The organism is Amycolatopsis sp. NPDC048633, assembly GCF_040650695.1.
GTDB lineage: Bacteria > Actinomycetota > Actinomycetes > Mycobacteriales > Pseudonocardiaceae > Amycolatopsis.
The window spans coordinates 1-46,296 of the sequence record NZ_JBEZHS010000051.1 but is presented as its reverse complement, the minus strand read 5'-3'; the positions used below and the strand labels follow the sequence as shown (position 1 = coordinate 46,296).

The following is a 46,296-nucleotide window of genomic DNA, read 5'->3' as shown; positions in this document are numbered from 1 at the left end:
GAGTGTGATTGATGGTGTGTTGAGAAGACTTGTTAGGCCAGAAACACCAAAACGAGCACCGCCGGCCGCCGCGTAATGAGGCCCCGGCCACCTGCTACAAGCCCGGCAGCTTCTGCTCGGTCCCGAGCAGCACCGCGAACGGGTCGCCGCGCTCGGCCAGCCGGGCGGGGACGTCCCGGATCGTCCACCGGTCCGGTGTGAGGCCGTCGTCATCGAGCTCGTCCCACTCCAGCGGCACCGACACCGGCGCGCCCGGGCGCGGCCGCACGCTGTACGGCGCGACCAGGGTCTTGTTCAGCACGTTCTGCGTGTAGTCGAGCCGGGCCCGGCCGCCGCGCTTGTCCTTCGACCAGGCCCAGCTGACCAGGTCCGGCAGGACCCGCCCGATCGTCTTCGACACCGTCTCCGCCCACGCCCGGGTCTGCTCGAAGGTGCAGTGCGGCGCGATCGGCACCCAGACCTGGATCCCGCGCTGCCCGGTCACTTTCGGCCGCCCGGTCAGGCCGAGGTGCTCGAGCGCCGTGCGGTGCAGCCGCGCCAGCTCCAGGACCTCCGCGAACGACGTGTCCGGGCCGGGGTCGATGTCGAACAGCACCCACGTCGGGTGGTCGACGTCGGCCGCGCGCGAGGTCCAGGCGTGCAGTTCGAGCGCGCCGTAGTTCGCCAGCCACGCCAGCGTCGCGACGCTGTCCGCCACGACGTAGCGCTGGCTCTCCCCCGCCTCGGCACGCTCGTTGCGCCACGTCGTCAGCCAGCCGGGCGCGTGCTTCGGGACTTCCTTCTGCCAGAACCCCGGTTCGGTGACGCCCTGCGGGAAGCGGTTCGTGTTGAGGGGCCGGCCCGCCAGGTACGGCAGCATGACCGGCCCGGCGGTGACGTAGTACCGGATCAGGTCCCGCTTCGTCACCGGCTCGCCGGTACCGGCCGCCGGGAAGAGGACCTTGTCGAGGTTGGTGAGCGACAGCTCCCGCCCGGCGACCGACCACTTGCCCTTGGCGCCGAGGTCGTCGAGGGCCGCCAGCTCGTCGCCGGTCGCGGCGGTGAACCCCACCGGCTCCTCGGCCTCCGCGGCCGGCCGGTCGCCGTGCCACAGCGCGTCCGGTGCGGCCGCCACCTCGTCGTTCGTGCGGCCGCTCTTCACCGAGCGCGGATGGTCTTCGGCGTCCCAGCCGGCTTCGGCGTGCTCGTCCTCCTTGTGCAGGAGGAACCACTGGTCCTTCTCCCCGCGGTTCGTGCGGACGAGGACGAACCGCCCGGCCAGCTTCTCGCCGTCGAGGTCGAAGTGCAGCGTGCCGTCCTCGATCGCGCGGGCCGGGTCGGCGTCCACCGGCCGCCACACCCCGCGGTCCCAGACGATGACGTCCCCGCCGCCGTACTCGCCGTGCGGGATCACCCCTTCGAAGGCGGCGTACTCGATCGGGTGGTCCTCGACGTGCACGGCCAGCCGGCGGGCCTTCGGGTCGAGCGTCGGCCCCTTCGGCACCGCCCAGCTGACCAGGACGCCGTCGAGCTCGAGCCGGAAGTCGTAGTGCAGCCGCCGGGCGCGGTGCCGCTGCACCACGAACCGGTGCCCGGCCGGCCCGCCCGCGCCCCCGCCGGCCGGCTCGGCGGTCCGGCCGAAGTCGCGCATCTCCTGGTAACGGCGCAGTTTGCGGGCCGGGACGTCTGCCATGCCGGCGGGGTACCCACTCAGGCGGGCTCGCTCAACCCCCGAGCGCCGCGCGGAGGACGTCGCGCGCCCGGTCCATGATCGCCGCCGGTGCGCCCAGCAGCAGGTTCGCCTTCGCGCTCTCGACGCCCGGGTGCGGCCGGGTCGGTCCCACCGCTTCGGCCAGCTTGACGGTGGCCGCCATCGCCCGCAGCCGCTCCGGCGGCCGGTGGGCACGCAGCAGCGGGAACTCCGCCCGCTCTTCGCGGCGGGCGTGCGCGAGCACGTCGTCGCGCAGCTGGACGAGCAGCGTGTCGAACCCCTCCGCCCCGGGGCCCATCTTCTGCAGGGTCGTCAGCAGCTCCTTGGCCCGGTGCTCCTCGTCCAGCCGCGCGTCGACCACGGCTCCGGCCGCGGGTTCGAGGTCGCGGATCTCCGGGTGCACGACCAGCTCCTCGGCCGTCTCGTGCACCGCCAGCAGCCGCACGAGGTCGTGGAACACCTCCGTCCGCCGGTCGCCCTCCGCGGTCTCCAGGTCGGCGAACATCGCGCGGATTTCCCGGTGCTGCCGCTTCAGCAGGTCGATGACGTCTTCAACTTTGTCAGGCACGGAAAGCCTCTCCTCATCGGATGGTCGATGAGGCTTTCCCCGTCCCGGGCCGGTTACTCGTGCCGGTTCGCCACCGTGAGCCACAGCACGCCGGCGACGGTCAGCGCGATCCCCGCGACGGTCCACCACGACCACCACGTGAAGAAGGCGACGACCAGCCCGACGGCGAGCAGGACGCCGCCGCCGGTGTCGGCGGTACCGGCGGTCCCGGCGCGCGAAAATCCCCCGGCGACGGCCATCAGCCCATTCTCCCGTCGACGGCGGCCACGACGAGCGCGGCGCAGTTGCGGACCGCCACGCCGCGCTCCTGCGCCATCGCGATCAGGGCCGCCTGCGCGGCCGCACCCGTCATGCCTTGGGCCACCAGGACTTTCAGCGCCATGGCCACGACATCGGTGGCGGGCGGACGCGGGGTGCGGACGGGCATCGGACGACCTCCGGCTCGGCGAAGAGCGGTAACGAACGCGACCGGATACCCCGCCGCTCCCGGTTTCACACCGGTTCACTCAACCCGGACGGGTGACATCGGTTCAACTCCTGACGAGCCACACCGCGGCGTCCACCGGCAGCCGGCCGCCCTCCAGCGGCACGCTCGACAACAGCGCCCGCGAGCTCTCCGGCAGGTCGCACGGCTCCTCCGACAGGTTCACCACGCACCCGAACCCCGGCTCCCGCGTGAAGGACAGCACCCCGGGAGACGCGGGCAGCCACGTCAACGTCCCGTCCCCCAGCGCCGGGTGCGCCCGGCGCTCGGCGAGCGCCGCCCGGTACAGCCGCAGCATCGAGCCCGGGTCGGCCGCCTGGGCCTCGGCCGTCGCCGTGCGCCAGTGGGGCGGCTGCGGCAGCCACGTGCGCGTCCCGCCGGGGGCGAAGCCGAACGGCGGCTCGGTCCCCGACCACGGCAGCGGCACCCGGCAGCCGTCGCGGCCGCGGCGGGTGTGGCCGGACCGCTCCCACGTCGGGTCGGCGAGCACCGCCTCGGGCAGGTCTTCGACCTCCTCCAGCCCCAGCTCTTCGCCTTGGTACAGGTACGCGCCGCCGGGCAGGGCGAGCATCAGCAGCAGCGCCGCCCGGGCCCGCCGCCGGCCCAGAGCGAGGTCGCCGCCGGGCGCGAACCGCGTCACGTGCCGGACGACGTCGTGGTTGGACAGCACCCACGTCGCGGGCGCGCCGACCGCCTGCAGGGCTTCGAGGGTCCGGTCGACCACCGCGCGCAGCGCGACCGCGTCCCAGTCGCCAAGCAGGAAGTCGAAGTTGAACGCCGTGTGCAGCTCGTCCGGGCGCACGTACCGCGCGAGGCGGTCCGGCCGGTCGACCCACGCCTCCGCCACGAACACCCGGTCCGGGCCGAACTCACCCGCGATCTTGCGCCACGAGCGGTAGATCTCGTGCACGCCGTCGAGGTCCCAGTGCGGGTGCGCGGGGCGATCCGGCGGCTGCGCGATCTCTTCGTCCTCGGCGCCGAGGTCGGGGAACCGCGGGTCCTTGAGCAGGCCGTGGGCGACGTCGATGCGCACGCCGTCGACCCCGCGCGCGAACCAGAACCGGAGCAGGTCTTCGAACTCGGCCCGGACCCCGGCGTCGTCCCAGTTGAGGTCGGGCTGCTCCGGGGCGAAGAGGTGCAGGTACCACTCGCCGTCGGCGGCCCGCGTCCACGCCGGCCCGCCGAAGACGCTGCGCCAGTCGGTGGGCGGCAGCTCGCCGTCCGCGCCGCGCCCCGGCCGGAAGTGGTACCGCGCGCGTTCGGGCCCGCCGGCGAGCGCGGCGCGGAACCACGGGTGGCGGTCGGAGGTGTGGTTCGGCACGACGTCGATCAGCAGCCGCAGCCCGACCCGGTGCACCTCGGCGACCAGGTCCAGCACGTCGGAGTCGGTGCCGAACAGCGGGTCGGGGGTCCGGTGGTCCTCGACGTCGTAGCCGCCGTCGACCATCGGCGAGCGGTACCACGGCGTGGTCCACACGGCGTCGACGCCGAGGTCGGCCAGGTGGCCCAGGCGCGAGCGCAGGCCCGCGAGATCCCCGGTGCCGTTCCCGTCCGCGTCGGCGAAGCTGCGTACGTAGACCTCGTAGACCACGGCGTCGCGCCACCAGTTCGCGGAGTCCATGACACCCGAGTATCTACGCTGAAGCCGTGACTGACGCGTGGGAGTGGGATCCGTCCCTCTATTCGGGCAGTGCCGAGTACTACTCGCGGGGGCGCGCCGGCTATCCCCCGGAGCTCGCCGCGGCGCTCACCGCCGAGCTGGCGCTGGACGGCTCGGGCCGCCTGCTCGACGTCGGCTGCGGGCCGGGGTCGCTCACCCTGCTCCTGGCCGGCTCGTTCGAAGAGGCGGTCGGGCTCGACGCCGATGCCGCCATGCTCGGCGAAGCGGCCCGCCTCGCCGAGCTCGCCGGGATCGGCCACTGCCGCTGGGTGCACCGGCGGGCCGAGGAGCTGCCCGCCGGGCTCGGCCGGTTCCGGCTGGTCACCTTCGCTCAGTCGTTCCACTGGTTCGACCGGGCGCGGGTCGCCGCCGCGGTGCGCGACATGCTGGAGCCCGGCGGTTGCTGCGCCCACGTGCACGCGACGACGCACCAGGGCGTCGAAGGATCCGTGCCGCACGCGAAGATCACCGACCTGGTGCGCGCGTACCTCGGCTCGGTGCGCCGCGCCGGGCAGGGAACCCTGCCGAACGGCACCGCCGGCGGCGAAACGGAGATCTACCGCGCCGCGGGGTTGCGCGGGCCGCGGCGGTTCGAGGTCCCGGGCCGGGTCGTGACGCGGACCGCCGACGAGGTCGTCGCCGGCGTCTTCTCACTGTCCAGCGCGGCGCCCCACCTGTTCGGCGAGCGCCGCGCGGAGTTCGAGGCCGAGCTCCGCCGGCTGCTGCACCGGGCGAGCCCGGCCGGGACGTTCACCGAGCGGCTGCGCGAAATCGCCGTCGACCTCTGGCGGCCGTGACGTCCACTGTGGACGGTGTCACCAGGGGTTGTTGTCGAAGTCGTCCTCGGCCTCGGCCGTGCGCGCACGGCGGGCGCGCCGAGGACCTTCGTCACGGGCGGAAGGCCGCGAGTCCGGCGACAGCGCGAACGGCGCCGCCGCGCCGGGCTCGTCGCCGAAAGCGTCCGAGTCGAAGGCCGAGGGCGGTTCCGCGCCGGCCCGGTCGGTGCTCCAGCCGGACTTCGTCTTGCGCTGCGCCATTTCCCGCACGTGCTGGACGTACCGCTCGGCCGCCTGGACCTGCTTGGTCATGTACTCCTGCGACCGGGCCTTGATCTCCTCGCCCCGCTGCTCGCGCAGGACCCGCCGCTCGGACTGCTCACGGACGAGACCGTCCAGCTCGGCCTTCATCGCGTCGATCTCGCTCATGCGTCCTCCTACCAGGTCCGGGCGGACGGCGGGTCTTCGTCGTCGTTGAGGGAGCCGATGATCCGGCGGCCGGGCTCACCGAGGTTGTCGAAGACGGCGCCGTCGATCCGGTAGGCGGACGACCGGCGTTCGGTGTCCCCGCCCCCGGCGCCACCGTGGGCACCGCCGCCCATGGCCCCCATCCCGCCCATGCCGGACATCCCGGACTGGCCGCCGGACGCGGCCGACGCGCCGGCCGGGGCGAACGCGGGCTGGGCCTGCGTGGCGCCGACGCCACTGTGGACACCGGGAGACGTCGGCGTGTCGCCGAGCCCGCTCCCCGCGCCGCCCGGGTCGAGGCCGGCCGCCGAGAGGCCGGCGCCCCCGTGCGAGCCGCCGCCGATGCCGGCCGCGGAAGATCCGCCCCCGCCGTGGCCGTCCCCGCCACCAGCACCGCCGCCGTCGTGCGAGGCGAGGTCTTCGAGGGTGCCGCGGTGGGTGGGCAGGTCGTCGTCGAGCTTCTTGTCGGGGGTGTCGCCCAGGGCGTCCGAAGCCTTGTCGTCCTCGCCGAGGGTGTAGGTCGTCGGGGTACCGCTGCCGTCGTCGACGGTGACGACGGTCGGGCCGTCCGGACCGTCGGGCCGCTCGGCGGTGATCTTGACGCCGCCGTCCTCGATGTGGATCTTGCCGTCGGGGCCGGGGCAGTACGTGTCGTCGTCCGTCCCTTGTGGACCGTCGGCGTCCTTGGACCAGTCGAGCTTGAAGTCCTTGGTGGCGTCGGTCCCGTCACCGACCTTGATGTCCATCTTCCCGTCGTGGTCGGGTTCGGTCATCTCGAAGGTCTTGTCACCCTGCTTGACCTTCAGGGTGTCGGGGGTGTCGTCGCCGTCCTTGCCGTCGCCGTCCTCGCCGAGCAGGCCGTCGGGCTTGCCGTCGCCGTCCTTGTCCTCGCCCAGCGGGTTGTCCGGCTTGCCGTCGCCGTCCTTGTCCTCGCCCAGCAGGCTGTCCGGCTTGCCGTCGCCGTCCTTGTCCGCACCGAGCGGGCTGTCGGGCTTGCCGTCGCCGTCCGTGTCGGTGCCGGTGTCGCCGAGGCCCGCGCCGTCGCCGGAGTCCGTCTTGATGCCTTCGCCGCTGAACTCCTTCAGCGCGTCGGCGGCCTTGTTCTTCGCGTCCTCCGCGGCCTGCTCGGCCGCGGCCTTGCCGTCGTCGCCGGACCCACCGGAACCGGAGCCCGAACCACCCGAACCGGAACCGCCACCCAGACCGGACCCGGAACCAGAACCGGAGCCGGACCCGCCACCGCTGCCTTCGTCACCGCCGAGGCCGCTGCCCCCGGAGCCCGAACCGGCGCCGTCACCGGACTCGGTCTCGATCCCCGGGCCGCTGAACTGGCTCAGCGCGTCCGCGGCCTTCTTCTTGGCCGCTTCGGCGGCCGCGGCGGCCTCCGCCTGGCCACTCTCGGACGGCGACGGCACCGACGACGGCGACGTGTCGTCCGAACCACCACCGGAACCGGAGCCGGAACCCGACCCCCCGCCCGAGCCGAGGCCGGAACCCCCGCCCTCACCGGAGGGCGTGGACAGGTCGGGGATCGACGGCATCGGGCCCCCACCGCCGGCACCCGAACCCGAACCGGAGCCGCTGCCCGAGCCGGACCCGCCACCGGAGACGTCGGGGATCGACGGCATCGGACCACCGCCACCACCCCCGGAACCACTGCCCGAACCACTGCCCGAACCACTGCCGGAGCCGCCGCCCGCGCCGCTGGGCAGGTCGGTACCCGAGCCGCCGGAGCCCGCTCCGCCGCCGGGCACCCCGGAACCGGAGCTGCCGTCGGGAATCGACGGGACCGGGCCGCCGCCCCCGCCGGCCCCCGAGCCACCTGAACCCGAACCAGAGCCGGACCCACCGGCACCCGACCCGGAACCCGAGCCCGAACCGGAGCCACTGGTACCCGACCCGCTGCCCGAACCACCCGAGCCGCCGGGGCCGCCGCCCGCGCCGCCGCCCGTTCCCGGGCCGCCACTGCCGGGGCCGCCCGAGCCGGACCCGCCCGGCATGCTCACGCCCTCGAACTCGTTCTTGACCTTGCCCATGACCTTGTCGAGCGCGTCGTACGCCTGGTCGACGAGGTCCTTGGTGTCCTTGCAGGTCTTCGCGAAGCCCTGGTACAGCCGGTCCCACATGTCGGGGTTGAACTGGTTCTGGATCCACTGCTTGGCCAGGTCCTGGCCGTGCTTCTTGATCTCGTCGCCGTCGCAGCAGCCCTGGTCGTTGAGCGTCTTGACCAGGTTGGTGCCGAAGTTGAGGTCCATCCAGCCCGCGATCTGGGCGAGGTCCTGCTCGTTGCCGTGCTCACCGCTGGCGACCGCGATGACCTTCTGCGCCATCGTGTAGTCGGCCTTGCCGACCAGGTCGGTGTACATGCCGATGACCGCGTCGGCCTTGCCCTTGCACAGCTGGAACACGGTCGTCGAGGTGGTCAGCGTCGCTTCGCTCACGTTGCCGAGCGTCTGGGACAGCTTCGCCGCTTTCGGCTGGATCTTGTCGTTGTAGGTGTCGGACGACGCGTCCGCGCCGGCACCGCTCCACGTCTTGTACAGGCTGCCGAGCTGGGAACCGGTGTCCTCCAGCGTCTGGTCGACCGTCTCGGAGCCGGTCTTGAAGTGCGCGGCGTCCTCGACGAAGTTCTCGAAGCTGATCCCGCGCTGCTCGTCGAACGGCACGCGGATGTCCTTGTCGATGTCGATCGCGCGCGTGTTGCCGCGGCAGTCGGCGGGGACCTTCGCCAGCAGCGATCCGAAGGTCTCGAACAGCTTCAGCGCGGGCGCGGCGGCGTCGAAGATCTCGTCGGACGTCTTCGTCCCGCTGGCGCCCCCGCCGTCGGCGGCCGCGGGCGGCTTGGCGCCGTCCAGCTTGGCCTTGCCGTCGTCGACGGCCTTCTTCTCCTGGTCTTCGTTGTAGGAGTTCTGGTCGCCGCTCGACTTGGCCTTGTCGTAGGCCTCGTCGACCGACTGCCCGGCGAAGAGCGGGTTGGCGTTGTAGGCGCCGGCGTACTTCTCGGCTTCCTGCCGCTTCTGCTTGATGTCGTCCGGTTCCTGGTCGGCCAGGAACGGCGGCGGGGGCGGGTTCTCCCGCAGCCAGCTGCTGATCAGCGCGCTCTTCTGCCCGGCGGGGACGCTCGGGTCGTCGAGGATCGCCTTGACGTCGGACCACTTCTTCTTGTCGGCCATCAGAGCGAGCCCCCGGCGTTGGTGATGACGCCCGCCTGGTCGTCTTCGTTGGCGCCGTAGCTCGACCCGGCGGTGCCGAGGTTGGTGCCGAACGAGCCCAGCGTGGTGCTGTAACCGGAAACCGCGGCCCACAGCGCCTGCGCGCCGGCGGTGTACTTCGCCGCGTGGGCGTTGTGCGCCCGGCCGAAGCCCTCCGCGGTCACCTGCGGGGTCTCCAGGTCCGGATTGTCGTCCAGCAGGTGCTCCGCCAGGTCCCCGATGGTCTTGGACGCCGTCGACAACGCTTCCGTCGTCGCGGTGTACCCCCCGCCGCTCATTTCAGCGCCTCTCCTCAGGTCCTTCAGTTCCCAGTGCTTCCGCGAGCACGTCCGCCACGGATCCCACGTCGGTGAACCGCTCCAGCTCGTCCAGGTCGATCGTCACCCCGTAATAGACCTCCAGCGCCGCGAGGAGCTTGATCCGGCCCTTCGAGTCGATGCCCAGCTCCTCCAGCGGCGCGTCGGGCTCGACGAGGGCCGGGTCCAGCCGGAAGGTGTCGGAGACGACCTTCGTGACCTCGGCGCGGTGATCACCCACGGACGTCACCATAACGTGCCTTGGCCGCCGACCGGGCGACCTTGCCACTCGATGTGCGCGGAAGTCCGCCGGAAGGGACCAGATGTACCGCACGGAGGGTGAGATCGTGCTCGCGTGACACCGCGCGCAGCACCGCGCGGGTCACCTCTTTGAGGTCCGCGTCAGCGTCGCGCGCCCATTCCGCCACCACCATCGCGCCCTCGCCGTCCTCGTCGGCGATCCCGAACGCGGCGACGCGGTCACGACGGACCGCGGGGTGGGCTTCGCCCGCCGCCACCTCGATGTCCTGCGGGTGGAAGTTGCGGCCGTCGATGACGATGAGGTCCTTGAGCCGCCCGGTGACGTACAGGTCGCCGCGGTGCACCACGCCGAGGTCGCCGGTGCGCAGCCAGCCGCCGGTGCCGTCCAGCGTGGCGTCGAACGCGGCCGCGTCGCCGCGGCCCCAGTAACCGGTCGCGACGTTCGGGCCGTGGATCCAGATCTCGCCGACCGCGTCGTCGGGCTGCTCGTGTCCCTCGTGGACGATCCGCACCTGCTGCCCGACCGGACGGCCGACGGACACGAGCTCCTGCCCATCGATGGTTTCGACGGCCCGGCCCTGCGCGAGCGCGTCGCGGTCGAACACCGCACCACGCGGCCCTTCCGGCCCCGCGCTCGCGACGTACACGGTGGCTTCGGCGAGCCCGTAGGACGGACAGTGCGCCTCACGCCGGAACCCGTGCGGGCCGAAGACCTCCTGAAAGCGCTCGACCGTCCGCGGCCGGACGGGTTCGCTGCCGTTGAGCGCGACCCGCACGTCCGAAAGGTCGAGGTCGTCCCCCGGGCCGGCGTCGGCCGCGAGGTCGTAGGCGAAGTTCGGCGCGGCCGTGAACACCGCGGGGTAGTCCGACATCTGCCGCAGCCACCGCCGCGGCCGGTGCACGAACTCGGCCGGGGCCATGAACACCGCCCGCCCGCCGGCGAAGACCGGCAGGCACAGCAGCTGGATCAGGCCCATGTCGTGGAAGAACGGGATCCAGCCCGCGCAGGTCGTGTCCTCGTCCACGGCGTAGGCGTGGCTGCCCTGCCAGCACGCCGCGACGATCGCCCGGTGCGGGATCACCGCGCCGGCCGGCTCCCGCGTCGACCCCGACGTGTACTGCAGGTACGCCGGGCTTTCCGGCGCCACCGGCACCGGATCGGCACCCGGCCCGGTCAGCTCGTCGGCCACCAGCAGCTCGCCGGGCGCCCCGAACTCGCGGACCCGCGCCGCCGCGGCCGACGACGTCAGCCACACGCGCGCACCGGAGTCGGCCAGGACGCCGCCGAGCCGGTCGGCCTGCGCGCGGTTCCCCGGCGCCATCAGCGGGACGGCGATCATGCCGGCCGCCAGGACGCCGAAGAACGCGAGCGGGTAGGCGAGCTCCTGCCCGGCGAGGACGGCGACCCGCTCCCCCGGCTCCGCGACCCGGCGCAGCCCGCCCGCGACCACGCGGACGTGGGCGGCGAACTCCGCCCACGTCAGCGTGTGCTCGGCGGCATGCGTGTGGTCCTGGTGGGTGAACAGGGGCCGGTCGTCGTCCGCGCGGGCGAACAGCCGGTCCACGATCGACGCGCGCAGCACCTCGCCGGGCACGGTCACGGGCGGATGGAGCACGCAGCGCAACCTACTGGACGGCCCAGAGGCCCCCGAGCCCGGCCACGTCGACGACGGTGGCGGTGTGGGGGAACAGCGTGCCGGTCAGGAAGTCGTGCGTCGCCTGGTCGCGGTCGGCGCAGGCGTCGCGCAGGACGACGATCCGGTAGTCGCGGTCCATCGCTTCACGGACGGTGCTCAGCACGACGCCGCTGGTGCTGATCCCGGCGAGGACGAGCGTGGTGATCCCGTGCTTCTCCAGCTGCTGCTCGAGGTCGGTGGTCGTGAAGGCGCCGACGCGGATCTTGCGCACGACGACGTCGTCGGGCCGCGGCGCGAGCCGGGGGTGGATCTGCGTTCCCGGGGCGTCGGCGCGCATCGCCGCCCGGACCTGGTCGGAGGCCGCGAACGCGGCGAACATGCTCGTCTCGGGGATCGCGGCGAACTCGGCGTCTTCGAACGCGACGCGCACCCAGCCGACGTGGCCGCCGCGGGCGCGGACGTCGTCGACAACGCCGGCGACGCGGTCGAGCAGGGGCTCGGTGTCGGGCAGCTGCCCGACGATCCCCTCCTGGTAGTCCATCACGAGCAGCGCCGTGCGGTTCGGGTCCAGGGTGGTGTTCTGGTCAGGCATCGGTCTCGTCTTTCTCGGGTCGGGTGGTGCTTCGGGACAGGGAACGGTCGAACACGGTGAAGAGCAGGAACACGACGCCGATGCCGAGGAGCACCAGCGCGAGGTCGTGCAGCCCGCCGGTGTCGGCGACCGGGCCGTAGAGGGCGCCCTGCAGCGCGGAGGAGACGATCGCGCCGAGGTAGCCGAAGGTGCGCAGCAGCCCGGCCGACGCGGCGATGTCGTCGGGGTTCGCCTGGCGGTACACGGAGTTCTGCAGCGCGAGGCTGTTGAGCCCCTGCGGCACGCCGGCCACGAGCGCGACGACCACGAGCAGCCAGACGGCGGCGGAGGAGTCCAGGGTCAGCAGCAGCGCGCACCCGGCGAGCTGCCCGATCGCGGCGACGGCCAGCTTGCCGCGGACCGCTTCGCGGCGCCCGGTGAGGAGCGACACGAGGATCCCGGTGGCGAACAGCGGCAGGGTGGCCAAGCCGGCTTCGGTCGCCGACAGGCCGCGGCCGTGCTCGAGCCATTGCGTGTAGCCGTAGAGGAAGCTGTACGCGACGACGTAGGCCAGCAGCGCGCGGCCGTAGGTGCGCAGCAGCGGGCCGTTGCGCCCGAGCAGCCGCAGGTCGATGAACGGCTGGGCGTGGGTCAGTTCGCGCACGGCGAAGCCCGCGCCTCCCACGACGGCGATGGCGAGCAGGTACCAGTCCCCCGCGCCCGGGTGCATCAGGAACAGCAGCAGCGCGACGAGCGAGCCGGCGAACAGTGCCATGCCGAAGAAGTCGAGGCCGGGCGAGCCCTTCGGCACGGCCTTGGCCGCTTTGGAGAACCGGCGGGCGCCGAGAACGAAGGCGGCCAGCGCGATGGGGATGTTGAGGGCGAAGGTGGTGCGCCAGCCGCCGACGCCGATGAGCAGGCCGCCCAGCGCCGGGCCGATCACGGAGATCGTCTGGGTCGAGATCGCCAGCACCGTGAGCACGGACGCGGGACTGTCCCGGCCGGTCCGGTCGCTCTCGTCGCGGATGAGCCGCATCGCCGCCGGGTAGCCGGCACACGTGCCGAAGCCGAGCACGACGCGCGCCACGATCAGCACCGCGAGGTTCGGCGCGAGCGTGCCGATCACCCCGGCCAGCCCGACCAGCGCCGTCGACGGGAGGAACACGCGCCGCGGGCCGTACCGGTCGATCAGCCGCCCGGCCACCGGCTGCCCGACGGCAGTGGCCAGGTAGAGCGCGGAGATCAGCCACGCGGTCGCCGACGCCGGTTGCCCGAACGCGACCCCGATCGGCACCAGCGCGACCGCGATGATCGTCGAGTTGACCGGGTTGAGCACCGCGCCCGAGATGAGCGGGGCGAGCAGCTTCCGGTCGAAGCCGTCGCGCACCCGTTCCCGGGTCGTCATGGTTCGACGACGCGGCCGAGCAGGGCCAGCGCCTCGTTGACCACGGCCAGCTCGTCCTCGGTGAGCCGCCGCGCGAGGGTCTTGGCCAGCCACTCCTGCCGCGAGGCGCGGGCGCCCTGGCCGTAGGCGCGGCCCTCGGGCGTGAAGAAGATCAGCTGACGCCGGCCGTCTTCCGGGTCGTCCTCGCGGCGGACCAGGCCGAGCCTCTCCAGCGCGGCCACCGTCACCGCCATCGACTGCGGGCGCACCCGCTCCGCGCCGGCCAGCTCGCTCGCCGTCGACGGCTCGTTCTTCGCGAGCCGCGCGAGCGCCGAGGCCTGCGCGGAGGTCAGGTCGCCGACTGCCGTCGCGTCCATCATCTGCCGCCGCAGCCGGCCGACGAGCACGCGCAACGTCTGCGCGGCCGCGACCGCCGGAGCGGGAACCGTCTTCGAAGCCATATCGACAGCCTAGACTTAACAGTTGACCCTGTCGAATTTTCGGGACGGCCACAAAGGACTTCGAGTAGGCTCCCCGGCCATGGCCTCACCGGAAGCGCTGGTCTCCGCCCTCGCGGATCCCGCCCGTCTGCAGCTGTTTGCCCGGATCTGCGCCGGGCTCCCGGCCGACAGCACCAAACTCGTGAAACGGCTGGTCGACGCGGGGCTCGTCACCGCGGACGGAGAGACCTATCGAGCCGTGCCCGAGGTGTTCCGCGAGGCGCTCGCCAAGGCTCCGGCCGACCCGCTCGACGGGCTGTTCCGCCACGGCAGGCTCGTCACCATCCCGCACTCGGGCAAGCGGCGGCAGCTGCTGCTCGCCCACCTCGCCGAGCGGTTCGAGCCGGGCCGGCTCTACACCGAGCAGGACGTCCGCGAGAAGCTGTCGATGGTCCACGACGACCACGCGACGCTGCGCCGTTACCTCGTCGACGAAGGCCTGCTGCAGCGCAGCAACGACGGCGGCGCCTACGGCCGCCCGTCGGAGGCCCGCGCCGCAGGCTGAGTCGCGGGGAGGTCGAACAGACCCAGCACGGCGGGATCGGCGAACACGACGTGGTGCGCCACGCGTGCTTGGTCGACGGTGAACACCTGCAGGGAGTGCAGCCGGCGGACACCGGCGTCGTCGCGGCAGTACGCCACCAGGGCCGGCCGTTGGCGGCCGTGCGCGTCATCCGCCAGTCCGGGCCGCGCATCGCGAACAGCCGCTCGAGGAACCGGCCGTAGCCGTCGCGGCCGAGGAACCAGAGCGGCACCGGCGGCATCTCCAGCACGACGTCGTCGGTCAGCAGCTCGACGAGACCGGCGACGTCGGCCGCTTCGAACGCCCGGACGTAGCGGTCGAGGACCGCTTCGACCGCCTTGTCGTCCGGTTCGGGAACTTCGTCCGCCATCAGGCCGCCGAGGCCGGCGCGGGCGTCGCCTCCAGGAAGCCGGCCACTTCCACCGCGCTGAAGTCGAGGACTTCGCGAAGGATCAGCACTGCGCGCTGCTTTCGGCGGCAGCGTCTGCAGCGCCGCGAGCAGCGCCGGCCGCAGCGTTCATCGCGATCCGGTACAGCCAGGTGCGCACCGACGCGCGGGCCGGGTCCGGCATCGCTCTCCCGTCGCCTCCGTACGGGAGATGATTCCCTACCGGTCGTCGAAGTCCTCGGGCCGCAGGCCGTCGAGCTCGGCGCGGAAGCGGGCGACCTCGGCCTCGGTGTCCAGGACGTCGGCGGCGGGGCCTTCGGCTTCCTGCTCGACCTCCAGCTGCACCGACGCGACGTCGAGCACCTCTTCGGCGACGCTGATCGGCGCGTTCTGGCGCAGGCCGAGCGCGACGGCGTCGCTCGGGCGGGCCGATACGCGGGTGCCGTCCGCGAGCACCAGGTCGGCGTAGAAGATGCCGTCCCGCACCTCGGTCAGCTCGACCGCCGAGACGCCTTGCCCGAACGCCGCGAGCACATCGCCGAGCAGCTCGATCGTGCCCGGGCGCGGCTGCTCGACCTGCTCGCGGGCCCGCACGAGAGCCTCGGCCTCGCCGTACCCGATCATGATGGCCAGCCAGCGGCGGGCGCCCTCCGGCTCCCGGAGCAGCATCAGCGGCGCCTCGCCGGGCACCGGGACGGCCATTCCCACCACCTCGATCGGGATCACCCTGACCACCGCACCCTCCGTGTAGACACTTCTCCGCGCGCGGGATACCCAGAACGCACGCTCGGCAACCCGGTTCCCGAGGGGAGTTTTTTCAGGGCGGCTCTTCTCGGCTGCGGACAACGCCGCCGGCCCTTGCCGGGTGCGTCGCGGCGCTGTCACCGTCGAGGCGTGGAACCGACGATTTCGCGCAGCATCGACGTCCAGGCTGACCCGGGCACGGTGTGGTCGTGGGTCACCGACCTGCCCCGGATGGGTGAGCTGAGCCCGGAGAACATCGGCGGCCGCTGGCTGGACGGCACGGGCCCGGCGCTGGGAGCCCGCTTCCGCGGCCGCAACGTGAACGGCACCCTGCGGTGGTGGACCCGGGTGCGGGTGGTGCGGTTCGAGGAAGGCCGCCGGTTCGCGTTCGACGTGCGGACGCCGCTCGGTTCGCGGGTGTCGCGGTGGGAGTACGTCCTGGCGCCGAGCGCGGTGGGTTGCCGGGTGACCGAGAACTGGTACCGGAGCGGCAGCTGGGTGGTGCGCAAGTTCATGGGCCCGAAGGTGACCGGGCGCGCCGACCGGCCGGGGTACAACGTGCGGTCGATCGAGCACACACTCGCCGCACTCAAGGCCCGGGCCGAGAAGCGAGCCGCGGCTGCCTGAACGCCCGGCTCGTGAGATACATCGCGCTGAACTGGTCAGTCTCTTGTTGAGACCTATCTCCTCCGGCTAGGTTGCTTTTTCAAACCTAGGAGGACCATGACCGACACCGCGCCGAAGCCCGGCCTCGTGCTGCTGGTCGTCTCGACCGCGGCGTTCCTCGCCAGCCTCGACACCTTCATCGTCACGATCGCGTTCCCCGGCATCCGGGCCGCCTTCCCCGGCGACGACCTCGCCACGCTGTCGTGGGTCCTCAACGGCTACACCGTGCTGTTCGCCGCCTGCCTCGCGCCGGCCGGGCGGCTGGCCGACCGGTACGGCCGGAAGCGGCTGTTCCTGCTCGGCGTCGTCGTGTTCACCCTCGCCTCGGCCGCGTGCGCCGCCGCGCCGTCCATCCCGGTGCTCATCGCCTTCCGCGCGGTGCAGGCGATCGGCGCCGCGCTCGTCATGCCGACGTCGCTGGCGCTGCTGCTGACCGCGTTCCCGGCGCACCGGCGGCCGATGGCGGTCGGGGTCTGGGCTTCCGTGGGCGCCGCGGCCGCCGCACTCGGGCCGCCCGTCGGCGGCCTGCTCGTCGAGGCGTCGTGGCGCTGGGTCTTCCTGGTGAACCTGCCGATCTGCGCGCTGACGCTGCTGGCCGGGCCGCGGGTGCTGCGCGAGTCGCGGGACACCACCACCGGCGTCCCGGACCTGCTGGGCGCGACCGGTCTCCTGGTGGGCGTGGGCGCGCTGGCCTACGCGCTGGTCGAAGCGCCCGACCACGGCTGGGGCGCGTCGCCGGTGCTGCTCGCGTTCGTGGTCGCCGCCGTCGCGCTGGCGTGGGTGCCGCTGCGCTCGGCGCGCCACGCCGTACCGGTGCTGGACCTGCCGGCACTGCGCGTCCCGACGCTGTGGCTGGCGTGCGTCACGACCGGCGTGTTCGCGGCCGGGTTCGCCGCGATGCTGTTCGGCAACGTGCTGTTCCTGACGTCGATCTGGCACGACTCGATCCTGGTGGCCGGGCTGTCCCTGGCCCCGGGGCCGCTGATGGTGGTGCCGGTGTCGATCCTCGGCGGCCGGTTCGTGCACCGCTTCGGCCCGGGCCCGGTGGTCGCACTCGGCGGCGTCTCGTTCGGCGCGGGCGTGCTGATCTGGTTGCTGCGCATGGGTTCGGCACCCGACTACGTGGGAGCGATGCTGCCCGGCCAGCTGCTGACCGGCATCGGCGTCGGGCTGATCATGCCGAGCCTGTCGGGCGTGGTGGGCACGGTGCTGCCCCCGGCGCGGTGGGGCGCGGGCTCGTCGATGGTCAACACGATGCGCCAGATCGGGACGGTCCTCGGGACGGCGGTACTGGTGGCGGTCTTCGCGGGCACCCCTGACCTGACGGACTTCCAGCACGGCTGGCTCTTGATCCTGGGCACCGCGGTGACGACGTCGGCGGGCGGGCTGCTGATCGCCGCGCGCCGCCGCACGGACCACTACGCGGAGCCCCAGGCCTTGTCCAGCGCCGCGAGCCCGTCGTCGATCCTCTCCACCGGGATCGAGCCGTAGCCCAGCACCAGTCCCGGCGCCGGGAAACCGCCGCACAGATCGGAAAGCGTCTGGACCGCCACGCCCGCGGCCGCGGCACGCGCCGCAATCGGCTCCAGGTCCTCCTCGGCGAGGGCGCACAAGTGCAACCCTGCCGCCGAGGGAACCACCCGGAGCCGGCCGGCGAACAGCCGGTCCACAGTGGACGTGATCCGCTCGTGGCGTTCCGCGTACAACTTTGTCGCGCGGCGGATGTGGCGGGCGAACAGGCCTTCGTCGACGAACCGGGCCAGCGCAGCCTGGGCGGGCACGTCGCCGTGCCAGTCCGACAGCTGGCGCGCGTGGCGCAACGCGTCCCGCAACGACGGCGGCGCGATGAGAAAACCGAGGCGCAGCATGGGAAGCAGCGTCTTCGAGAACGAGCCGACGTACGCCACGCGCCCGCCGCGGTCCAGGCTCTGCAACGGCTCCAGCGGCCGGTCGGAGAACCGGAACTCGCTGTCGTAGTCATCCTCGACGATGACCGCGTCCGCGCGCTCGGCCCACGCCAGTAGCGCCGTGCGGCGGGCCAGGGACATCGGTGTCCCGAGCGGGAACTGGTGCGACGGCGTGACGTACACCAGCTTCGTCCGCGCCGGCAGCGCGGCGACGTCGAGACCTTCGCCGTCCACCGGGACGCCGACGACTTCGCCGCCGTGGGACGCGAAGAGCAGCTTCGCCTGCCGGTAGCCGGGCTCTTCGACGGCCACGCGGTCACCCGGTGACAGCAGGACCCGGCACAGCAGGTCGAGGGCCTGCTGCGCGCCTTGGGTGACGAGCACATCGTCCGCGTCGGCGCGCACCGAGCGCGACACGCCGACGTGCCGGGCGATCGCCGCGCGCAGGCCCGGGTGCCCACCGGGGTCGACGTAGTGGACGAACCCGGCCGCGGCCCGCAGCTCCCGCGCGAGCAGCCGCCGCCAGGTTTCGAACGGGAACAACGCGGCGTCGGGGATGCCGACGCGGAAGTCGTACTCCGGCACATCGGGCACCGTGGCGACCGGTGCCGGCAGCGACCGCCAGATCGCCTTCGGCTGCGGGCCCCGCGCCGAAGGAGCCTTACGCGGCTTCGGCGCCGGCAGGGAACCGCTGACGTACGTTCCGGCGCCGACGCGGCCGGTGAGGAACCCGTCGGCGGTCAGCCGGTCGTAGGCGACCGCGACGGTGTTGCGCGAAACGGCCAGGCGCCGCGCCAGCTCCCGCGTCGGCGGCAGCCGCTCCCCCGCCCGGAGCCTGCCGTCCAGCACGGCGTCGCGCAGCTGCCGGTAGATCCGGACGGACAGGTCGCCGCGCCCGGCCAGGCTGACGTGAAAGTCCATCCGGCGAGCCTACATTGGCCCAATCCGATTCAAAGGAATTGGATCTGGGATCGGGCCAAGTGTCGATCTAGCGTTACCGGCATGACGCTGACTGTGGACCGCCCCGCACCCGCTCGCCCCGGCCGGCTGCTGGCCGCCGCCCAGCTGGCCGGCTCGCTCGGCGACGGCGCGTTCCTGACCTGCTCGGTGCTGTTCTTCACGCGGATCGTCGGGCTGACCCCGGCGCAGGTCGGGCTGGGCCTCACGCTCGGCTGGGCGGTGGGCTCGGTCGCGGGCGTCCCGCTCGGCCACCTCGCCGACCGCCACGGCGCGCGCGGGTCCGCGGTGCTGCTGGCGCTGGCGACCAGCGCGTCGGTCCTGGCGTTCCTGCTGGTCCGCACGCCGCTGCTGTTCGTCCTCGCCGCGTGCTTCTACGGCAGCTGCCAGACCGGCCTGGCCGCCGTCCGCCAGGCGCTGCTGGCCGCGCTGGCCGACCCGGAACGGCGGACGCGCGTCCGGGCGCACCTGCAGTCGGCGGGCAACGCGGGGCTCGCGATCGGCGCGGGGCTGGGCGGCCTCGCACTCTCGGCCGACACGGCGCCGGCGTACCTGACGGTCTTCGTGCTGGACGCGGCCAGCTTCGTCGTGACGGCGGTGTTGCTGCACCGGCTCCCGGCCGTTCCCCGGGCGTCGTCCCCGCGGACCGGCGAGCCGAAGCTGGCCGTGCTGCGCGACCGGCCGTACGCGCTGGTGACGCTGCTGAACGCGGTCCTGCTGCTGCGCATGCCGCTGCTGAGCGTCGCGATCCCGCTGTGGATCGTCGAGCGGACCACTGCGCCGGGCTGGACGGTGTCCGCGCTGTTCGTGCTCAACACGGTCGTGGTGGTGCTGCTCCAGGTGCGCGTGGCCGGACGGCTGGCGAGCATCGGCACGGCGGCACGGATGGTGCGCCGGTCCGGGGTGCTGCTCTTCGCGTCTTGCGTGGCTTTCGCGCTGTCGGCGTTCGGGACGTCGCCGTGGATCGCGTTCGCGGTGCTGGTGGTGGGCGCGGTGGTGCAGGTGTTCGGCGAGATGCTGCAGTCGGCGGGCACGTGGGAGATCGGCTTCGCGCTGGCGCCGGCCGACCAGCAGGGGCAGTACCAGGGGTTCTTCGGCACCGGGGTGTCGGTGGCCCGTGCGATCGGGCCGGTGCTGCTGAGCACGGTGGTGATCGGCTGGGGCTTGCCGGGGTGGCTGCTGCTGGGCGCGGTGTTCCTGGCGGCGGGCTGGGCGATGGGCCCGGCGGTCCGCTGGGCCCAGTCGACGCGGGTCACGGCCGACGCGAGCCTGGTCCCGTAGCGCCCCAAGGCCACATTGGTTGCGCTCAACGCACCGAAGGCCACATTGGGTGCGTCTAACGCACCGAAGGCCACATTCGGTGCGCTCAACGCACCCAAGGCCACATTCGGTTGCGCTCAACGCACCCAAGGGGCCCTTCGGTGCGTTGAGCGCAACCAAGGCCACATTGGGGCGCTACTCGCTCGGCTGGGCCGCCGGGGCCTGGTGCAGCGAGAGATCCGGACCGGCGGCGGCGTCCTGGGCCCAGGCCCCGGACTCCGCCGTCCACGTCTGCCCGGCGAAGCTCACCTTGTCCACTCCCAGCGCCTCCGCGCGGCCCACCAGCCAGCTCGCGTACGTCCACCCCTGCGCCGCCGGGTGGGCGCCGCTCAGGCGAGCCGTGCCCAGTTCGCCGGTGGCCGCCGTCGCCACGTCGCCCGGGGCCGCCAACGTCAGGTTGCGGCAGGTCAGCGCGGCCGGGAACTGGCCGTTGAACGCCGCCGCCATCACGCGGGACTGCGACTCCCACTGCGCGTACGCGTCCGGGACTCCCGAGCGCTGGATCTCCTGGGCCGCCTCGGTGATCGGCATCGTCTCCCAGCCCGGCAGCTTCTCGAGCTTCTCGTAGAACGCCGTGGCCGCGTAGACCGGGTCGCGCAGCTGCGCCACCGTGCCCCAGCCCTGGCTGGGCCGCTGCTGGAACAGCCCGACCGAGTCGCGGTCACCGCCTTCGAGGTTCTGCAGCTTCGACTCCTGCAACGCCGTGGCCAGCGCGATCGTCGCCGCGTGCGGCGGCAGCCCCAGCTTGGCCCCGACGCCCGCGATCCGCGCGGCGTTGTCCATCTGCTCGGGGGTGAACGTGTACCCGTCCTGCCCGGGCACCGCCACCGTGCAGCCCGGCGTCTTGACCGAGCCGCGCATCAGCACCGCCACCACGACGACCCCCGCGGTCAGCACCACGACCGCACCCAAGAAGAGGGCCACCTTCAGGCCACACCCGCGCACCCTGCCTCGCCTTCACCCGTTCGCCCCAGTCTGTCAAAGGCAGGACGCGGCGCACCGGGTGGAGGTTCAGTGACCGGCGCCGAGGAAGATCGGGTTGGACATCGCCACCATGGCGTTCGGCTGGGTCGTGTTCGGGCCCCCGGACGGGCGACGCACCTCGACGCGGACCCACCGCGAGTACCGCGGGTACGTCGTCCACGTCACCGTCGCGGCCCCCGAGTCGCCGATGGTCTCGGTGTGTTCCGGGCCGAGCTGGTCGAGGAACGTCACCGTCGTTCCCGGGGCGCCGCCGACGACCGCGCGCACCGTCACCGGCGTCCCGGTACCCACCGGCAGCCGCTCGCCGATGCCCGCCGTGCGACCGCCGCCGGAGACCGTGAAGTCCAGCTGGACCGCCGACGACTCGGCCAGCCACGACCGCCCCGCCTTCAGCCCCGCCAGGAGCTCCTTGCGGCGCAGCCGGTCGGCGAGGACGACGGTGTGCGGCAGCGCGACGCGCTGGTCCGGGTTGTGCGCGTCGGAGTCGCCGATCGCCGGGATGAACCGGCCGCCGCGCAGCAGGCCGTCCCAGTGGATGACGCTCGCCTCGTCGTCCTGGGTCCACGGCCCGTTCCAGACCTCGACGAGGTCGGCGATCTCGTACGCGAACTCGTAGGTGCAGCCGAAGCAGTTGGCGAACGGGTGCGCCGCGGTGACCAGGCCGCCCGCGCGGTGCACCTGGTCGGTGAAGCGGCGGAAGTCCGCCGCGTCGGCCGCCCGGTAGCGCCAGTCGATCCACGTGCCGGCGGGCAGGCCGATCGCGGGCCAGTGCCCGGACCGCGTCGTCACCTCTTCGCCGTTGAGGATCAGCAGGTCGTCGGTGGCGTACCGACCCCACACGAGCTGCGAGCTGGACGTGTTGTGGTCGGTGGAGACCACGAAGTCGAGCCCGGCGGCCCGCGCGTCGGCGACCAGCTGCTCCGGGGTGCGGCGGCCGTCGGAGTGGACGGTGTGCAGGTGGCCGTCGCCGCGGTACCAGGCACGGCCGCGCTCGCGAGCGGGCGCGGACTCGGGCGCCGGGTTCGGCTTGAACGGCGCGGCGTCCGGGCCGAAGGTCAGCGTGACGTCCACCTGAAAGTTCAGGCCCTGCGGCGCGACGGTGTACGGGCCCAGGATGACGTGCCACCGGCCGGGCTTGATCGGCCCGGCGAGGTAGCCCGGCGTCGCCTCGGACGCGCTGATCGAGAACCGGTCGCGGAAGCCGCCGGACCAGCCGCGGAAGCCGCGGGCGGTGCCCAGCTCGTGGCCCTCCGGGCCGAACATGCCGATGTCGCAGGCGTTCCCGCGGGTGCCGGCGGGCACCTGGGGCTTGTCGTAGGAGTAGACGACGTCGATCTGCCGCACCCCGCGCGGGACGTCGACCGGCAGGTAGTACCAGTCCGGGACGTCCGGCTTCAGGGTGCCGGTGACGGTCCGGGTCTGACTGCCGGTGCCGCCCGGCTGGTCGGCGAACGCGACCCCGGGCAGCATCCCCAAGGCCGCCCCAGCCGCCCCGGCCGCCGCGACGCCGCTCGCGCGCAGCAGCGCGCGCCGGCTGAAGTCCCCAGAACTCATGCGTACCTCCGCATCGAAAGACGTCCCGACGCTAGGCCGTGAACGAGAACGCCGGCGGGAACCGGCGGTGAACTTACGGCGTCGGGTCAGGACTTGGCGCGCCGCGAAAGGATGCGGGCCAGCACGACGACGGTGACGGCGGTGGCGAGCCCCAACCGGGTGCGATCGACAGCGGGCACCCAGGTCACCGCGCCGTCCCGGACGACGAAGGCGCCGGCGGGCCGGGCGACCACCCCGAACCCGGCACCTTCCCGCACCGGCAGCGCGTCCGTGTCGCCCGCGCCGCCGCCCCCACCACCGAAGACGGCCGCGGCCGGGATCACGATCGTCCCGTCGCGCTCGACAGGATCCCCGTAGACGAGCTTCGCGGTGAACAGGTCCCGCGCCGTCGACGCCAGCTGCCCCAGTTTCATCCCGCCATCATGGCCGACTTTTCGACCCGGATCGGGTGTGAACGCGATGTATCCGGGGCATTAACCCACGACACCTGTGCGTCAAGGGGAGTGTTCGTACCGAAGGGGAGACCGCGATGACCTTCGACTTCGTCAGCCGCTGGCTGGGCAGGCACCGCGATCGCCCCGGGATCACCGTGGACCTCTCCTGCGGCGGCCGGGTGACCCTGCGCGAGATCGACGGAAAACCGGTGCTGGCGATCACGACGGCCCCGGGCCCGGACGGCCGGTGCAGCGTCGCCGCCGTGCCCCTGTCGGAAGCCGAACGCCGCGAGCTGGGCCAGGTGCTGGAGTCCGACGTACTCCTGGCCTCCTAACCCCACCCCTTATCTCCGCGCCACCGGATGTTTCCCTACTGGTTCGCGCCGTAAGCTGCGCACCGTGCTTTGTGGCAGTCCTCGCGAGAAAAGCGTCCGTGGCAGTGTGGCCCCGGTCGCTTTTTGTGGGGTTCCCACAAAGCAACCGCCTTGGCATGCGTCATCGCGGACATTGGTCTACCCGGCGGTAATCCAGCAGGGTGTAGACAGGTGCAGGCGACGCCCCAGGACAGGTGCGTCGCCTTCTGTGCGTGGGTACTTGGGAGGCTCAACCGGTGTTCAATCGTGTCGCCATCGTCAACCGCGGAGAGGCCGCGATGCGGCTCATCCACGCCGTCCGGGATCTGTCGGCGGAAACCGGTACGAAGATCGAGACGGTCGCTCTCTACACCGACGCGGACCGCACCGCCACCTTCGTCCGTGAGGCCGACCTGGCCTACGACCTCGGTCCGGCCTCGGCCCGCCCCTACCTCGACCTGGCCAAGCTGGAGAAGGCCCTCGTCGAGACGAAGGCCGACGCCGCGTGGGTCGGCTGGGGCTTCGTCGCCGAGGACCCGGCCTTCGCCGAGCTGTGCGAGAAGGTCGGCGTCACCTTCGTCGGGCCGAGCGCGGACGCGATGCGCAAGCTCGGCGACAAGATCGGCGCGAAGCTGATCGCCGAAGAGGTCGGCGTGCCGGTCGCGCCGTGGAGCCGCGGCGAGGTCGCCACCCTCGAAGACGCGCTGAAGGCCGGCGACCGGATCGGCTACCCGCTGATGCTCAAGGCCACCGCGGGCGGTGGCGGGCGCGGCATCCGCATGGTCGCCTCCGGCGAAGACCTCGCCGACGCGTACGAGCGCACCAGCCAGGAAGCCCTGCGCGCGTTCGGCTCCGGCGTCGTGTTCCTCGAGCGCCTGGTCACCGGCGCCCGGCACGTCGAGGTCCAGGTGATCTCCGACGGCGTGACGGCGTGGGCGCTCGGCGTCCGCGACTGCTCGGTGCAGCGGCGCAACCAGAAGATCATCGAGGAGTCGTCCTCCCCCGTCCTCGACCCGGCGCAGACCGCCGAGCTGAAGACGTCGGCCGAGCGCCTCGCGGTCGCCGTCGGCTACCGCGGCGCGTGCACCGTCGAGTTCCTCTACCACCCCGGCGAGAAGCTGTTCGCCTTCCTCGAGGTCAACACCCGCCTGCAGGTCGAGCACCCGATCACCGAGATCACCACCGGCACCGACCTGGTCAAGCTGCAGCTGCACGTCGCCGGCGGCGGCAAGCTCGAAGGCGCCCAGCCGGCCGAGCTCGGCCACGCCGTCGAAGCCCGGCTCAACGCCGAGGACCCCGACCGCGACTTCGCCCCCTCCCCCGGCCGCATCGCGCGGCTGGCGCTGCCCGCCGGGCCGGGCATCCGCGTCGACACCGGGGTCAGCGAGGGCGACACCATCCCCGCCGACTTCGACTCGATGATCGCCAAGATCATCGCCTACGGCCGCGACCGCGACGAGGCGCTCGGCCGCCTGCGCCGCGCGATGGCCGAGACCACCGTGATCATCGAGGGCGGCGCGACCAACAAGAGCTTCGTGCTCGACCTGCTCGACCAGCCCGAGGTGATCGACGCGAGCGCCGACACCGGCTGGATCGACCGCGTCCGCGCCGAAGGCCGCCTGGTGACCCACCGGCACTCCGCGGTCGCGCTCGCCGCGGCCGCCATCGAGGCCTACGAGGACGAGGAAGAGATCTCCGTCCAGCGGTTGCTGGCCACCGCGCACGGCGGCCGCCCGCAGGTCCAGCACGAGACCGGCCGCCCGCTCGACCTCAAGCTCCGTGGCGTCGGCTACCGCGTCGGCGTGGCCCGCATCGGCCAGAAGCGCTTCCGCATCGGCATCTCGGCCGGGACGTCGGAGGTGCACCACGCCGACATCGAGATCGACCGCTTCGACGCGCACAGCGGCCAGATCCGGGTCAACGGGCAGCGGTTCCGCCTGATCGCGGCCACGCACGGCCCGATCCACCTCGTCGAGGTCGACGGCGTCACCCACCGCGTCAGCCGCGACGAAGGCGGCGTCGTCCGCTCCCCCGCGCCCGCGCTGGTGGTCGCGACACCGCTGTCGGTCGGTGACGAGGTCGAAGCGAACGCGCCGATCCTCGTGCTGGAGAGCATGAAGATGGAGACGGTGCTGCGCGCACCGTTCCGGGCCCGCGTCCGCGAGTGCCCGGTGTCGGTCGGCAGCCAGGTCGAGACCGGCGCGCCGCTGATGCGCCTGGAGCCCCTGACCGACGGCGCCGAGGACGAGGCGGCCGAGGAGACGGAGGCCGTCGAGATCGAGCTGCCGCCGGTGCCGGCCGGCGTGTCCGCGGCCGACCGCGTCGAGCGCGGTCTCCAGGACCTGCGCAGCCTGCTGCTCGGGTTCGACGTGGACCCGTCGGAGCGCAAGCGCGTCCTGTCGGGCTACGTCGCCGCGCGGGCCGAGCTGGATGGCCGGCCGGTCGAAGGCGAACTGGAGCTGCTCACCGTCTTCGCCGACCTGTCCGAGCTGAGCCGCAACACCCCGGGCGGTGAGCTCGACGCGGTGCCGAACGGCGCGGTGCACAGCTCGCGCGAGTTCTTCCACAGCTACCTGCAGAGCCTCGACGTCGAGCGCGCGGGCGTCACCGAAGGCTTCCAGGCCAAGCTGACCAAGGTGCTCGCCCACTACGGCGTCGCCGACCTGGAGCGCACCCCCGAACTCGAGTCCGCGGTCTTCCGGATCTTCCTGGCGCAGCAGCGGACTTCGGCCGACGTCGCCGTCGTCTCGGAGCTGCTGCGGCTGTGGCTGGCCGGGGCGCAGCCGGCGGAGTCGCTGAGCGACCGTGCCGGGCTGACCCTGGAGCACCTCGTCGAAGCCACGCAGGTGCGCTTCCCCGCGGTGTCCGACCTGGCGCGTGGCGTGGTGTTCCGCTGGTTCGCCCAGCCGCTGCTGCGCCGCCACCGCGCCGAGGTGTACGCCGCCGTCCGCACCGAGCTGCGCTACCTCGACCAGCACCCGGACGCCGCGGACCGCGCCGAGCGGATCCAGGCCATGATCACCGGCTCGCAGCCCCTCGTCCGGCTGATCGGGCAGCGGATCGGCCGGCCCGGCCGCGACCACGCGCCGCTGCTGGAGGTGCTGACCCGCCGCTACTACGGCAACCGCAGGCTGTCCGCGGTCACCGTGCGCGACCTCGCCGGCTGCCGGCTGCTGACCGCCCAGCTGAACACCCCGGACGGCGTGCTGCCGCTGGTCACCACCGCCGTCGACATCGCCGCCCTGCCCGACGCCATCCGCGCGCTCGGCGAGGTCGCCACCGACGGCGTCGTCGCCGACCTCTACCTGCGCTGGGAGGACCAGCCGGAGGTGGACGCGACCGCGGAGCGGCTCGGCGCGCTGCTGGCCGAGCACCCGCTGCCGGCGAGCGTGCAGCGGGTCGTGCTCACCGTGGCCGGCACCGGCGGCGCGGTGATGCACCACCACTTCACGTTCCGGCGCGACGGCAGTGGCTCCACCGCCTTCACCGAGGACCGGCTGATCCGCGGCCTGCACCCGCAGATCGCGCAGCGGCTGCAGCTGCAGCGGCTGCACGAGTTCGACCTCACCCGGCTGCCGTCGGCGGACGAGGAGATCTACCTCTTCAAGGCCGTGGCGAAGAGCAACCCGGCCGACGAGCGGCTGATCGCGATGGGCCAGGTCCGCGACCTGACCCCGCTGCGCGAGGCCGACGGCCGGCTGGTCGCCCTGCCCGCGCTCGAGGACGCGGTCACCGCCTGCCTCGACGCGATCCGCAACATCCAGGCGCAGCGGCCGCAGAACAAGCGGTTCGACACCAACCGGATCATGATGTACGTCTGGCCGCAGACGGAGCTGACCACCGACGAGCTGAACACGCTCGTCCAGCGCATCCTGCCGACGTCGGTCGGCGCCGGGCTGGAGGAGGTCCAGTTCCTGGCCCGCCGGCGCACCGAGGCGGGCAAGCTGACCGAGCTCGCCGTCCGGATCACCTTCGACCCGGGGCACGGCGCGCGGCTGCACGTCGGGCCGGCGTCGACCGAGCCGGTGCAGCCGCTCGACGACTACCGTCTGAAGGTGCTGCGCGCGGCGCGGCGCGGAACGGTCTACCCGTACGAGCTGACCGGGCTGCTGTCCGGGCCGACCGGCACGTTCGCCGAGCACGACTTCGACGGTGCCGGTGCGCTGGTGCCGGTCGACCGGCCGAAGGGCAAGAACACCGCGGCGATCGTCGCGGGCGTCGTGACGACGCCGACCGAGCGGCACCCCGAGGGCGTCACCCGGGTCGTGCTGATCGGCGACCCGACGAAGTCGCTGGGCGCGCTGTCGGAACCGGAGTGCTCGCGCGTTATCGCCGCACTTGACCTGGCCGAGCGGATGCAGGTGCCGCTGGAGTGGTTCGCGCTGTCCTCGGGCGCGCGGATCTCGATGTCCTCGGGCACCGAGAACATGGACTGGGTCGCCGCGGCGCTCAAGCGGATCGTCACGTTCACCCAGGACGGCGGCGAGATCAACATCGTGGTCAACGGCATCAACGTCGGCGCCCAGCCGTACTGGAACGCCGAAGCCACGATGCTCATGCACACCAAGGGCGTCCTGATCATGACGCCGGACTCGGCGATGGTGCTCACGGGCAAGCAGGCCCTCGACTTCTCCGGCGGCGTGTCGGCCGAGGACAACTTCGGCATCGGCGGCTACGACCGCGTCATGGGCCCGAACGGCCAGGCGCAGTACTGGGCGCCGAACCTGCCGACCGCCCGCGAAGTGCTGATGTCGCACTACGACCACACGTACGTCGTGCCGGGTGAGGCCGGGCCGCGGAAGGTGGGCACGAACGACCCGATCGACCGCGACGTCTCCCCGTTCCCGCACGCGATCGCCGGCACCGACTTCACGACCGTCGGCGAGATCTTCTCGGTCGAGCACAACCCGGACCGCAAGAAGCCGTTCGACATCCGCACGGTGATGCGCGCGCTGTCGGACCAGGACCACCCGGTGCTGGAGCGCTGGGCGGGCATGGCCGACGCCGACACGTCCGCGGTGCAGGACGTGCACATCGGCGGCCGCCCGGTCTGCCTGGTCGGCATCGAGTCGCGCTCGGTGCCGCGCCGCGGGTTCCCGCCCACCGACGGGCCGGACACCTACACCGCGGGCACGCTGTTCCCGCGGTCGTCGAAGAAGACGGCACGGGCGATCAACGCGGCGTCGGGCAACCGGCCGCTGGTCGTGCTGGCGAACCTCTCCGGGTTCGACGGCTCGCCGGAGTCGCTGCGCAAGCTGCAGCTGGAGTACGGCGCGGAGATCGGCCGGGCGATCGTCAACTTCGAGGGCCCGATCGTGTTCTGCGTGATCTCGCGCTACCACGGCGGCGCGTTCGTGGTGTTCTCCAAGGCGCTCAACCCGAACATGACGGTGCTGGCGCTGGAGGGTTCGTTCGCCTCGGTGCTGGGCGGCGCCCCGGCGGCGGCGGTGGTGTTCGCCGGCGAGGTGAACACCCGCACGGCGAACGACCCGCGGGTGACGGAGCTGCAGTCCCGGCTCCAGACGGCCGACGCCACCACCCGTGCGGCCTTGAGCGCTCAGCTGGCGGAGCTCCAGTCGTCGGTGCGCGCGGAGAAGGTCAGCGAGGTGGCGGCGGAGTTCGACCGGGTCCACAGCATCCAGCGCGCGGTGGAGGTCGGCTCGGTGGACGCGATCATCAGCGCGGCCGAACTGCGGCCGCGCATCATCGAGTCCATCGAACACGGCTTGAAGAAGTAAGGATTCGCGAAGCCGGGGCCGGTCACCGAGGTGGCCGGCCCCGGCTCGTCACGGCACCAGGTACCGGGTCAGCAGGCTCGCACCGTCCGTGAGGACCGTGGCCAGCTCCAGCTCGAGCGGGTCGAACGCGCCGCCCACCGCGGCGCGGTCCGCCGTCCCGGCCACGAGGTACGGCGCGACGGTCAGCCGGAACTCGTCGACCAGGCCCGCCTCGGCCAGGGACGCGAACAGCCTCGGCCCGCCTTCGCAGTCGATCCGCCGGAGACCGCGCTCGGTGAGGGCGGCCACGGCGACGTCGAGCGCCACCGCGTCCTCGCCCGCGACGACCACTTCGGCGCCCGCGGCCTGCCAGGCGGCACGCAGGTCCGCCGGCGCCCGCTCGCAGGTGAGGACGATCGTCGGCACCGCGGCCCGGGTGAGCACCGGTGCGTCCGGCGGCAGGCCGCGGCCCGTGGTGACGACGGCGATCGGCGGGACCGGCGCCAAGCCGGTGCGGCGGCGGCGCTCGGCCGTCGCGGCGTCCGGGTGGACGCCGTCGAACTCCTCGATCACCGCGGTCCCCGCCCCGAGCAGGACGACGTCGGCCAGGTCGCTGCCCAGCTTGAAGACGATCCGGTCGGGAGCGGTGGACAGCGGCCGGGACCGGCCGCCCACCGTGATCGCGCCGTCGGTGCTCGACACGAAGTTGACGACCAGCCACTTCGCGACGTCCGGGAAGCGGTAGAGGGCTTCGAGGTCGTCCGGTCCGATCTCCCGGGTGCGCTCCGGGGGCCAGATCTGCCGGATCACAGCCACCGCACGGCGTTCTTGGGCGGGCGGGTGCCCACGATGCTCGCGATCATCTCGGTCACGTGCCGCGTCTCGCGCACCTGGTGCGCCCGGAACATCGCGGCGCCCTGCGCGGCCGCGTGCGCGGTGGCGGCGAGGGTGCCGGTGACCCGGTCGCCCATGGCGACGTCGAGCGTCTCGCCGACCACGCCCTTGTTGGACAGCGCCATCAGCACCGGCCAGCCGGTGCCGACCAGCTTGTCGACGTTCCGCAGGATGGTCAGGGACTGGTAGGTGTTCTTCGAGAAGTCGATGCAGGGGTCGATCATCACGCCTTCGCGGGGCACGCCCTTCGCGACCGCCCGTTCGGCGAGCTCGGTGGTGTCCTTGACGACTGCGGCGACGACGTCGTCGTACTGCGGTTTCACCGGGTCGGTGCGCGGGTCGAGGCCGTCGACGTGCGCGCAGATGTACCCGGCGCCGTGCTCCGCGGCGACGTCGAGGATCTCCGGCTCGTAGGCGGCCCAGTTGTCGTTGATCAGGTCCGCGCCGGCCCGGCACACCGCGTCGGCGACCTCGGCGCGGTAGGTGTCGACGCTGATCACGACGTCCGGGAAGTGCTCGCGGGCCCACTCCACGGTCGGCAGCACGCGGGCGATCTCCTCCGCGGCCGTCACCTCGGGCCCCGGGCTGGCCGGCACGCCCCCGATGTCGATCACCGCCGCGCCGTCCTCGATCGCCTGGCCGATGGCCGCCTGCGCGCGCTCCTCCAGGTAGGTCACCCCGTTGTCGTAGAACGAGTCCGGGGTGCGGTTGACGATCGCCATCACCAGCGCGTGATCGCTGGTGAGGCGTTTGCCCCGGAAGACGAGTTCGTGGATCGGCAAGCGGTACCCCCGGACGAGGAGCGGATCTGACCACTCCGAGCATAGTGAGCGCGGCGCCGCGGGGCGGAGCGCGACCGGTTTCGCGACTTTCGGGGGTATGGCGGGTTTGTCCCGGACCGACACACTGTGCGTGCCGGTCCGGTGACCGAGAGCCCCGGGCCGGAACTCCATCCGTGCGGCCGTGAGGAGATCCCCCGATGGCGTCAAGGTCCCTGTCCCGGCTCGCCATGGCGGCGACCGGTGTCGTGCTGTCCGCGCTGCTCGGCGGCACCGCGGCCGCGCAGCCCGCCGCCGACACCCCCGTGTTCTGGCGCGTCCCGGCGACCGCCGCCCAGGCGCACGCCCTCGAAAACGCCGGGTTCGACGTCGAGGAAGGGGACGCCGGGGCCGCCTACGTCGTCGGCGGGCAGGCCGTCGCGAACCAGCTGCGCGCCCTGGGCTACCGGCCGTCGTTCTTCGACACCGTCTACAAAGAACTCCCGGCGCAGGCGAACTCCCTGGCGGCCGACACCTTCTACGGCGGGTACCGCACCGTCACCGCGCACGAGAACCACCTCACCGCCGTCGCCGCCGCGCACCCGGACCTGGCCACGAAGTACACGATCGGCCAGTCGTGGAAGAAGGCCCAGGGCCAGGGCGGTCACGACATCCAGGCCATCTGCCTCACCAAGAAGCAGTCCGGCGACTGCACGCTCTCGACGACGTCGCCGAAGCCGAAGTTCTTCATCATGGCCCAGATCCACGCGCGCGAGCTGTCGACCGGGGAGCTCGCCTGGCGGTGGATCGACTACCTCGCCGACGGCTACGCCACCGACGCCACCGCGAAGTCCATTTTGGACACCACCGAGGTGTGGGTGGTGCCGATCTCCAACCCGGACGGCGTCGACATCGTCGCCTCCGGCGGCAACTCGCCGAAGCTGCAGCGCAAGAACGCGAACAACACGCGCGGCGGCTGCACCGGCACGAACATCGGCATCGACCTCAACCGCAACTCGACCTTCAAGTGGGGCGGCGACTCCAACTCCGCCTGCGCCGAGACCTACCAGGGTGCGAGCGCCGGCTCCGAGCCCGAGACGCAGGCGCTGGAGAAGCTGGCCCGCTCGATCTTCCCGGACCAGCGCGGCACCGGGAACAACGACCCGGCGCCGTCGACCGCCAAGGGCACGATGATCACGCTGCACAGCTACGGCAACGACATCATCATCCCCTGGGGCTTCACGCAGGCCACCTCGCCGAACGACGCGCAGTACCGCAAGCTCGGCGCGAAGTACGCGGCGTCGAACGGCTACCTCGTCGGCACCAACGAAGAGACCGTCGGCTACGACACGAGCGGCACCACCGACGACTACACCTACGGCACGCTCGGCGTGGCCAGCGTGACGTTCGAGGTCGGCGGTTCGAGCGGCACCTGCGGTGGCTTCCTGCCCCGCTACACCTGTGTCGACAGCACGTTCTGGCCGAAGAACAAGGGCGCGTTCGTCACGGCCGCGAAGGCCGCGGCGGCGCCGTACCAGCAGTGACTCACGGCCGGCAGGCGTAGATGCAGTTCTGCGGACGCGGGGACCCGAGCACGTCGACGTGCCCGAACCCCGCGTCCGCGAGCATGTCCCTCGCCGTTTCGGTTCCCCACATCGCGCCCAGCGCGGCCCCGCCCTCGGCCAGTGAGGTCGTCGTGCAGTACATCAGGCTGATCGAGTAGCACAGGGCCGCCAGCGGGTTGCCGACGTTGTTCGCCACGTGGCTCGAGAAGTTCGTGTCCACCATGAAGAACAGGCCGTCCGGGGCGAGCGCGCCCCGGATCCGGCGCAGCACGACGTCCGGGCGGTCCTGGTCGTGGATCGCGTCGAACGCCGTGATGACGTCGAACTCGCCGGCCAGCTCCGCGGCGTCCCCGACGGCGAACTCGGCGTTCGGCAGCCCTGCGGCCGTCTCCCGCGCCTGCTCGACGACGCTCGCGTTGATGTCGAGGCCGGTGAACCGCGACGCGGGGAACGCGCGGGCGGCCACGGCGATGGCGTTCCCGGTGCCACAGCCCAGGTCGAGCACGCGCGCCCCGGCCGTGAGCCGGTCCTTCAGGCCGGGGACCGCGCCGAAGAAGCCGTCCACGAGGTGTTCGCGGTAGACGTGCTTCCAGCTGTCGCCGGTCTTCGCGCCGAGGGTTTCGAGGTAGGGCCCGTACGCCGACCTCGGGACGCCGCCACCTTCGGCGAAGCAGCGTTCCAGGTCGGGCAGGATGCCGGTGAACGCGCTGAGCGTCAGCAGCGACGGCATGAGGTTCGACGTCGTCTCGCCGAGCAGGAACTTCGCGTGCTCGGGCGGGAAGGTGTACTGCCCGGCTTCGAGGGTGAAGATGCCGCCGGTGACCATCGCGCCGAGCCATTCGCGGACGTACCGCTCCCGGAGCCCGGCTCGCCCGGCCAGTTCGCCGCTGGTGGCGGGTCCGCGGGCGGCCGCCTCGAAGAGCCCGGTGCGGTGACCGAGGCCGATCAGCATGGTGAGCGCGCTGCCGGTCATGGTGGCGGTCAGGTGCGCCGCGAAGTCCTTTTCCTCCATGCGGCCCGAGCTTACCCGGCGGGCGGACCGTCCGATGTGGACGATCCGCCCGGCGAGGTCGCGAATGACTCATTCGGGACGCTGGATGCCGCGAATGAGTCATTCGCGGCATCCAGCGCGGGTCAGTCCTCGTCCTCCAGGCCGGCGTCGGCCAGCACGGCGTAGACGCGCCGGCGTGCGTCGGCGAGGATCTTCTTCACCTCGGCCACCTGCGCGTCCGTGCCGCTTTGGCCGACTTGGGCCGCGGCGCCGGACAGCTCCCCGAGTGCGTGCCAGAGCGCGGCGAAGCGGTCAGCGCCGGGCTCCTCTTCGGGCTCGGCCCACAAGGCGGCGAACTCCGCCTCCCGGCCGGCGACGTGCTCCCGCCCGGCGTCGGTGAGCTCGGCGACGCGGCGGCCGCCGGTCTCGGCCGTGCGGACCAGGCCCTCGTCCTCCAGCTGCTGCAGGATCGGGTAGACGGAGCCGGGGCTCGGCCGCCACCGGTCGTTCGTGCGGCGCCGGATCTCCTGCATCAGCTGGTAGCCGTGCATCGGCTCCTCGGCGAGCAGCGCCAGCACGGCCGGCCGCACCGGACGGCTCGGGCCGCGCCCGCGGAACTCCCGCACCCGCTGGAACGGCCCGGCCCCGCCACCCCAGCCACCGGGACCGCCGAAGGAACCGGGGCCGCCGGGGAAACCCGGGGCACCGGGGAAGCCGGGACCACCCGGCGGACCCGGCGGCAGCGGTGGGAGCGGCGGGTGGGGCGGGAACCCGCCGCGCGCCAGCCCGGGCCCAGCGTCCCAGTCTTCGTGACCGGGAATGTCGAGGCCGTGGTCAGGTGGCCCGAAATACCCCGGCAGACCATGGCCGAAGTCCGGATGACCGTGACCGCCGGGACCGTGGTGGCCGTGCCCATGATCCGGGCGGCCACCGGGCCCCTCCCCGTGCTCCGACCGGCCGGGCCCCGGGTGCCCGAAACCACCGTGGACGTGGTGTCCGGCCAGACCGGGCCCGTGGCCGCCGGACGCACCGCCGCCCCCGAAACCGCCGAACATGCGTCCCGCTCCCGCGCTCATCTCCATGACTGCCTCCTCGACTCGCCGTATCGCCGACACTACGACGATATATCGCCGTTCGATCGAGGGCAACCCGGTGACCGAGGATCGACGGACCTCAAGCCGTCCCGGACTTGACCGCCAGCGTCAGCAGCTCCGCCGCCGGGCCCGCCAGGCGCCGGCCCGCCGGCCACACCGCCCGCAGCACCCGGCCGAGCTCGACCCCGGCCACCGCGACCGGCACCAGCCGCCGGCCCGCGACCTCGCGCACCACGTCCAGCTCGCTGATCACCGCCGGCCCGGCGCCGGCGATCACCGCGTTCCGCACCGCCGACGCCGATCCCAGTTCCAGCAACGGCGTCACCGACCCCACCCCGGCCCGGCGCAACGCCGCCTCGACCGTTTCGCGCGTCCCCGAACCCGGCTCCCGCACCACCAGCGGCGTCGCCGCCAGCTCGGCCGCCGTGAGCGGCCGGCGCCGGCGCGCCCACGGGTGACCGGCCGGGACCACCACGACGAGCCGGTCCGTCGCGACCCGCCGCGTGGACAGGCCCGGCCACGGCCCCGGCGACTCGACGAACCCGAGGTCCACCCGGCCACCGGCGACCAGGTCGGCGACGTGCTCGGAGTTCACCACCTCGAGCCCGACGTAGGTGTCCGGCTCGATCCGCTTCACCTCGCCGATCCACGCGGGCACGAAGTGCTCGGCCAGCGTCATGCTCGCCGCGACTCGCAGCTTCGCGCCGCGCTGGGTCCGCAGCGCCTCCGCGCCCGTGCGCAGTCCGTCCACTTCGCTCAGCACGCGGTGCGCCCAGCCGGCGATCACCCGGCCGTCCGGGGTCAGCGCCGAGCCGCGCCGGGTCCGGTCCACCAGGGACAGTCCCAGTTGTCGTTCCAAAGTGGACAGCCGCTTGCTCGCCGACGGCTGGGCGATGCCAAGCGCCCCGGCCGCCTGGCCGATGCTGCCGAGGTCGTCGACGAGCACCAGCAGGCGCAGCGAGTCCAGGTCCGGTCCGGTCATAGCCCCAGTCTATGACCTCCCCACCCACGGACGGCTACCGCGGAAGCGCGAACACGGCGACGCTGAGAACATGGCACTGACAGCGGCGAAGACATCCGGCCTCGCGATCACCGGGCTCGGCGTCGCCGCGGCGTACGCGCTCAGCTCGGTCTGGCCGGTCGCGGGCGCGCTGACCGTCGCCGTGGTGCTGGGCATCGTCGCCGGGAGCACCCCGGTGCTCACCGAAGAACACCGGAAGGCCGTCGCGCGGATCACGAAACGCCTGTTGCGCGCGGGCGTCGTGCTGCTCGGCCTGCAGCTCGCCATCCCGACCGTGCTCGCGCTCGGCCCGGGCACGCTCGCCGCGGTGGTGCTGACCGTCACCGTCACGTTCCTCGGCACGCTCGGCCTCGGCAAGCTCACCAAGGTGCCGCGGGGCCTCGCCCTGCTGGTCGCCACCGGGTTCTCGATCTGCGGCGCGTCGGCGATCGCGGCGATGGAGGGCGTGGTCGAGCGCGACGACGAAGACGTCGCGACCGCCGTCGCGCTCGTCACCTGCTACGGCAGCCTCGCCCTCGGCGTGCTTCCCCTGCTGGCCCACGCGCTCGGCTTGGACGCGACCAGGACCGGAACCTGGGCCGGGATCTCGGTGCACGAGGTCGCGCAGGTCGTCGCGGCGGCCGGGCCGGCGGGCGCCGCCGCGGTCGCGGTCGCGATCGTGGTCAAGCTGAGCCGCGTCGTCCTCCTGGCCCCGGTCGTCGCGATCGTCGGCGCCACCGAACGCACCCGCCGCGGCGGCCACACGCCGCTCGTGCCGTTGTTCGTCCTCGGGTTCCTGACGATGGTCGCCGTCCGCAGCACCGGGCTCGTCCCGGCCTTCGCGCTCGACGTCGCGAAGACGGCGTCGACGCTGCTGCTCGCCGGCGCGCTGTTCGGCCTCGGGTGCGCCGTCCGGCTCGGCCCGCTCCTGCGCGGCGGCGGCCGCGCGCTGCTCCTGGGGCTCCTGTCCACGCTTCTGGTGCTGGCGACCGGGTACGGGACGCTGGCCGCGTTCACCTGACGTTCTTCCCCCCGACGCGTATAGGTCGTTATACGCGCGGTTGTACGGGTCTTGTACGGGTCGGGTCGACGCTGTCGCCGAGACGTAGGACGTAGAACGACCTGAGGGAGAACCGTGAAGATCACCCGAATCGCCGGAGGCCTGCTGGCCGGGCTGCTGGGGTGCGCCGCCGTCGCCGTCCCGGCTTCCATCGGCACCGCCACCGCGCAGGCCGACGTCGCCAGCACCCTCGTGTTCACCAAGAACACCGAGGGCCACGACTGCTACCGCATCCCCACCATCGTCAAGGCCAACGACGGCGCGCTGCTCGCGTTCGCCGAGGGCCGCAACGGCGGCGCCAGCGTCTGCAACGACCTCGGCGCCATCGACCTCGTGCTGAAACGCTCCACCGACGGCGGCAAGACGTGGAGCGCGCTGCAGACCGTCATCAAGGCGAACGGCGACACGAAGGGCAACCCGGCGCCGATCGTCATCCCGGGCAGCAACCGGGTCGTGCTGCTCTCGACCATGCAGTGCTACACCAACCCGGCCTGTGGCCGCGTCCCGCGCGTGTCGATCAGCGAGGACAACGGGAAGACGTGGGGTGCGCCGAAGGTGCTGACCACGGAGCTCGGGTTCCCGGCCGCGCCGAGCTGGCTGGCCACCGGGCCGTCGCACGGGATCGTGCTCACCCGCGGTGTCCACAAGGGACGGCTGGTCGCCGGCATGAGCTACTCGGACATCGGCGCGCTGGTCTACAGCGACGACAACGGCACCAGCTGGCACCTCGGGGCCACCGACAAGCCGGCCGCGAGCACGATGAACCCGCAGGAGATCAGCGTCACCGAGCTCATCGACGGCCGGATCTACGCCGCCGCGCGCAACCAGGCGAACGACGGGAACAAGTGCCTGCTGGACGGCACGCACAACCGGGCTTTCGCGATCAGCTCGGACGGCGGCGCGACCTTCAGCTCGAAGTTCGCCTTCGCCACCGACCTCGTCGCCCCGACCGTCGAAGGTTCGACGGCCCGGATGAGCGCCACCGACACCGGCGGCAAGTACAACCGGATCCTGTTCGCCGCACCGTCCACTTGCGACCGCCGCAAGCAGCTGCGGGTGCACTCGTCGTTCGACGAAGGCGCCAACTGGACGGGCACCGCGGGCAGCCTGCTCGTGTGGGGCCAGGACGCCGCGTACTCCGACATGGTGCAGCTGTCCCAGTCCTCGGCCGGCGTGCTGTTCGAGGCGGGGCCGGAGCTCCACGCCAACGACACGATTCGCTACGCCACGGTCACCGAAGCCGCGCTCGGCGCTCCCGCCTGCGGTGGCGGTTTCAGCGTGCTCGACTCGAAGCCGCTCGGCACGGCCGGCACGGTCTACCTGTCCTACAACGCGGCCAACGGCCAGAACTGCGTCGCCGCGATGAAGAGCACGGCCGCCGGGACGCCCACGGCGACTTCGGCCTACCTGGAGGTCAAGGGCTCGACGCGGCAGACCGACTCCGGCTCGTTCTCCTGGTTCGCCGGCCCGGTGGAGGCGGCCGCGGCGGGCAAGTGCGTGAAGTGGGGCGGCGCCACCGGCGGCAGCGCCTTCGACAGCGAGTTCGAGCACTGCGGCTGACCCCGTGGGTGGGACCCGCCCCCTCGCCGGGTCCCACCCACCCCTCCCCTGACGGCGTGGCCGTCAGAAGCCCGTGCAGCTGGCCACCGCGTACTCCCCGGACGCGGTCGCCGTCTTGACCTCCTTGCCGTCGACGACGACCTTGCAGGTCACCGAGCCGCCGTCCTCGCCGGTGGTCACGGTGAACGCACCGATGAACAAGCCGGTGGCTTCGACGGTCTTCGTCCACGGCACGGCCGCGCCGGTCTCGCTCTTGACCGAATCCGCCGGTTCGAAGGTGCTGTAGTCGACGTCGGCGGTCTTCGAGTCCCCGGTCACCGAGTAGGTGATGGTGTGGCGCTGGGTGGCCTGGTCGTTCACGTCACTGATGGCCTTGCCGATCACCACCACCCACAGGATGCTCACCACCAGGCCGAGCACCGACACGACGACGCCGGCGATCGAAAGCCCTTTGTTCGTGGCCTTCCCCGCCCGCACCCGCGCCACGCCCACCGCGGACAGGATCAGCCCCAGCACCACCAGCGGCCAGGCGACCACGCCGACGAACGGGATCGGCGAGAACACCAGCCCGACCAGACCGAGCACGAAGCCGGCCGTGCCGAGGCCGTTGCGCGGCGGCGCGGCCTGCGGAGCCGGGTACTGCTGGATCGGGGTGTAGTCGGTCATCGGGGATTTCCTTTCGCCTTTGCTTGACGGCGAGCAGGAAACCAGCGGGGCGGCCGGCCCCGCGTCGTCCTCAGGCCTCGACCCCGTACGACGAAAGTCGTCACCGCCGCTCGTGCGAACCGGCGGAAAGGCGGACGGGGCCGCCCGTACTCTTTCCCCATGGGACGGTCCGTGCTGGGCTTGGCGTGCACTGTGCTCGCGGTCGCGGCGAGCCTGGTGAGCGGGATCGCGAACCTGGCGCTGGAGATCAGCGTGGCCGGCAGCGACGACCTCCGGCCGACGGCGGGCGCGATCCTCGGCTGGCTCCTCGGGATCGGCGCGGCGGTCCTGCTCGTCTGGCGGCACCGCTGGCCCCTGGTGGTCACCGGGATCGCGATCGTGCCGCCGCTGCTGCTGCGCGCGGACTCGCTGGCCGCGCTGATCGCCCTCGCCGCGCTCACGACCTACTTCACCGGCTGGTGGCGCTGGGGCGCGGCGACGCTCGTGTTCGCCGCGACCGGGCTCGCGGTGTGGCGCGACGTCGGCCGGGACGCGCAGCTGTCCCTCTCGGAGGCCTGGATCTCGACCGGGACGTCCGGCGCCGAGCTGATCGGCGTCATCCTCACCGCGGCGGTGTACACGGCGATCCCGCTGACCGTGGGGATCGTCCGGCACAGCCTGGCTGAGACGCGGCGCGTGAGCACCGAGCAGGCGGCCCTGCGCGACCAGGTGGCGCGCCGGGAAGAGCAGGCGCGGATCGCCCGCGAGATGCACGACGTCCTGGGGCACCGGCTGTCGCTGCTTTCGCTGCAGGCGGGCGCGCTCGAGGTCACCAGCGGCACCACCCCGGACGCGGCGGAGGCGGCCAAGACCGTGCGGACCACCGCCCGGCAGTCGCTCGACGACCTGCGCCAGGTGATCGGCGTGCTGCGCGGACCGGGGTACGCGGACCGGCCGTCCGACGGGCCCGCGGAACCACCCCAGCCGACGCTGGCCGACATCCCCGACCTGGTCACCGGCGCCCGGCAGGCCGGGCTCGCCGTCAACCTCACCGTCCTGCTCGACCAGGCCGCCACGGCGCCGGCCCCGCTCGGCACGGCCGCCTACCGGATCCTCCAGGAGGCGCTCACCAACGTCCTCCGGCACGCGCCGGGAGCGCCCGCGGAGGTGTCGGTGCGCGGCGCCCCGGGTGCCGGGCTGCTGATCGAGGTCGTCAACGCGCGGCCACCGCACCCGGTGCCCTCGCCCGGCTCGGGCACCGGGCTCACCGGCGTCAACGAGCGGATCTCGCTGCTCGGCGGCACCCTCGCCGCGGGGCCGGTCGACGAGCGGACGTTCGTGCTGCGGGCCTCGCTCCCCTGGGTGACGCCCGCGCCCTAGGCTGTGCGGGTGAGCGTGCGCGTACTGCTCGTCGACGACGACCCGCTGGTCCGCACCGGGCTGTCGATGATCCTCGGCAGCACCCCCGACCTGGAAGTGGTCGCGCAGGCGGGCGACGGCGACGAAGCCGCCCAGCAGGTGGCGCGGCACGCGCCGGACGTCGTGATCATGGACATCCGGATGCGCCGGATGAACGGCCTCACCGCCACGGCGGCGGTGCTCGCCCAGCCGCGGGCGCCGAAGGTGCTGATCCTGACGACGTTCGACCTCGACGAGTACGTCTTCGAAGCGCTCGCGGCCGGTGCCAGCGGATTCCTGCTCAAAGAGGGCTCGCCGCAGGAGATCATCGAGGCCGTCCGGGTGGTCGCGAACGGCGACGCGATGCTGTCGCCGCGCACGACGAAGCAGCTGATCGGCCAGTTCGTGGCGGCGCGGGCCAACCCGCGGCGGGCGCGGGCCCAGGCGAAGCTGGAGCTGCTCAGCAACCGCGAACGCGAAATCGTGACGGCGGTCGCCCAGGGCAAGCCGAACGCGGACATCGCGGCGGAGCTGTTCCTGAGCGAGGCGACGGTGAAGACGCACATCACCCGGACGTTCGCGAAGCTCGACGTGAGCAACCGGGTCCAGCTGACCATTTTCGCCTACGAGGCCGGTCTCGTCACCCCGTGACCGGCGTCGCTGTTGCGCCCGGGGCCCCGGGAACGATGTAAGAGGTATGGCCTGGCCCGAGAACGACCCCCGGCACCGCGAGGTGCTGGCGGCGCTGCGCGCGTGGGCCCGCGAAATCGACGCGGTGCCCTACCCCGCCGGCCTGGACATCGACGCGTTGCTGGCCCGCCACTACGCAAACCCGCGCGCCGAGCCGGCGATGGCGATGGCGGTCACGACGACCGCCGAGGTCAGCGTCCTGGCCGTCCGCGGGGACATCGACCTGGCCGGCAGCGGACGGCTGGGGTCCCGGCTCACCGAGGAGATCGGCCTGGCGCCGCGAGGTCTGGTCCTGGACCTGACGGGCGCGGCCCACTGCTCCGCCCGCGGCTTGGCGGTGCTCGTCCGAGCGACCGGGGACGCGCGCGTCGCCGGCGTCCCGTTCGCGATCGCGGGCTGCACCACGGTGGTGCGCCGGGCGATCGACGCGGTGGGGCTGGACGAGACGCTGCCGTTGCACGCCACACCGGCCGAGGCGGTCGAGTGGCTCGATCTCCTGACCAGGCTGACGACCTTTCGGTGACCGTGCCCCAGGTGATCACCCTCAACGGCGGGTCCAGCTCCGGGTGCGCTACTTCGCCGCCGGTGCCGTCGCCACCGCCGACTCGCCGAACCTGATCCCCTTGGCCTCCTTGCCGAGCGCGGTGAGGACGGCGACCGCGATCAGCCCCGGCACCACCGTCCACACGAGCGCCGACGTGTACCCGTGCGACTCCGCGATCGCCTGCTGGATCGGGAGGTTCAGCGCCGCCAGCAGGTTGCCCAGCTGATACGTCACGCCCGGGTAGAAGCCGCGGATCGCGTCCGGCGACATCTCCGTGAGGTGCGCGGGAATCACGCCCCACGCGCCTTGCACCATGATCTGCATCAGGAACGAGCCCAGCGCCAGCATCCCGGCACCGTGGTCGAACGCGAAGATCGGGATCACCGGCAGGCCGAGCACCGCGGCCGTCACGATGGTCCGGCGGCGGCCCAGGCGTTCCGACAGCGTGCCGAACGTCAGGCCGCCGATGATCGCGCCGACGTTGTAGAGCACCGCGATCCACGTGCTCGTCGCCGCGCTGAGGCCGGCCCCGCCGTTGTCGTGGGCCTTGAGGAAGCTCGGGTAGACGTCCTGGGTGCCGTGGCTCATCCAGTTGAACGCGGTCATCAGCAGGATCAGGTAGCCGAACCGGCGGATCACCTTCCCGTTCAGCAGCACGTCTTTGACCGACGTCCGGGTCACCCGCAGCTTCTCCCGGGTGGTCTCCCAGACCTCCGACTCGCGCACCCGCGCGCGGATCAGCAGGGTGATCAGCGCCGGGAAGATGCTCAGCACGAAGATCCAGCGCCACTCGAGTTCGAGAGCCGAGTGGAACAGCAGGTACGCGAGCGCCGCGAGCAGGTACCCGATCGAATAGCCGACCTGCAGCAGGCCGGAGAAGAACCCGCGCCGCGCGACCGGGATCTTCTCCATCGCCAGCGCCGCGCCCAGGCCCCACTCGCCGCCCATCCCGACGCCGTAGACGAACCGCAGGATGAGCAGCACGGTGAAGTTCGGGGCGAACGCGCACAGCAGGCCGGCCACCGAGTACAGCAGGACGTCGGCGATCAGCGGGATCCGCCGGCCGACCCGGTCGGCCCAGAGGCCGAACACCAGTGCGCCGACCGGGCGCATCACCAGGGTCGCCGTGGTGATGAACGCCAGCTGCGTCGCCGTCGCGCCGAAGGACTGGTCCTTGGCGATGTCGGCCAGGACGAACACGACGAGGAAGTAGTCGAACGAGTCCATGCTCCAGCCGAGCAGCGCCGCGAGGAACGCGTTGCGCTGATCGGATGTAAGCGCTTTCTTGCCTGCTCCGGGTGCCGCCTGCCGATCCGTCACGTTTGCCCCGTCCCGTCGGTTTTTCACCGGAAGACCTCAGGGCTGGTCTAGCACCCACCACCGGGCGCGGGCAAGAGTCAGAGCGCGACGCGCGTGCGGACCCGGCGGCCGACGTCGCGGGCCCACGCCTTGATCCGGTCCCAGTCACGGAAGTCGCCCGCGCGCTGCCCCGACGCCATCAGCCGCGGGATCAGGCCGCGCACGGTCGCCGGGTCCAGCCGGCCGCCGAAGGTGACGGTGCGCTCGGCGTCGATGCGGGCGGCCAGCAGCGCCACGTTCGCCGGCAGGCTGACCTGGTGGGTGGCCGCGCCCGGGCCGCACGGCCCGCTGTGGAACAACCAGACGGGGCGCTCGGCGAGCGCGCGGGCGTTGCGCTCCAGCAGCCGGACGGCCGCGGGCCGCCACCGGTGGTAGTACAGGGCGCTGCCGACGACGACCGCGGCGTAGTGGCCGACCGTGGCGACGTCGGCGGCGTCGCGCACGTCCACGCTCAGGCCGGCTTCGCCGAGCTCGGCGGCGATGACCTCGGCGATCTGCCGGGTTCCGCCGTGGCGCCCGGCGTAGGCGACGAGGACTGCGGTCATACGTCCCATTGTCGGCCTTGCCGCCCGGTACTGCCCCGCGGGTCGGGCACGATCCGCCATACGGGCGCTGCCACGTTGCTCTCCGTGGGTTCCGGCCCGTCCGTCCGACTCAGTCCGGTGAAAGGAAGGCCGGTCGCTGCGCGGGATCCGGCGGGTCGTAGTACCGGTGGAAGACCGGGGTCTGGCCGCCGGACAGCGGCGGGACGATCCAGCTCCAGTCGGCCGGGCACCGGCGGCCGGACCGCTCCTCGCGGTCGAGGTGGGACAGGAACCGCCGCGACTCGGTGTGGTGGTCGGCCATCGTCACGCCGGCCGCGTCGAACGAGTGCTGCACCGCGAGCGTCAGCTCGACCAGCGCCCGGTCGCGCCAGAGCGTCCGCTCGGACGCGGTGTCCAGGCCCATCAGCTCGGCGACGACCGGGAGCAGGTCGTAGCGCTGCTCGTCGGCCAGGTTCCGGGCGCCGATCTCGGACCCGAGGTACCAGCCGTTGAACGGCGCGGCCGGGTAGGTGACGCCGCCGATCTCCAGTGGCATGTTGCTGATCGCCGGCACGGCGTGCCAGCGCAGCCCGAGCCCGGCGAACCACCGGTGGTCGGGGTGGGTCAGCGGGACCTCCAGGACGGCGTCGGCGGGCAGCGTGAACAGCCGTGGATCGCCGGGGTCCGCCTCGATCAGCAGCGGGAGGACGTCGAAGGAGCCTCTTCGCTCCGGTGGCCGCCACCCGAGTCTTCGCACCTGCTCGGTGAACTCCGCGTAGCGCGGGTCGCCGAGGACCGAACCGTCCTCGAAGCGGTACCCGGCGTACCGGATCAGCTGCTCGTTGTGGATCCGCGGCCCGGCCCCGGCGGGCGCGTCCGGGGCGAACACCGTGATCGTCGGCCGGATCCGGCCGCCGCGGGTGGCCTGGCGGAGGTGGGCGACGCACTCACCGGCGATCGCGGCCGGGTCGGTGACCCGGCGCCGGTCGCGGATCCGGAGACTGCGCCAGTACAGCCGGCCGATGCAGCGGGCGGAGTTGCGCCACGCGACCCGCGCGCCGTACGCCAGCTCGGCCGCGGTGTGCCGGTAGGTGCCCGTTTCGGCGATTTCCGCGCGGACCTCCGCCAGCCGGGTCTCGAAGCGATCGCCCTCTTCGGCGGCACCTTCGGCGAACATCCGGTCCAGGAACTCCTCCGCTTCCGCGGAATTGACGCTCTGCTCTCCCGAGACGCGCTGGTAGATCGGCAGCGCGGAATTCACCCGCTCGGGTGTAACCGTCACGGCGCTACCCCACTCTCCGAAATCGTGATCTGCAGCCCGACGGAAAGGTTCACCGTTCCTCCGATGGTCGCCGACAACGGGACAGGCCGGAAGTCCCTGTGACAGCAGCACCTCCGGCCAGGCGGGGGACAGTACCCGACGTTCCCGCGAACGCAATCCACCGGACGTGAACGACGTTCGACCCGATCTCCGAATTCCGCCGCAGCCAGGGAAAACGCCGCGAAAATAACTGCTACCAAGCGTTATCCGGACATGTCGCAGCGCATTTTCCGTCAATCGATCACTTTGGACGGTCGAATCGGCGTGATTCTTTCCCAGCGGACACCTGCGTCTCTTCGAGGGTATTCGGCGAACGGCCTACTCCGGCGGCGCTCACCCGTGTATGGCCGGCGCCGGCCACGGAGTTAGAGTCGTTTCGTGCGCAAGATCCCCGTGGTCCTCGTCGCCGGGTTCCTCGGCGCGGGCAAGACGACGCTGCTCAACCACCTGCTCGCCAACCGCGACGGTGCCCGGGTCGGCGTGGTGGTCAACGACTTCGGCAGCGTGAACGTCGACGCGCTGGCCGTCGCCGGCCAGGTCGACACGATGGTCTCGCTCGGCAACGGCTGCCTGTGCTGCGCGGTCGACACGAGCGGCCTCGACGCCATGCTGGGGCGGCTTTCCTCGGCGGAGGCGGGGATCGACGTCATCGTCGTCGAGGCCAGCGGGATCGCCGAGCCGCGCGACCTGATCCGGCTGATGATCGCCAGCGAGAACCCGGACATCCGCTACGGCGGGCTCGCGGAGGTCGTGGACGCCGCCGAGTTCGAGGCCGCCCGCGAGCGTCACCCCGAGCTGGCCGACCACCTGCGGCTGGCCGATCTGGTGGTGCTGAACAAGGCCGACCGGGTGCCCGCCGAGGCACTGGCCAAGGTCACCGCGACGGTCGAAGAGCTCGCGCCGGGCCGTCCGCTGCTGGTCACCTCGCAGGGGCGCGTCGACCCGCGGCTGTTCTTCGACCCCGAACCCCGCGGCGAGCGCGCCGGCCAGCTGTCCTTCGACGACCTGCGTGAGGACCACGACCACTCGCAGCACCTGCACGCGCGGTACGACACGGTGACCTTCACCGCCGGGACACCGCTGGCTCCCCGCGCGTTCGTCGAGTTCCTCGAACGGCGACCCGCCGGGCTCTACCGGATGAAGGGCCAGGCGGACTTCGCCGCCGACGCGCGCTTCCACCTGCACACGGTCGGCGGGTTCGTCCAGCTCGAGCGGTCACCGTGGCCGTCCGGCGCGCCACGGCGCACGGAGCTGGTGCTGATCGGCGCGGGCCTCGACACCGGCGCGGTGCTGGCCGAGTTGCGTGCCTGCGTAGCGCCCGACCCGTCGGTGGTCGACGAGCGCGGGCTGATGTACATCACCCGGTACCTGCCGGCCTGACGGCGAGCCGCCACGCCGAAGATCGGCAAATGCGCGCGAGTCCCGCCGGCCGCGACGGAGACTGGCGGCCATGACGACCACCGCGGTGAGCGCGCCACGCTGGTACCTGGTCGGCGTGCTGCCCGAAGAAGTGCCGCTGGCCCACCTGATGACCCGCGCCGGCGACCTCCGCTACCGCCGTTCGGCGTGCGGTGAGCGCGAGTCCCGCAGCTGGAAGGCGGTCGACTTGACGACGTCGGAGGTCGCCCCCTGCCCGGCGTGCGTGGCGACGATGTCCGCTCCCCCGGCGGGGCTCCGGGTGGCACCCTCCGGCAAGGACCTCGGCCAGCTGTCCCTGAACCTGGAGCTCTGACCGCCCACCCCTCGACGTGGGGGGGGGGTGGGTAAGCGCGCGGGCGGGTCCGCCCATTTATATTAACACCGATACGGGTCGGCCCGACACTACACATACAAAAACAA

At 72.5% G+C, this 46,296-nt stretch carries 42 protein-coding genes and 1 pseudogene; 15 read left to right on the top strand and 28 right to left on the bottom strand.

The window, feature by feature from the left end:
• Positions 1-94: 94 nt before the first annotated feature.
• The 5 genes from ligD to AB0C38_RS46060 all read right to left on the bottom strand — a co-directional run bounded on the left by ligD (position 95) and on the right by AB0C38_RS46060 (position 4,363).
• The gene (ligD, locus tag AB0C38_RS46080; protein ID WP_360686802.1) at positions 95-1,672 is read right to left on the bottom strand and encodes a non-homologous end-joining DNA ligase; all 1,578 of its coding nucleotides are present in this window, start codon (positions 1,670-1,672) and stop codon (positions 95-97) included.
• 31 nt (positions 1,673-1,703) lie between these two features.
• Positions 1,704-2,258, bottom strand: coding sequence for a hemerythrin domain-containing protein (locus AB0C38_RS46075; RefSeq protein WP_360686800.1), 555 nt, complete (start codon positions 2,256-2,258; stop codon positions 1,704-1,706).
• Between the two features lie 53 nt (positions 2,259-2,311).
• Positions 2,312-2,497, bottom strand: a complete 186-nt coding sequence (locus AB0C38_RS46070; protein WP_360686797.1) for a hypothetical protein — start codon at positions 2,495-2,497, stop codon at positions 2,312-2,314.
• Positions 2,497-2,640: a hypothetical protein gene (locus AB0C38_RS46065; RefSeq protein ID WP_360686794.1), complete on the bottom strand. Its 144-nt coding sequence runs from the start codon at positions 2,638-2,640 to the stop codon at positions 2,497-2,499. The genes AB0C38_RS46070 and AB0C38_RS46065 overlap by 1 nt, the downstream gene beginning before the upstream one ends.
• A gap of 148 nt (positions 2,641-2,788) precedes the next feature.
• Positions 2,789-4,363 (bottom strand): alpha-amylase family glycosyl hydrolase, encoded by a 1,575-nt coding sequence (locus tag AB0C38_RS46060; RefSeq protein WP_360686791.1) that lies wholly within the window; start codon positions 4,361-4,363, stop codon positions 2,789-2,791.
• Between the two features lie 26 nt (positions 4,364-4,389).
• Here AB0C38_RS46060 and AB0C38_RS46055 point away from each other — a divergent pair, with 26 nt between their 5' ends.
• Positions 4,390-5,199, top strand: a complete 810-nt coding sequence (locus tag AB0C38_RS46055) for a class I SAM-dependent methyltransferase (protein ID WP_360686788.1) — start codon at positions 4,390-4,392, stop codon at positions 5,197-5,199.
• An 18-nt stretch (positions 5,200-5,217) separates the two neighbouring features.
• Here AB0C38_RS46055 and AB0C38_RS46050 read toward each other — a convergent pair whose 3' ends face one another.
• From AB0C38_RS46050 to AB0C38_RS46015, 8 genes are read right to left on the bottom strand one after another with little or no spacing between them, the layout of a single operon-like run.
• Positions 5,218-5,607 carry a hypothetical protein gene (locus tag AB0C38_RS46050; protein ID WP_360686785.1) on the bottom strand — a complete coding sequence of 130 codons (390 nt, stop codon included), beginning with the start codon at positions 5,605-5,607 and terminating at the stop codon, positions 5,218-5,220.
• Between the two features lie 8 nt (positions 5,608-5,615).
• Positions 5,616-8,819, bottom strand: coding sequence for a WXG100 family type VII secretion target (locus AB0C38_RS46045; protein WP_360686782.1), 3,204 nt, complete (start codon positions 8,817-8,819; stop codon positions 5,616-5,618).
• Complete coding sequence (locus AB0C38_RS46040; protein ID WP_360686779.1) at positions 8,819-9,136, bottom strand: hypothetical protein; 318 nt, start codon at positions 9,134-9,136, stop codon at positions 8,819-8,821. Before AB0C38_RS46040 ends, AB0C38_RS46045 begins: the two co-directional genes overlap by 1 nt.
• 1 nt (position 9,137) lies before the next feature.
• Complete coding sequence (locus tag AB0C38_RS46035; RefSeq protein WP_360686776.1) at positions 9,138-9,395, bottom strand: acyl carrier protein; 258 nt, start codon at positions 9,393-9,395, stop codon at positions 9,138-9,140.
• A complete protein-coding gene (locus AB0C38_RS46030) occupies positions 9,388-11,031 on the bottom strand; it encodes a fatty acyl-AMP ligase (RefSeq protein ID WP_360686773.1) in 1,644 nt (547 codons plus the stop codon). Before AB0C38_RS46030 ends, AB0C38_RS46035 begins: the two co-directional genes overlap by 8 nt.
• A 10-nt stretch (positions 11,032-11,041) precedes the next feature.
• A complete protein-coding gene (locus AB0C38_RS46025; protein ID WP_360686770.1) occupies positions 11,042-11,644 on the bottom strand; it encodes a cysteine hydrolase in 603 nt (200 codons plus the stop codon).
• A complete protein-coding gene (locus tag AB0C38_RS46020; protein WP_360686767.1) occupies positions 11,637-13,028 on the bottom strand; it encodes an MFS transporter in 1,392 nt (463 codons plus the stop codon). Before AB0C38_RS46020 ends, AB0C38_RS46025 begins: the two co-directional genes overlap by 8 nt.
• Complete coding sequence (locus tag AB0C38_RS46015) at positions 13,025-13,468, bottom strand: MarR family transcriptional regulator (RefSeq protein ID WP_360686764.1); 444 nt, start codon at positions 13,466-13,468, stop codon at positions 13,025-13,027. The genes AB0C38_RS46020 and AB0C38_RS46015 overlap by 4 nt, the downstream gene beginning before the upstream one ends.
• Positions 13,469-13,547: 79 nt before the next feature.
• On the opposite strand from AB0C38_RS46015, the gene AB0C38_RS46010 reads away from it, so the two are divergent.
• Entirely contained in the window at positions 13,548-14,012 is a 465-nt protein-coding gene (locus tag AB0C38_RS46010) for a DUF2087 domain-containing protein (protein ID WP_360686761.1), read from the top strand.
• A gap of 202 nt (positions 14,013-14,214) precedes the next feature.
• Here the strand turns inward: AB0C38_RS46010 and AB0C38_RS46005 are convergent.
• A pseudogene (locus AB0C38_RS46005) lies at positions 14,215-14,400 on the bottom strand (nuclear transport factor 2 family protein); the annotation flags it as partial.
• Between the two features lie 237 nt (positions 14,401-14,637).
• Positions 14,638-15,153 (bottom strand): bifunctional nuclease family protein, encoded by a 516-nt coding sequence (locus AB0C38_RS46000; RefSeq protein WP_360686758.1) that lies wholly within the window; start codon positions 15,151-15,153, stop codon positions 14,638-14,640.
• A 159-nt stretch (positions 15,154-15,312) separates the two neighbouring features.
• Between AB0C38_RS46000 and AB0C38_RS45995 the strand changes: the two genes are divergently transcribed.
• Together AB0C38_RS45995 and AB0C38_RS45990 are read left to right on the top strand one after the other, a co-directional pair.
• A complete protein-coding gene (locus tag AB0C38_RS45995) occupies positions 15,313-15,789 on the top strand; it encodes an SRPBCC family protein (protein WP_360686755.1) in 477 nt (158 codons plus the stop codon).
• 96 nt (positions 15,790-15,885) lie between these two features.
• Complete coding sequence (locus AB0C38_RS45990) at positions 15,886-17,319, top strand: MFS transporter (RefSeq protein WP_360686752.1); 1,434 nt, start codon at positions 15,886-15,888, stop codon at positions 17,317-17,319.
• Here the strand turns inward: AB0C38_RS45990 and AB0C38_RS45985 are convergent.
• The gene (locus AB0C38_RS45985) at positions 17,247-18,656 is read right to left on the bottom strand and encodes a PLP-dependent aminotransferase family protein (protein ID WP_360686749.1); all 1,410 of its coding nucleotides are present in this window, start codon (positions 18,654-18,656) and stop codon (positions 17,247-17,249) included. The genes AB0C38_RS45990 and AB0C38_RS45985 overlap by 73 nt on opposite strands.
• 81 nt (positions 18,657-18,737) lie before the next feature.
• Between AB0C38_RS45985 and AB0C38_RS45980 the strand changes: the two genes are divergently transcribed.
• The gene (locus tag AB0C38_RS45980; RefSeq protein ID WP_360686746.1) at positions 18,738-19,973 is read left to right on the top strand and encodes an MFS transporter; all 1,236 of its coding nucleotides are present in this window, start codon (positions 18,738-18,740) and stop codon (positions 19,971-19,973) included.
• A 174-nt stretch (positions 19,974-20,147) separates the two neighbouring features.
• Here the strand turns inward: AB0C38_RS45980 and AB0C38_RS45975 are convergent, their stop codons facing one another.
• The 3 genes from AB0C38_RS45975 to AB0C38_RS45965 all read right to left on the bottom strand — a co-directional run bounded on the left by AB0C38_RS45975 (position 20,148) and on the right by AB0C38_RS45965 (position 22,963).
• The gene (locus AB0C38_RS45975; RefSeq protein WP_360686743.1) at positions 20,148-20,936 is read right to left on the bottom strand and encodes a hypothetical protein; all 789 of its coding nucleotides are present in this window, start codon (positions 20,934-20,936) and stop codon (positions 20,148-20,150) included.
• Between the two features lie 87 nt (positions 20,937-21,023).
• The gene (locus AB0C38_RS45970; RefSeq protein WP_360686740.1) at positions 21,024-22,550 is read right to left on the bottom strand and encodes a CehA/McbA family metallohydrolase; all 1,527 of its coding nucleotides are present in this window, start codon (positions 22,548-22,550) and stop codon (positions 21,024-21,026) included.
• 86 nt (positions 22,551-22,636) lie between these two features.
• Entirely contained in the window at positions 22,637-22,963 is a 327-nt protein-coding gene (locus tag AB0C38_RS45965; protein ID WP_360686737.1) for a spore germination protein GerW family protein, read from the bottom strand.
• Between the two features lie 116 nt (positions 22,964-23,079).
• On the opposite strand from AB0C38_RS45965, the gene AB0C38_RS45960 reads away from it, so the two are divergent.
• Positions 23,080-23,319 carry a hypothetical protein gene (locus tag AB0C38_RS45960; RefSeq protein WP_360686734.1) on the top strand — a complete coding sequence of 80 codons (240 nt, stop codon included), beginning with the start codon at positions 23,080-23,082 and terminating at the stop codon, positions 23,317-23,319.
• Between the two features lie 275 nt (positions 23,320-23,594).
• Positions 23,595-29,075 (top strand): biotin carboxylase N-terminal domain-containing protein, encoded by a 5,481-nt coding sequence (locus AB0C38_RS45955; protein WP_360686731.1) that lies wholly within the window; start codon positions 23,595-23,597, stop codon positions 29,073-29,075.
• Between the two features lie 48 nt (positions 29,076-29,123).
• On the opposite strand, the gene AB0C38_RS45950 is transcribed toward AB0C38_RS45955, so the two are convergent.
• Both AB0C38_RS45950 and folP read right to left on the bottom strand, forming a co-directional pair.
• A complete protein-coding gene (locus tag AB0C38_RS45950; protein ID WP_360686808.1) occupies positions 29,124-29,864 on the bottom strand; it encodes a dihydrofolate reductase family protein in 741 nt (246 codons plus the stop codon).
• Complete coding sequence (folP, locus tag AB0C38_RS45945) at positions 29,861-30,724, bottom strand: dihydropteroate synthase (RefSeq protein WP_360686805.1); 864 nt, start codon at positions 30,722-30,724, stop codon at positions 29,861-29,863. The genes AB0C38_RS45950 and folP overlap by 4 nt, the downstream gene beginning before the upstream one ends.
• Before the next feature lie 203 nt (positions 30,725-30,927).
• Between folP and AB0C38_RS45940 the strand changes: the two genes are divergently transcribed.
• Entirely contained in the window at positions 30,928-32,250 is a 1,323-nt protein-coding gene (locus AB0C38_RS45940; protein WP_360686728.1) for a M14 family zinc carboxypeptidase, read from the top strand.
• A 1-nt stretch (position 32,251) separates the two neighbouring features.
• On the opposite strand, the gene AB0C38_RS45935 is transcribed toward AB0C38_RS45940, so the two are convergent.
• From AB0C38_RS45935 to AB0C38_RS45925, 3 genes are all read right to left on the bottom strand, one after another.
• Complete coding sequence (locus tag AB0C38_RS45935; protein ID WP_360686725.1) at positions 32,252-33,283, bottom strand: class I SAM-dependent methyltransferase; 1,032 nt, start codon at positions 33,281-33,283, stop codon at positions 32,252-32,254.
• Between the two features lie 122 nt (positions 33,284-33,405).
• The gene (locus AB0C38_RS45930; RefSeq protein WP_360686722.1) at positions 33,406-34,344 is read right to left on the bottom strand and encodes a PadR family transcriptional regulator; all 939 of its coding nucleotides are present in this window, start codon (positions 34,342-34,344) and stop codon (positions 33,406-33,408) included.
• 91 nt (positions 34,345-34,435) lie between these two features.
• Positions 34,436-35,338, bottom strand: a complete 903-nt coding sequence (locus tag AB0C38_RS45925) for a LysR family transcriptional regulator (protein ID WP_360686719.1) — start codon at positions 35,336-35,338, stop codon at positions 34,436-34,438.
• Between the two features lie 70 nt (positions 35,339-35,408).
• Here AB0C38_RS45925 and AB0C38_RS45920 point away from each other — a divergent pair, with 70 nt between their 5' ends.
• Positions 35,409-36,377 carry a putative sulfate exporter family transporter gene (locus AB0C38_RS45920; RefSeq protein ID WP_360686716.1) on the top strand — a complete coding sequence of 323 codons (969 nt, stop codon included), beginning with the start codon at positions 35,409-35,411 and terminating at the stop codon, positions 36,375-36,377.
• A gap of 114 nt (positions 36,378-36,491) precedes the next feature.
• Positions 36,492-37,976: a sialidase family protein gene (locus AB0C38_RS45915; RefSeq protein ID WP_360686713.1), complete on the top strand. Its 1,485-nt coding sequence runs from the start codon at positions 36,492-36,494 to the stop codon at positions 37,974-37,976.
• A 63-nt stretch (positions 37,977-38,039) separates the two neighbouring features.
• Here AB0C38_RS45915 and AB0C38_RS45910 read toward each other — a convergent pair whose 3' ends face one another.
• Entirely contained in the window at positions 38,040-38,642 is a 603-nt protein-coding gene (locus AB0C38_RS45910; protein WP_360686710.1) for an MmpS family transport accessory protein, read from the bottom strand.
• 159 nt (positions 38,643-38,801) lie between these two features.
• Between AB0C38_RS45910 and AB0C38_RS45905 the strand changes: the two genes are divergently transcribed.
• From AB0C38_RS45905 to AB0C38_RS45895, 3 genes are read left to right on the top strand one after another with little or no spacing between them, the layout of a single operon-like run.
• Positions 38,802-40,001, top strand: coding sequence for a histidine kinase (locus tag AB0C38_RS45905; protein ID WP_360686707.1), 1,200 nt, complete (start codon positions 38,802-38,804; stop codon positions 39,999-40,001).
• 9 nt (positions 40,002-40,010) lie between these two features.
• Complete coding sequence (locus AB0C38_RS45900; protein WP_360686704.1) at positions 40,011-40,670, top strand: response regulator transcription factor; 660 nt, start codon at positions 40,011-40,013, stop codon at positions 40,668-40,670.
• A 46-nt stretch (positions 40,671-40,716) separates the two neighbouring features.
• Positions 40,717-41,232, top strand: coding sequence for an STAS domain-containing protein (locus AB0C38_RS45895; RefSeq protein WP_360686701.1), 516 nt, complete (start codon positions 40,717-40,719; stop codon positions 41,230-41,232).
• A 48-nt stretch (positions 41,233-41,280) separates the two neighbouring features.
• On the opposite strand, the gene AB0C38_RS45890 is transcribed toward AB0C38_RS45895, so the two are convergent.
• The 3 genes from AB0C38_RS45890 to AB0C38_RS45880 all read right to left on the bottom strand — a co-directional run bounded on the left by AB0C38_RS45890 (position 41,281) and on the right by AB0C38_RS45880 (position 44,418).
• Positions 41,281-42,573, bottom strand: a complete 1,293-nt coding sequence (locus AB0C38_RS45890; RefSeq protein ID WP_360686698.1) for an MFS transporter — start codon at positions 42,571-42,573, stop codon at positions 41,281-41,283.
• A gap of 77 nt (positions 42,574-42,650) precedes the next feature.
• Positions 42,651-43,157 (bottom strand): flavodoxin domain-containing protein, encoded by a 507-nt coding sequence (locus tag AB0C38_RS45885; protein ID WP_360686695.1) that lies wholly within the window; start codon positions 43,155-43,157, stop codon positions 42,651-42,653.
• Between the two features lie 109 nt (positions 43,158-43,266).
• Complete coding sequence (locus AB0C38_RS45880) at positions 43,267-44,418, bottom strand: nitric oxide synthase oxygenase (protein WP_360686692.1); 1,152 nt, start codon at positions 44,416-44,418, stop codon at positions 43,267-43,269.
• Positions 44,419-44,835: 417 nt separating this feature from the next.
• Between AB0C38_RS45880 and AB0C38_RS45875 the strand changes: the two genes are divergently transcribed.
• Positions 44,836-45,837: a GTP-binding protein gene (locus AB0C38_RS45875; protein ID WP_360686689.1), complete on the top strand. Its 1,002-nt coding sequence runs from the start codon at positions 44,836-44,838 to the stop codon at positions 45,835-45,837.
• A gap of 70 nt (positions 45,838-45,907) precedes the next feature.
• The gene (locus AB0C38_RS45870) at positions 45,908-46,189 is read left to right on the top strand and encodes a hypothetical protein (protein ID WP_360686686.1); all 282 of its coding nucleotides are present in this window, start codon (positions 45,908-45,910) and stop codon (positions 46,187-46,189) included.
• The last annotated feature ends 107 nt before the right edge of the window (positions 46,190-46,296 follow it).

Coding starts and splice junctions, on each gene's coding strand:
- ligD (WP_360686802.1), bottom strand. CDS start 1,672: ATGGCAGACGTCCCGGCCCGCAAACTGCGCCGTTACCAGGAGATGCGC.
- AB0C38_RS46070 (WP_360686797.1), bottom strand. CDS start 2,497: ATGGCCGTCGCCGGGGGATTTTCGCGCGCCGGGACCGCCGGTACCGCC.
- AB0C38_RS46065 (WP_360686794.1), bottom strand. CDS start 2,640: ATGGCGCTGAAAGTCCTGGTGGCCCAAGGCATGACGGGTGCGGCCGCG.
- AB0C38_RS46060 (WP_360686791.1), bottom strand. CDS start 4,363: ATGGACTCCGCGAACTGGTGGCGCGACGCCGTGGTCTACGAGGTCTAC.
- AB0C38_RS46050 (WP_360686785.1), bottom strand. CDS start 5,607: ATGAGCGAGATCGACGCGATGAAGGCCGAGCTGGACGGTCTCGTCCGT.
- AB0C38_RS46045 (WP_360686782.1), bottom strand. CDS start 8,819: ATGGCCGACAAGAAGAAGTGGTCCGACGTCAAGGCGATCCTCGACGAC.
- AB0C38_RS46040 (WP_360686779.1), bottom strand. CDS start 9,136: ATGAGCGGCGGGGGGTACACCGCGACGACGGAAGCGTTGTCGACGGCG.
- AB0C38_RS46025 (WP_360686770.1), bottom strand. CDS start 11,644: ATGCCTGACCAGAACACCACCCTGGACCCGAACCGCACGGCGCTGCTC.
- AB0C38_RS46020 (WP_360686767.1), bottom strand. CDS start 13,028: ATGACGACCCGGGAACGGGTGCGCGACGGCTTCGACCGGAAGCTGCTC.
- AB0C38_RS46015 (WP_360686764.1), bottom strand. CDS start 13,468: ATGGCTTCGAAGACGGTTCCCGCTCCGGCGGTCGCGGCCGCGCAGACG.
- AB0C38_RS46010 (WP_360686761.1), top strand. CDS start 13,548: ATGGCCTCACCGGAAGCGCTGGTCTCCGCCCTCGCGGATCCCGCCCGT.
- AB0C38_RS45990 (WP_360686752.1), top strand. CDS start 15,886: ATGACCGACACCGCGCCGAAGCCCGGCCTCGTGCTGCTGGTCGTCTCG.
- AB0C38_RS45985 (WP_360686749.1), bottom strand. CDS start 18,656: ATGGACTTTCACGTCAGCCTGGCCGGGCGCGGCGACCTGTCCGTCCGG.
- AB0C38_RS45980 (WP_360686746.1), top strand. CDS start 18,738: ATGACGCTGACTGTGGACCGCCCCGCACCCGCTCGCCCCGGCCGGCTG.
- AB0C38_RS45970 (WP_360686740.1), bottom strand. CDS start 22,550: ATGAGTTCTGGGGACTTCAGCCGGCGCGCGCTGCTGCGCGCGAGCGGC.
- AB0C38_RS45965 (WP_360686737.1), bottom strand. CDS start 22,963: ATGAAACTGGGGCAGCTGGCGTCGACGGCGCGGGACCTGTTCACCGCG.
- AB0C38_RS45960 (WP_360686734.1), top strand. CDS start 23,080: ATGACCTTCGACTTCGTCAGCCGCTGGCTGGGCAGGCACCGCGATCGC.
- AB0C38_RS45940 (WP_360686728.1), top strand. CDS start 30,928: ATGGCGTCAAGGTCCCTGTCCCGGCTCGCCATGGCGGCGACCGGTGTC.
- AB0C38_RS45935 (WP_360686725.1), bottom strand. CDS start 33,283: ATGGAGGAAAAGGACTTCGCGGCGCACCTGACCGCCACCATGACCGGC.
- AB0C38_RS45930 (WP_360686722.1), bottom strand. CDS start 34,344: ATGGAGATGAGCGCGGGAGCGGGACGCATGTTCGGCGGTTTCGGGGGC.
- AB0C38_RS45925 (WP_360686719.1), bottom strand. CDS start 35,338: ATGACCGGACCGGACCTGGACTCGCTGCGCCTGCTGGTGCTCGTCGAC.
- AB0C38_RS45920 (WP_360686716.1), top strand. CDS start 35,409: ATGGCACTGACAGCGGCGAAGACATCCGGCCTCGCGATCACCGGGCTC.
- AB0C38_RS45910 (WP_360686710.1), bottom strand. CDS start 38,642: ATGACCGACTACACCCCGATCCAGCAGTACCCGGCTCCGCAGGCCGCG.
- AB0C38_RS45905 (WP_360686707.1), top strand. CDS start 38,802: ATGGGACGGTCCGTGCTGGGCTTGGCGTGCACTGTGCTCGCGGTCGCG.
- AB0C38_RS45895 (WP_360686701.1), top strand. CDS start 40,717: ATGGCCTGGCCCGAGAACGACCCCCGGCACCGCGAGGTGCTGGCGGCG.
- AB0C38_RS45885 (WP_360686695.1), bottom strand. CDS start 43,157: ATGACCGCAGTCCTCGTCGCCTACGCCGGGCGCCACGGCGGAACCCGG.
- AB0C38_RS45870 (WP_360686686.1), top strand. CDS start 45,908: ATGACGACCACCGCGGTGAGCGCGCCACGCTGGTACCTGGTCGGCGTG.